The sequence below is a fragment of the Aerococcus suis genome (genome assembly GCF_900176325.1).
GTDB classification, from domain to species: domain Bacteria; phylum Bacillota; class Bacilli; order Lactobacillales; family Aerococcaceae; genus Aerococcus; species Aerococcus suis.
Window position 1 is genome coordinate 288357 of record NZ_FWXK01000002.1, and the last position, 57671, is coordinate 346027.

48 protein-coding genes, 2 tRNA genes and 4 pseudogenes (2 of these 54 cut by a window edge) are annotated in these 57671 nt (G+C 35.0%); 11 read left to right on the top strand and 43 right to left on the bottom strand.

Features of this window, described 5'->3' with window-relative positions; translation table 11 throughout:
• From B8955_RS03045 to B8955_RS03060, 4 genes are all read right to left on the bottom strand, one after another.
• A protein-coding gene (locus B8955_RS03045; RefSeq protein ID WP_084098399.1) for an iron-containing alcohol dehydrogenase crosses the window boundary here: on the bottom strand, window positions 1–367 show its beginning. The gene continues 815 nt to the left of window position 1, outside the view; 367 of the gene's 1182 nt are visible here — the first part of the coding sequence; it begins with the start codon at window positions 365–367; its stop codon lies beyond the left edge, outside the window.
• A gap of 102 nt (window positions 368–469) precedes the next feature.
• Entirely contained in the window at window positions 470–2314 is a 1845-nt protein-coding gene (locus B8955_RS03050; RefSeq protein WP_234983510.1) for an ABC transporter ATP-binding protein, read from the bottom strand.
• A gap of 1 nt (window position 2315) precedes the next feature.
• Entirely contained in the window at window positions 2316–4031 is a 1716-nt protein-coding gene (locus B8955_RS03055) for an ABC transporter ATP-binding protein (RefSeq protein ID WP_084098401.1), read from the bottom strand.
• Window positions 4032–4123: 92 nt separating this feature from the next.
• A complete protein-coding gene (locus B8955_RS03060) occupies window positions 4124–5293 on the bottom strand; it encodes an AI-2E family transporter (protein WP_084098403.1) in 1170 nt (389 codons plus the stop codon).
• A gap of 111 nt (window positions 5294–5404) precedes the next feature.
• Here B8955_RS03060 and B8955_RS03065 point away from each other — a divergent pair, with 111 nt between their 5' ends.
• Window positions 5405–6433 (top strand): lactonase family protein, encoded by a 1029-nt coding sequence (locus B8955_RS03065; RefSeq protein ID WP_084098405.1) that lies wholly within the window; start codon window positions 5405–5407, stop codon window positions 6431–6433.
• A 52-nt stretch (window positions 6434–6485) separates the two neighbouring features.
• Here B8955_RS03065 and B8955_RS03070 read toward each other — a convergent pair whose 3' ends face one another.
• Window positions 6486–7004: a PTS sugar transporter subunit IIA gene (locus tag B8955_RS03070; protein ID WP_084098407.1), complete on the bottom strand. Its 519-nt coding sequence runs from the start codon at window positions 7002–7004 to the stop codon at window positions 6486–6488.
• A gap of 211 nt (window positions 7005–7215) precedes the next feature.
• On the opposite strand from B8955_RS03070, the gene B8955_RS03075 reads away from it, so the two are divergent.
• Window positions 7216–8043 (top strand): undecaprenyl-diphosphate phosphatase, encoded by an 828-nt coding sequence (locus B8955_RS03075; RefSeq protein ID WP_084098409.1) that lies wholly within the window; start codon window positions 7216–7218, stop codon window positions 8041–8043.
• A 293-nt stretch (window positions 8044–8336) separates the two neighbouring features.
• Here the strand turns inward: B8955_RS03075 and gloA are convergent, their stop codons facing one another.
• On the bottom strand, window positions 8337–8711 hold the full coding sequence (gloA, locus tag B8955_RS03080) for a lactoylglutathione lyase (RefSeq protein ID WP_084098411.1): 375 nt from the start codon (window positions 8709–8711) through the stop codon (window positions 8337–8339).
• A 176-nt stretch (window positions 8712–8887) separates the two neighbouring features.
• Here gloA and B8955_RS03085 point away from each other — a divergent pair, with 176 nt between their 5' ends.
• Both B8955_RS03085 and B8955_RS03090 read left to right on the top strand, forming a co-directional pair.
• Window positions 8888–9604: a hypothetical protein gene (locus tag B8955_RS03085; protein ID WP_084098413.1), complete on the top strand. Its 717-nt coding sequence runs from the start codon at window positions 8888–8890 to the stop codon at window positions 9602–9604.
• Window positions 9605–9653: 49 nt separating this feature from the next.
• Window positions 9654–9737: transfer RNA gene (locus tag B8955_RS03090), tRNA-Leu, on the top strand.
• Window positions 9738–10188: 451 nt separating this feature from the next.
• Here B8955_RS03090 and B8955_RS07075 read toward each other — a convergent pair.
• The gene (locus B8955_RS07075) at window positions 10189–10332 is read right to left on the bottom strand and encodes a hypothetical protein (RefSeq protein ID WP_407639089.1); all 144 of its coding nucleotides are present in this window, start codon (window positions 10330–10332) and stop codon (window positions 10189–10191) included.
• A gap of 58 nt (window positions 10333–10390) precedes the next feature.
• Here B8955_RS07075 and B8955_RS03100 point away from each other — a divergent pair, with 58 nt between their 5' ends.
• Entirely contained in the window at window positions 10391–11038 is a 648-nt protein-coding gene (locus tag B8955_RS03100; RefSeq protein WP_084098416.1) for a histidine phosphatase family protein, read from the top strand.
• Between the two features lie 118 nt (window positions 11039–11156).
• On the opposite strand, the gene B8955_RS03105 is transcribed toward B8955_RS03100, so the two are convergent.
• The 3 genes from B8955_RS03105 to B8955_RS03115 all read right to left on the bottom strand — a co-directional run bounded on the left by B8955_RS03105 (window position 11157) and on the right by B8955_RS03115 (window position 15637).
• A complete protein-coding gene (locus B8955_RS03105; RefSeq protein ID WP_084098530.1) occupies window positions 11157–12491 on the bottom strand; it encodes an FAD-binding oxidoreductase in 1335 nt (444 codons plus the stop codon).
• Window positions 12492–13022: 531 nt separating this feature from the next.
• On the bottom strand, window positions 13023–13478 hold the full coding sequence (locus B8955_RS03110; protein WP_084098418.1) for a SprT family protein: 456 nt from the start codon (window positions 13476–13478) through the stop codon (window positions 13023–13025).
• Entirely contained in the window at window positions 13478–15637 is a 2160-nt protein-coding gene (locus B8955_RS03115; RefSeq protein ID WP_084098420.1) for a Tex family protein, read from the bottom strand. The genes B8955_RS03110 and B8955_RS03115 overlap by 1 nt, the downstream gene beginning before the upstream one ends.
• Window positions 15638–15933: 296 nt before the next feature.
• On the opposite strand from B8955_RS03115, the gene B8955_RS03120 reads away from it, so the two are divergent.
• Window positions 15934–18645 (top strand): cation-translocating P-type ATPase, encoded by a 2712-nt coding sequence (locus tag B8955_RS03120; protein ID WP_084098422.1) that lies wholly within the window; start codon window positions 15934–15936, stop codon window positions 18643–18645.
• 71 nt (window positions 18646–18716) lie between these two features.
• On the opposite strand, the gene gorA is transcribed toward B8955_RS03120, so the two are convergent.
• Together gorA and B8955_RS03130 are read right to left on the bottom strand one after the other, a co-directional pair.
• Entirely contained in the window at window positions 18717–20066 is a 1350-nt protein-coding gene (gene gorA, locus B8955_RS03125; RefSeq protein ID WP_084098424.1) for a glutathione-disulfide reductase, read from the bottom strand.
• Window positions 20067–20079: 13 nt separating this feature from the next.
• Complete coding sequence (locus tag B8955_RS03130) at window positions 20080–20700, bottom strand: hypothetical protein (RefSeq protein ID WP_084098426.1); 621 nt, start codon at window positions 20698–20700, stop codon at window positions 20080–20082.
• A gap of 160 nt (window positions 20701–20860) precedes the next feature.
• Between B8955_RS03130 and B8955_RS03135 the strand changes: the two genes are divergently transcribed.
• Complete coding sequence (locus tag B8955_RS03135) at window positions 20861–22072, top strand: O-antigen ligase family protein (RefSeq protein WP_234983511.1); 1212 nt, start codon at window positions 20861–20863, stop codon at window positions 22070–22072.
• Window positions 22073–22102: 30 nt separating this feature from the next.
• On the opposite strand, the gene argS is transcribed toward B8955_RS03135, so the two are convergent.
• The 21 genes and pseudogenes from argS to B8955_RS03235 form a co-directional block, all read right to left on the bottom strand.
• Window positions 22103–23803: an arginine--tRNA ligase gene (argS, locus tag B8955_RS03140; RefSeq protein ID WP_084098430.1), complete on the bottom strand. Its 1701-nt coding sequence runs from the start codon at window positions 23801–23803 to the stop codon at window positions 22103–22105.
• A gap of 165 nt (window positions 23804–23968) precedes the next feature.
• Window positions 23969–24967 (bottom strand): uroporphyrinogen decarboxylase family protein, encoded by a 999-nt coding sequence (locus B8955_RS03145; RefSeq protein ID WP_084098433.1) that lies wholly within the window; start codon window positions 24965–24967, stop codon window positions 23969–23971.
• 9 nt (window positions 24968–24976) lie between these two features.
• Window positions 24977–25438, bottom strand: a complete 462-nt coding sequence (locus tag B8955_RS03150; protein ID WP_159444423.1) for an ABC transporter permease subunit — start codon at window positions 25436–25438, stop codon at window positions 24977–24979.
• Complete coding sequence (locus B8955_RS03155; protein ID WP_084098437.1) at window positions 25431–25667, bottom strand: hypothetical protein; 237 nt, start codon at window positions 25665–25667, stop codon at window positions 25431–25433. Before B8955_RS03155 ends, B8955_RS03150 begins: the two co-directional genes overlap by 8 nt.
• Before the next feature lie 15 nt (window positions 25668–25682).
• Window positions 25683–26360, bottom strand: a complete 678-nt coding sequence (locus tag B8955_RS03160) for an amino acid ABC transporter permease (RefSeq protein WP_159444424.1) — start codon at window positions 26358–26360, stop codon at window positions 25683–25685.
• A gap of 68 nt (window positions 26361–26428) precedes the next feature.
• On the bottom strand, window positions 26429–26665 hold the full coding sequence (locus B8955_RS07080) for a transporter substrate-binding domain-containing protein (RefSeq protein ID WP_200804257.1): 237 nt from the start codon (window positions 26663–26665) through the stop codon (window positions 26429–26431).
• Between the two features lie 12 nt (window positions 26666–26677).
• Window positions 26678–27262 (bottom strand): transporter substrate-binding domain-containing protein, encoded by a 585-nt coding sequence (locus B8955_RS07085; protein WP_200804253.1) that lies wholly within the window; start codon window positions 27260–27262, stop codon window positions 26678–26680.
• 1 nt (window position 27263) lies between these two features.
• Window positions 27264–28017 (bottom strand): annotated as a pseudogene (locus tag B8955_RS03170) (amino acid ABC transporter ATP-binding protein).
• A gap of 137 nt (window positions 28018–28154) precedes the next feature.
• The gene (locus tag B8955_RS03175; RefSeq protein ID WP_084098441.1) at window positions 28155–29114 is read right to left on the bottom strand and encodes an ABC transporter permease; all 960 of its coding nucleotides are present in this window, start codon (window positions 29112–29114) and stop codon (window positions 28155–28157) included.
• Window positions 29114–30217 carry an ABC transporter permease gene (locus tag B8955_RS03180; RefSeq protein ID WP_407639091.1) on the bottom strand — a complete coding sequence of 368 codons (1104 nt, stop codon included), beginning with the start codon at window positions 30215–30217 and terminating at the stop codon, window positions 29114–29116. The genes B8955_RS03175 and B8955_RS03180 overlap by 1 nt, the downstream gene beginning before the upstream one ends.
• Before the next feature lie 13 nt (window positions 30218–30230).
• Window positions 30231–31793 carry an ABC transporter ATP-binding protein gene (locus B8955_RS03185; RefSeq protein ID WP_084098445.1) on the bottom strand — a complete coding sequence of 521 codons (1563 nt, stop codon included), beginning with the start codon at window positions 31791–31793 and terminating at the stop codon, window positions 30231–30233.
• A 34-nt stretch (window positions 31794–31827) separates the two neighbouring features.
• Complete coding sequence (locus B8955_RS03190) at window positions 31828–32895, bottom strand: BMP family lipoprotein (protein WP_084098447.1); 1068 nt, start codon at window positions 32893–32895, stop codon at window positions 31828–31830.
• Window positions 32896–33151: 256 nt separating this feature from the next.
• Window positions 33152–34447, bottom strand: coding sequence for an FtsW/RodA/SpoVE family cell cycle protein (locus B8955_RS03195; RefSeq protein ID WP_234983512.1), 1296 nt, complete (start codon window positions 34445–34447; stop codon window positions 33152–33154).
• A gap of 2 nt (window positions 34448–34449) precedes the next feature.
• On the bottom strand, window positions 34450–35394 hold the full coding sequence (locus B8955_RS03200) for a YihY/virulence factor BrkB family protein (RefSeq protein WP_084098449.1): 945 nt from the start codon (window positions 35392–35394) through the stop codon (window positions 34450–34452).
• Window positions 35395–35580: 186 nt separating this feature from the next.
• Entirely contained in the window at window positions 35581–36270 is a 690-nt protein-coding gene (locus B8955_RS03205; protein WP_084098451.1) for a hypothetical protein, read from the bottom strand.
• A gap of 260 nt (window positions 36271–36530) precedes the next feature.
• Window positions 36531–36604 (bottom strand) — tRNA-Arg (locus B8955_RS03210).
• Window positions 36605–36843: 239 nt separating this feature from the next.
• The gene (locus B8955_RS03215) at window positions 36844–37368 is read right to left on the bottom strand and encodes an ATP-binding cassette domain-containing protein (RefSeq protein ID WP_084098453.1); all 525 of its coding nucleotides are present in this window, start codon (window positions 37366–37368) and stop codon (window positions 36844–36846) included.
• Window positions 37369–37637: 269 nt separating this feature from the next.
• Entirely contained in the window at window positions 37638–40688 is a 3051-nt protein-coding gene (locus B8955_RS03220; RefSeq protein ID WP_327078274.1) for a type I restriction endonuclease subunit R, read from the bottom strand.
• Between the two features lie 98 nt (window positions 40689–40786).
• Window positions 40787–41977, bottom strand: coding sequence for a restriction endonuclease subunit S (locus B8955_RS03225; protein ID WP_084098457.1), 1191 nt, complete (start codon window positions 41975–41977; stop codon window positions 40787–40789).
• Entirely contained in the window at window positions 41977–43566 is a 1590-nt protein-coding gene (locus B8955_RS03230) for a type I restriction-modification system subunit M (RefSeq protein ID WP_084098459.1), read from the bottom strand. The genes B8955_RS03225 and B8955_RS03230 overlap by 1 nt, the downstream gene beginning before the upstream one ends.
• Before the next feature lie 405 nt (window positions 43567–43971).
• Window positions 43972–44292: pseudogene (locus tag B8955_RS03235) on the bottom strand (transposase); the annotation flags it as partial.
• Window positions 44293–44444: 152 nt separating this feature from the next.
• Between B8955_RS03235 and B8955_RS06880 the strand changes: the two are divergent.
• Window positions 44445–44660: pseudogene (locus tag B8955_RS06880) on the top strand (TetR-like C-terminal domain-containing protein); the annotation flags it as partial.
• A 26-nt stretch (window positions 44661–44686) separates the two neighbouring features.
• Complete coding sequence (locus B8955_RS03240; RefSeq protein ID WP_084098461.1) at window positions 44687–45577, top strand: DegV family protein; 891 nt, start codon at window positions 44687–44689, stop codon at window positions 45575–45577.
• Window positions 45578–46211: 634 nt separating this feature from the next.
• On the opposite strand, the gene B8955_RS03245 is transcribed toward B8955_RS03240, so the two are convergent.
• The 4 genes and pseudogenes from B8955_RS03245 to B8955_RS03260 all read right to left on the bottom strand — a co-directional run bounded on the left by B8955_RS03245 (window position 46212) and on the right by B8955_RS03260 (window position 48120).
• Entirely contained in the window at window positions 46212–46403 is a 192-nt protein-coding gene (locus B8955_RS03245; RefSeq protein WP_084098462.1) for a hypothetical protein, read from the bottom strand.
• A pseudogene (locus B8955_RS03250) lies at window positions 46400–46531 on the bottom strand (ATP-binding protein); the annotation flags it as partial. The pseudogene B8955_RS03250 and the gene B8955_RS03245, both read right to left, overlap by 4 nt.
• A gap of 327 nt (window positions 46532–46858) precedes the next feature.
• Window positions 46859–47782, bottom strand: a complete 924-nt coding sequence (locus B8955_RS03255) for a cation diffusion facilitator family transporter (RefSeq protein ID WP_084098464.1) — start codon at window positions 47780–47782, stop codon at window positions 46859–46861.
• Between the two features lie 23 nt (window positions 47783–47805).
• A complete protein-coding gene (locus B8955_RS03260) occupies window positions 47806–48120 on the bottom strand; it encodes an ArsR/SmtB family transcription factor (RefSeq protein WP_048728532.1) in 315 nt (104 codons plus the stop codon).
• A 365-nt stretch (window positions 48121–48485) separates the two neighbouring features.
• Between B8955_RS03260 and B8955_RS03265 the strand changes: the two genes are divergently transcribed.
• Both B8955_RS03265 and B8955_RS03270 read left to right on the top strand, forming a co-directional pair.
• Complete coding sequence (locus tag B8955_RS03265) at window positions 48486–50411, top strand: heavy metal translocating P-type ATPase (protein WP_084098466.1); 1926 nt, start codon at window positions 48486–48488, stop codon at window positions 50409–50411.
• Between the two features lie 254 nt (window positions 50412–50665).
• Complete coding sequence (locus tag B8955_RS03270; protein ID WP_084098468.1) at window positions 50666–51217, top strand: recombinase family protein; 552 nt, start codon at window positions 50666–50668, stop codon at window positions 51215–51217.
• 198 nt (window positions 51218–51415) lie between these two features.
• Here B8955_RS03270 and B8955_RS03275 read toward each other — a convergent pair whose 3' ends face one another.
• The 6 genes from B8955_RS03275 to B8955_RS06795 all read right to left on the bottom strand — a co-directional run.
• Entirely contained in the window at window positions 51416–51604 is a 189-nt protein-coding gene (locus tag B8955_RS03275) for a PTS glucose transporter subunit IIA (RefSeq protein ID WP_084098470.1), read from the bottom strand.
• A gap of 26 nt (window positions 51605–51630) precedes the next feature.
• Window positions 51631–53196, bottom strand: coding sequence for a PTS transporter subunit EIIC (locus B8955_RS03280; RefSeq protein WP_084098472.1), 1566 nt, complete (start codon window positions 53194–53196; stop codon window positions 51631–51633).
• 75 nt (window positions 53197–53271) lie between these two features.
• On the bottom strand, window positions 53272–54597 hold the full coding sequence (locus B8955_RS03285; protein WP_084098474.1) for a 6-phospho-alpha-glucosidase: 1326 nt from the start codon (window positions 54595–54597) through the stop codon (window positions 53272–53274).
• 120 nt (window positions 54598–54717) lie between these two features.
• Window positions 54718–55461, bottom strand: coding sequence for a MurR/RpiR family transcriptional regulator (locus B8955_RS03290; protein ID WP_084098476.1), 744 nt, complete (start codon window positions 55459–55461; stop codon window positions 54718–54720).
• Between the two features lie 917 nt (window positions 55462–56378).
• Entirely contained in the window at window positions 56379–56837 is a 459-nt protein-coding gene (locus tag B8955_RS03295) for a DUF305 domain-containing protein (protein ID WP_084098478.1), read from the bottom strand.
• Between the two features lie 69 nt (window positions 56838–56906).
• Window positions 56907–57671, bottom strand: the 3' portion of a protein-coding gene (locus tag B8955_RS06795) for a DUF1541 domain-containing protein (protein WP_143238354.1). Its footprint extends 591 nt past the window's final position; 765 of the gene's 1356 nt are visible here — the last part of the coding sequence; its start codon lies off the right edge, out of view — the gene reads right to left on this strand; the stop codon is at window positions 56907–56909.

The following is a 57671-nucleotide window of genomic DNA, read 5'->3' on the forward strand; positions in this document are numbered from 1 at the left end:
CAAAGATGTCAATTGGATCACCAGGAAACACTGAAGCAGCAGCAATAAATTTGGTCCCATCAATGACAGATCCTCCACCGACTGCAATAATAAAGTCAAAATTTTCTTCTTTCACTTTTTCGACTGCTTGCATTAGTGTTTCAAAATGAGGATTAGCTTCAATGCCACTAAAGGTATCCCATTTCCGATTACCTAATGCCTCAACGACACGATCAATCGTTCCAAATCGTTTAGCACTTCCTCCACCGTATGTTATAAGTACCTTAGCATTTTGTGGAATATAAGCATCCATCGCTTCAATTTGATTTTTCCCAAATAGAATACGAGTAGGATTATAAAAATTAAAATTAGCAATTTCTGTTTGCATAATATACCTCCTCAATCTAATACTTATTTTATCATGTCAACAATTTATAAGCTAAGAAATAGGAGGGAAGCTAATCGCACTTCCCTCCTATTTATCACAACGTTATTCACTTGCATTAGAAAATTGAGACTGATAGAGATCGTAATAAAATCCTTGTTGATTTAATAAACTTTCATGTGTTCCCGTTTCTAAAACTTCGCCATGCGACAACACAATAATTTGATCCGCATCTTTAATCGTACTTAATCGATGGGCAACCACAAAACTTGTCCGACCATGACGTAACTTCGCCATCGCTCGTTGAATAAGGATTTCCGTCCGTGTATCAATACTTGAGGTAGCTTCATCTAAAATTAAGATTTCAGGATCAGAGATAAACGCCCGAGTAATCGTTAATAACTGACGTTGCCCTTGGGAAATATTCGATGCGTCTTCATTAATAATGGTGTCATAGCCATGTGGTAATTTACGAATAAATGTATCGGCATGAGCTAACTGAGCTGCCTCAACCATTTCTTTATCGTTAACCTCTCTATGAGCACCATATTTAATATTTTCGCGAATCGTTCCTTTAAATAGCCAAGTATCTTGTAGCACCATTCCCATTCGATTACGTAACGTTTCTTTATCATAATCACGAATGTCTTTCCCCTCTAATTTAATACTTCCACCTGATACTTCATAGAATCGCTCAATTAAATTGATTAATGTTGATTTTCCAGCCCCGGTAGGACCAACGATTGCAATCATTTCCCCTGGCTTAACTTTTAAATTAAAATCAGTCATTAATAGATTTTCTTCTCCAGGTTCATAACCAAATTGAACATGATCAAACGTCATCTTATCATCCGTATCTAGTACAGGTAATTGTGAAGATGGATTTTCCATTTCATCCATATCTAAAAATGCAAAGATGCGTTCAGCACTTGTTGTCATCCGTTGAATTTGGTTCACCATTTGAGCTGTTTGTTTTAATGGCTGAGAAAGCATATTGGCGTATTGTAACATAGCTTGGACGTCCCCTAATGGTAAACTCCCATTGGCTACTTTAATCCCACCTACTACAGCAACAAGAACATAACCGATACTTTTAGCAACATTCATAAGCGGCGTTAATAATCCGGATAACAATTGTGCTTTCCAAGAAGCTTCATAATATTCTTGTGATTTATCTTTAAAGATAGCTAATTTGGCTTCTTCTTGATTAAATGCTTTGTTTTCTAATTGTCCCGCATAATTTTCCTCGATATAACCATTCAATTGGCCTTGTAGTTTCTGTTGCAAAGCAAACTGTTTTTGTGATTTAGGCGTAATAACTGCAATTATTACAAAACCTAGTAGTGCGGATGAAATACCTAATACAGATAATAATGGACTAATTGAAAACATCATATAAACGGTCCCAATAAAAATAGTGGTACTCATTAACAATTGAGCAATTGTCTGTTGCAAAGACATCGCAACGTTTTCCATATCATTGACTGCTCGACTTAGTATTTCGCCATTTGGAATACGATCAACCGTTTTAATAGATAAACGATTTAATTTATCACGCATGTCCTGTCTAATATCACGAATCACACGAGCAGCTAATTTGCTCAAAAAGAATCCTTGTAAATAGCGAAAAGTAGCACTCACAATATACATCACAACCACTATCATAATCACTCTTTTTAAAGCGTCGAAATCAATCGGATAACGCATTTGTCCATTAACTAATTGACGTCCTTGATTGATACCTTCGTAAATAATGGTCGTTGCTTGACCTAATACTTGGGGAGATAGTGTCTGAAAAATAGTTGCCGTAATTGAAACAAAGGCAACAAGTAAAAATCCCCATTTTCGATAAGACAAATAGATGCCTAAACGTTTAATGGTTCCCCAAAAGTCATCGACTTTATAATGACCCGTATGTGAAGCGGTTTTAACTTTTTCCTCCTTAGCCAATCTATTCACCTTCCTTCGTTTGTGATTCAGCAATTTCTCTATACACTTTATTATCAAGCAGTTCATCATGAGTACCAACACCGACAATTTTTCCATCATCAAGAACGATAATGCGATCAGCATCACGAATCGTATTGACACGCTGAGCAATAATTAGAGTAGCTGCTTGTTCAGTAATAGGTTGTAATGCTTGTCTTAATTTAGCATCAGTCGCATAATCCAATGCTGAAAAAGAATCATCAAAAATATAAATATTGGCTTGCTTCATAATGGCTCGTGCAATAGATAAGCGTTGTTTTTGTCCTCCAGAGAAATTATTTCCCCCTTTTTCGACGCGACCATCAAGACCGCCGTGTAATTCATGGATAAAATCATCTGCTTGAGCAATTTCTAAAGCACGCCACATTTCTTCATCACTTGCATCCTTATTCCCATATCGTAAATTATCTCGAACAGTACCTTGAAACAAATTAGCTTTTTGTGGCACGTATCCAATTAGATCCCGTAAATTGGCTAACGAGATAGCTCGAATATCAACTCCATTAATTTTAATTTCGCCAGATGTGACATCGTATAATCGCATAATTAAATGAGCAATAGTCGACTTACCAACACCTGTTCCCCCAATTATGGCTACTGTTTCACCAGGATGAATGGCAAAGCTAATATCTGTCAGTACTTCTTTCTCAGCTCCGGCAAATTGATAGCTTACATTATTTAAAACGACTTCGCCTGTTCCGAGGTTCTCTACTAATGTTGGATTTTCAGGATTCTTGATAGTATTTTCAGCATCCATCACTTCATTAATACGGTTTGCTGAAACTTGCGCTCTAGGAATCATAATAAAAATAAAAGTAAAAATAATAAATGAGAACATGATAATTGACGAATAGTTCACAAATGAAACGATAACTCCAACCTGAATTGTTCCGTTTGCGACTAATTGTGCACCAAACCAATTAGACAACACATTCGTTAAGCTTAAAACAATCACCATAATAGGCATTAACGCTGCCATGGTGACATTAATCTTGATTGAGGTGTTGGTATAATCATGATTGGCTTCAGCAAAACGATTCGCCTCATAATCACTACGATTAAAGGCACGAATCACTCGAATACCGGTTAATCCTTCTCTAAAAATTAAATTTAATTTATCTACTTTTTTCTGCATTGATTGGAATAATGGCGTTACCCGTTTTAAAATTAGACCGATAGCAATAATTAATATTGGTGTCGTTGCTAGAAAAATCGTACTTAGATGAGGACTGGTTATGACAGCCATAACTACAGCTGTCGTTAACATCGCAGGTGATAAAATAACAATTCGCAGTACCATCATAATAGCTACTTCCAATTGAACAATGTCACTTGAACTTCTAGTAATCAACGATGCTGCTCCAAATTCATCCATCACATCTTTTGAAAAATAGAGAACTTTTTCGTAAATTTGATTTCTTAATTGCCGCCCTAAATTATGACTGGCTTTGGCTGCTACATAGGCATTCCCAAAAGCCACTAGTAGCACTAACAAAGTTGCTCCCATCATTAAGGCGCCAATTGATAAAATCGCCTGAATATTACCTTGAGCCACTCCTTCGTTAACAATACGAGCAGTCATAGTTGGTAACATTAATTCACCAAACGCCTGTAATACAACAAACACTACACATAATAGAATTTGTCGTTTAGGAATTTGTTTTATGATTCGTAACATATGCATCTCCTTCTCTTAATAATAAAAATTAAAGATTCCTATTATAAAGTCTCACTTTGCTTTATAATAGGAAATCTTTATCTAGATATGATTTAATTGTCTTTATTACTTTCTGGTAAAATATCCGCTTCATCGTATAGACCTGATACTCGTTGATACCATTCAAATAAATGAATAAAAATCACTTTTAACACGGCGTAAACTGGAATAATCACAATTACGCCAAGTACTCCGAACATATTACCTCCTGTAATTAAGAGTAGCATAATAGTAATCGGATGAATCTCTAAATTACTTCCTAAAATTTGTGGAGAAATCACTCGGCTCTCAATTGTTTGCTCGATTGCAAAAACAATCGCTACTTTTAAAATCATACTTGGTCCAGATACAATCGCAATAATAATGGCTGGAATCATTCCAAGAAATGATCCTAAATAAGGAATAATATTTAAAAATCCTGCAGCAACCCCAATCACGGCTCCATACTGAAGGCCAATAATGTTATAACCAATCACAAACATAATGGCGACAGAAATAGCGACTAGAATTTGGCCACGAATATATTGACTAATCTGCTCGTTCATTTCAGTCAGTAACGTTAACGATTTTTGACGTACTTTTATCGGTAAAAAGCTAGCAATTTTTGCAGGTAATTTGTCGCCTTCTTTTAACATATAAAATAAAATAATTGGTGCAGTAAAAATCGCAATAATAATTCGCGATAATACCCCAACAAAAGATCCGATACTATTCACCGTACGATTAAGAATACTTTGCCAATTAAAATTTTCTAACTGATAATTATGCATAAAATCATTCACGAATGATTGCACTTCAGACTGCCACCCAGTCGGCAAGAATTGATTCACTTCTTCACGATAAGCTTGCCAAATTGTTTGCCAGTCTCTAATAAAGCTCTGTCCTTGATCAATCAAGTCAGGAATTAATAACGAAAGCAGAAACAGAATTAAAGCAATAAATAGCAGGACAATCCATGCCCCATAAAGACGTCGAATTCCTTTATTACACAACCAATTGACTAATGGAATCGTTAAATAATAAAAAACAGCTGCCAAAATGATAGGTAAGGAGACAATTTGTATAAATGTCCAAACTGGTTTAAAAATTGGCGAAATAACAGCAAACAAAAAAATAAGAACGGCAACTATTATTAAGATATATAAAATATTAATATATTTATTATCAACCATTAAGTGATAAAACCAAGAATTCTTGAGTTTATTCTTTGATTCTTGCGACATAACATCACCTCTCTATTATTTTAGCATAAGTCGATTTATTTACTGATAAATTGTTTCATTTCAAATATAATATAGAATAGAAATAACTAATGATTTGGAAAGGATGATTAAATGAGTCAGATGCTTTTGGGAGGATATACTCGTCAATCAAATCGAGGATTACATATCGTAACCATTGATGAAGATACTCAACAAATTATCGATAATTATCAATTAATTGAAGAAAAAAATCCCACTTATTTTGCCTTAAGTCGTGATAATCACCATCTCTACACCTTATCAGAAGCTCACGGAGAGCCTGGTGTCAGCCATTATCGATTGGAAAATGGTCAGGCAGAACTTAAACAACATCTTCCTGTCTTCCCTGGGAATGGTTGTTATATTTCTTATGATGAAGATAATAATAACCTTTATTTATCAGACTATCATCATGGTAAAGTGGCAGTTGTGACTTTAGACGAGAATGGCATGATGTCATTAACTGACATTGTTACCCATGAAGGAAGTGGACCTCATGAAAATCAGGATCAAGCCCATGCGCACTTTATAAAAAAAGCCCCAACAACAGATTATATTTATTCTTGTGATTTAGGGACTGATGAGGTACATACTTATCAACTAACAAATGATAATACATTAGAAGAAGTCGCTGTCCTTCATGCAGCACCAGGAACTGGACCTAGACATTTAGCGTTTCACCCTTCCCTTCCTATCGCTTATTTAGTAGGAGAACTCGACTATTCAGTGACAGTATTACAGTTAAATGAAGATGGAACGATTACTGCTGGTAATTCTCAAATCACTATTCCGACTGATTATGAAGAATTTAACTCAAGTTCAGCCATTCGCCTAACTAAAGATGCTCGTCATCTTTATGTCTCTAATCGCGGGCATAACTCTATTAGTAGTTATCGTATTTCTAATGATGGATTAACCCTTTACCCCATTGAAACAGTAGCAACCCATGCTGATTTTCCTCGTGATTTTAATTTTTCACAGGATGAAACCTTTATTCTAGTTGGTCACCAAAAAGAAAATAAAGTTACTCTATTTCAACGAAATAAAGAAACAGGCCGTCTTAACTATATTGATGAAGCCCCTATTGATGAAATTGTTTGCGTGGAACCTTTAAATGGATAAATGAAAAGAGAGGCCGGATAACTATCCGACCTCTTAATTTCTTAATACAGGATTATTGATTTGCAGAAACTGTTCCTACTTTATCCCCAGCAGCTACTTTCCCTTCTGCTGTAAAAGATAATTCAGAAACATCATTCATATTAGTAAAGATAACGACAATAGTTGTTTCTTTATCTGCTTCTTTTAATGCATCTAAATCAACATGAGCAATTTTATCGCCTTTACCGACTTGTTGGCCTTCTTCAACTTCAATTGAGAATGGCGCACCTTCCAGTTCCACCGTATCAATTCCCATATGAACGAGAACTTCTAAGTCAGAATCCGTTTTAATGTAAACAGCATGTTTTGTTGGGAAGATACTCATAACTGTCCCAGCAATTGGTGCATAAATTTCACCCGTTTCAGGGTCAACACCAAATCCATCTCCCATCATTTTTTGAGAGAAAACAGGATCATTAATCATATCAATTGCAACAAAATCACCGTTAGCTACAGCATAGACATCTTGTTTTGGTGCATCTGCACTAACTGTTTCTTCCTCTTTTTTCTTACGTTTTAAGAAATCAAACATTATTTCACCATCCTTAGCTACGTCTATATTATCACAGTTCTTGGAACTGTAAAGTAAGAGATTTTAAAATTTATAGATAATTGTTTTTACCTGACTTTTTATTTTTTCTTAAAATCTCAGGTCAGCAAATAAAATAATCTTCAATAACTATATTTCAACCATACTTTAGGCTATAATATGTACTAGTTTACTTTTAGAGAGGAATGAATGGATGATTGAAATTTTAAAAATCATATTCATTGGTATCATTGAAGGAATTACAGAATGGTTACCTATCAGTAGTACTGGTCATATGATTTTAGTAGAAGAATTTATGCAATTAAACTTAAGACAAGACTTTTGGGATATCTTTTTGGTTGTCATCCAACTTGGAGCAATCTTAGCGGTTATCTGGATTTATTTTGATCGTTTAAATCCGTTTAGTCCCAAAAAGTCCTCCCAAGAAAAAACACAAACTTGGAATACTTGGTTTAAAGTTGCTGTAGGTTGTGTCCCAGCTGCGATCTTTGGATTACTATTAGATGATTGGATGGAAGCCCATTTAATGAATTGGTTTGTAGTAGCAGTTGCTCTTATCGTTTATGGGATTGCTTTCATTGTCGTAGAAAATCGTAATGAACATCGGACTCCGAGTACACATTCAATGCAAGAGTTAACTTATAAAAAAGCGTTATATATTGGTTTATTCCAAACGTTATCTCTTGTGCCAGGAACATCCCGTTCTGGATCTTCTATTTTAGGTGCAACAATCTTAGGAACATCTCGACCAGTTGCCGCTGACTTTAGCTTCTTTATGAGTATTCCAATTATGTTTGGAGCTAGCGGATTAAAATTAGTTAAAGCCTTAATGGATGGTTTCCGTTTTACAGGGTATGAATACTTCATTCTATTCTTAGGTATGTTAGTTGCCTTTGTTGTTTCAGTCATAACAATTAAACTATTGTTACGTTATATCCAACAAAATGACTTTAAAGTGTTTGGATGGTATCGAATTATTTTAGGAATTATCGTTATCATCGCCTTCGGTTTCATTCGCTAGATAAGTTAAAGCAAGCAAATAATTGCTTGCTTTTTTATATACAAAAAAAACGACTAAGAACTAAATCTTAGTCGTTCCCTAGACAATGGGCCTTCGCTATTCACATTAGCAACCGGCCAAGTATCCACTTCCTGTGTTGACAATTAAATGTCTGATACTCTCTATTTCCACTACACAGACTTATTTGATGCTGTGTATGTCGCCTCATCGCATAACAGCTATTCTAGCATACTTGTTTTTAAGAAACAATAAAAAACTCACCACAAATTGTGGTGAGTAACATTTAAAATCGTTTATTTTTCCCGGATAACTTCAATTTTATAACCATCAGGGTCGATAGCAAAATAGTAATGAGGATCTTCTCCTGGTAATCCTTTTAATTCTGTCACATTAAGCCCTTTAGCTTCTTGTTCTTTATGAAGTTTTTCAAGATCATCAACTGCGATAGCAATATGACCATAACCATCACCAATTTCATATGGTCCGTGATTATAATTGTATGTTAATTCTAATTGAACACCACCACTAGGTAATTCCATATACACAAGAGTAAACTCATCATCTGGATAATCTTTCTTTTCAGCTACTTCATAACCAAAAGCTTCATTATAAAATTTCATTGATTCATCTAAATCTTGAACACGAATACAAACATGATCTAAACGCATGTTTCATTCCTCCTTTTCTTCCTATTATACTTATTATAACGGATGAAGAATCACTTAACAAAAGCTTTGATTAAATTACTCTAAAAAACCTTGAATTATCAATTATTCTTAGCTATGCTTACTATTGGCTTATGATTTTTCATGAGCATTATTATATAGAGAGAAGGTTTGACAACATGCGTCAAAGTAAATCATGGTTTACTTGGGTTAAAAAGCGTCCTCAAAAAGAGGTAAAAGAAAACGAACCAGTTACCCAACGCCGAGGTCAAAAAAAGCACTACACTAAAAATTATTTTTCAAGATACTTAAGCTATGTTAAGGCATATTTAAAACAACCTTTCCCTGAATTTGCTCATCCACAAGCGAATAATTCTTTTCATGGGTTAACAACTATCCTATTGATTAGTTTGTTTAATACCATTAGTTTAACCGCAGTTGCGAATTATTTTGTTTCTCGTTACGATTGGTTTGCCAACATTTCCATATTACCAAATGTGTCGTTTACATTCACACCTTGGTTATTTGCTATCAAAACATTCTTTTTCTTAGTGATTTCATTATGGTTGTTACCGGTTGTTATTCATTGTTTTAAAAAAATTATTTATAAAGAAGAGACTGATTCGGCTATTTGGTTAAGCGAATTTATGGGGATGAACGTATTCAGTTTAACCTTAAGTTTTATCGGCTTATTAATGGCATTATTAGCACCGCTATTATTTTTTGTCGTTATTCTATTCTTATTAATTATTCAACTTGTCATCCTTAATATGGCGGCTGTCGTAAGTTTTACACCATATTCAAATCAACGCGTTATTCCATTATTTTATATAATACTTGGCGCATTTTTTACTAATGTATTAATTGAATTTATTCTCTTTAGTCTTATTTTCTAACGATTGACAAATTTATTTATTTAGCATATGATAATTCTTATGAAAATAAGCGAGCATGGCGGAATCGGCAGACGCGCTATCTTGAGGGGGTAGTGAGAGAAATCTCGTGTGGGTTCAAGTCCCACTGTTCGCATTGAACCATTTCATTAAGAATCGCTAGTCTTTAAAAAGTAACAATGCTTACTGTTTTGAGAAAAATAACTTATCAATTGATTTACTAGGATATCCAATTATAGGATATCCTTTTTTCTTACAAAATTTTCAAACTTTTTCTAGTGGCTTATTCATTGATTGCCAATGTGAAACGATAGATTGAAAAATCAATGAATGCTATTCCAAATTTCTTAAGTACGGAATAATCAAAATCAACGAGATGATAAAAGCTATTCCATCTGCAACAGGTGTTGCCCACGCAATGCCGAATATCCCGAATATACTATTAAACAAGACCATAAAAAAGACATCCAAAGTCCCTTTTCTAAGTAATGACAGAATGATAGGTTGTCTTTTTCCCCCCGTAGCTTGAAAAATCGTAATAACCATAAAATTAATCACCGTAGTGATACAAGCAAGACAGATAATTCTTAGAAATGTCTGTCCAAACTGTACAGTTTGTGGATCCTTGATAAAAACTGAACTATTGGTGCAGCACCAAATAGTAAAAGTATTGTTCCGCATATAGCAACACTAATGCTGTAAACGACCGATGTTTGAATAGCTTGCTTCATTCTATCGATATTTCGAGAGGAATAATTATATCCAATCAAAGGTGTCAAATTATATTTTATGCGTCACGGTGAAACGATTTTAAATCGTTATAACCGCATGCAAGGATGGTCAGATGCGTTACTAACAGAAGAAGGGAAAACATCTCTCGAACAAACAAGGCAAGCACTCAAAAATGTTCCATTTTCTGCAGTGTACACAAGTGATTTGAGCCGAACAGTAGAGACCGCTAAAATCATTCTAGCGCAAAATCAACAGACGGATCCAAATATTGAAATTACTAAATTACCAGCATTCCGAGAAGAATATTTCGGTAGTTTAGAAGGACTTGATGCCATGTCTATTTGGAATGATATGGCTATATTTGCCAAAGAACATTTTGATGAAGCGACCATGACTGATAATGAGCGTGTGAGACGCCAAGTGGATGCATTCCACGCATTAGATCCAGAACATGAAGCTGAAGATTTCTTGAGTTTCTGGACACGCGTTGAACAAGGGCTTATTAAAGTGACACAACGTCATCGTGAGTCAGATCAAAATGTATTAATTGTTAGTCATGGGATGACCATTCGCAATATGCTTCATGAATTGATTCCGGAATTTTCACTGAATACATTCTTAGATAAGGGTAGCGTCTCTATCGTCCGTTACCAGGATGGTCACTATCACTTAGATAGTTTTAATCAATTAGATGACTTTGATTAATGATAATAGCAGCATGTCAGTGCTGCTTTTTTATTTGCCTTTTATCAAAGACATAAAAAAGGGGCACCATACAGTGCCCTTGAGGTATAAATTAAAGTGAAACAGTGTTAAATAATTTTTAATCCTCAGTGTATGTTACACCGGGGTTGAAAATGCCTTTAGGATCCAAAGCGTTTTTGATCGCTGTTAATGCACGATCGTAAGCTTCGTTGTGGAAACGCTTGAAGTAAGGTTTCTTCTCACGTCCGATACCATGTTCAGCAGAAGGTAAACCACCGAAATCACGAATCATGTCGTAGAGACGGTCTTCATATTTTTCAAGTAATTCTTCCCATTCATCATCAGCGTAGTCATTTTGAAGCACACAGATATGAATGTTACCATCCCCAGCATGTCCAAAGTATGCGCTATCGATGTTGAGCTCTTCACCGAGTTTCTTGGATTCAGCCACTAAATCTGTAAAGTGGTTAGTCGGTACACATGGGTCGTACATCTTCCAACTTGCAGCAGCATCGATACCGTTTAAGATATTATCACGTACTTTCCACGTTCTGACGTGTTCTTCCTCTTCAAGTACTTTGTGTTCAAGCGCATGGTTCTTCCGAGCAATTGAGAGTAATTCTTCAATCTGCGCTGCGAGGTCATGCTCGTTATTTCCGGCAAGTGTCACTAATAAATGTGCGTTACCAGGGACTTCAGGAACAGTTTCTTTTACTAACTGTTCAGAAAGTTCCACACCTTTTTTCTCGAGTAATTCAAGCGCAACAGGACGAAGTGTTGATTTCAAGATGTTGCCGACTGTCGGTGCTAACTCTGTGACGTTTTCATAACCAATCAAGATGGATTTTTCGAGACGTGGACGTGGGGTAATCTTTAATTGGAAGTTAGTAATAATACCTAAAGTACCTTCTGCGCCGATGAATAAATCTTTTAAGTCGTAACCAGAAGCATCTTTGTTGTTTAAACTACCACAGTGGATAGCGTCACCATTAGCTAATACCACATCAAAACCGCGAATGTTATCACGTGTCACCCCATAACGGATCGCACGCATACCACCAGCGTTTGTGCTAGCTGTACCAGCGACAGTTGCTGTTTTTTCACCAGGGTCAGGTGCGTAGAAGTAAGGTGTGTCTTCTAAGTATTCAATGATATCGATCAAACGCACACCGGGTTCAACATTTAACGTTAATATTTCTTCGTCCATTGAAATAATTTTGTTCATTTCTTTGGTACTAACGAGCCATGCTTCGTCTTTAGGGTAGGCTGCACTCGTTAAGCCTGTCTGGGTACCGATTGGCACGATGTGGACGCCTTCTTCATTCGCGCGTTTAACAATTTCTTGTACATCTTCGGTGGATTCAGGGAAGGCGATTAACCCAGCTTTCCCGAGGACTTTTTCACCAGCACGAGATGTTAAATAGCTTTCAGGAACATTTTGTTCAATTTTCATTTTACTAGAGCCTCCGTTTTCTGTTTTTCGTGTAAGCTTTTTCATCATAACTCATTATAATAGAAAAATTCTCCTATCCATTCGCTTCGATGATGTCCACCACTGCATTAATGATGACTTCTTTGTTTAATCCTTTACGTCCCATAGTTTTCTCCTCACTTCCTAATGCTGTTAGGTTTATTTTATCCTAACAGTGTTAGGAATTCAAAAAAGTAAAAATACTCTTTACAAACTATTGATTTTTTAATTTCTATACCCCTTAGAAAAGCCTCTAGAGCCACGTAGCATGTTCGGCATTAAAAATCTCTCTTATTTTTGAATTCATTTAATTCTCAAAATTGGGATTTATAATTTGCTGCTATTTGATTAACGCAAATGAATCTCGTATCATGTTTATTTTATATTCTTTCTTTTCACCTATATCAAAAAAGACTTCTGTAAAGCAGAATGTATCTGCTCTACAGAAGCCATTATTGCCAATAGATGTATTTATCTATTTTAGACTTGAAACCACCTTCATATAAACCTTTATTAATCACGATTCCTTTTATAAATTAATTCAAAATGGTGATGACATTTTTTACAAATATATTTGTGCGTATCTAATTGTCGTTGTCGATAAACTTTTATGCCGCATCCCTTACATTGATAAATTAACCGATAATTGGTATCAGAAAATCGTGGGCAATAGCGTAATCCGTTTACTTTCTTCAATAGCATTTTAAAGTCCTTATCTTTATGCTGATACCCTTTACCACTCAGATGTAAGTGATAATGACATAATTCATGTTTGATAATACCTATTAAAATATCGTTATCAAAATCGTGTAATAGTTTGGGATTAAAATCTAAATTATGCGTTTTTAAATGATAACGTCCGCCAGTGGTTCGCAAACGCGAATTCCATTGTGCTTTGTGCCGAAATGGTAACTGAAAATAGTTCTGAGAAATGTTTTCAACTAGGCTTTGTAATTCTTTATTTGTCATTATTCACCTAACGGAATCATACTTAAACCAATTCGTCCTCGCTCTTTATCGACTTCTTGCACCCAAACATCAATAATGTCACCTACTGAAACAATATCTAATGGATTTTTGACAAATTTACGACTCATTCGCGAAATATGCACTAATCCATCTTGCTTAACGCCAATATCAACAAAGGCACCAAAGTCAACAACATTTCGAACAGTTCCTTGTAATTGCATGCCTTCTTTTAAATCACTAATCGCTAAGACATCAGATCTTAAAACTGGACTAGCAACTTCATCACGTGGATCTCGTCCTGGTGCCATTAAACTAGATAAAATATCGGAAACTGTTTCTTCACCAACACCATATTTTTGAGCAACTTCTGAGTGATTTAATTGTTTCAACGTTGCAATATTTTCTTCAGAATTCACATCACTAATATTAATCTCTAAATCGTTTAGTAGTTGTTTAACAAATTCATAATTTTCTGGGTGAATTCCCGTATTATCTAAAATATTGTCCCCTTTTGGCACTCTTAAAAACCCGGCTGATTGTTCATATTTTTTCGGTCCCATTTGTTTTACTTTTTTTAGTTGATCTCTAGAAGTAAATTGGCCATTTTCATTACGGTATAAAACAATATTCTTAGCTACTGTTTTCGTTAACCCCGCAATATGTTCTAATAAAGGTGCACTGGCTGTGTTTATATCAACACCTACACGGTTTACTACCGTTTCAACAGTAAAGTCTAATCGGTTGCTTAATTGTTTTTGCGAAACATCATGTTGGTATTGGCCAACTCCAATCGCTTTAGGTTCAATTTTAACCAGTTCCGCTAAAGGATCTTGTAAGCGTCGAGCGATACTTACAGCAGAACGTTCTTCCACGTTATAATCAGGAAATTCTTCCCGGGCAATGGCACTAGCTGAATAGACAGAGGCCCCTGATTCATTAACAATACTATACGCTAAATCCATTTGATCTTCTTGGATTAAATCAGCAATAAAACGTTCTGATTCTCGACTAGCGGTCCCATTTCCAATAGCGACTAAATCAATTGAAAATTCATTAACTAAGTCACGAACAATTGTCTTCGCTTGGTCAACTTTATTCACCGGTTGATGCGGATAAATCACTGTTTTAGTTAACACCTGTCCAGTTTCATCGACTACTGCTAATTTACATCCTGTTCGGAAAGCAGGATCTAGTCCAAGAACTGTTTTCCCTTTGACAGGAGGTTGCATTAATAGGTGTCCTAAGTTATCAGCAAAATTGGCAATAGCATGAGCTTCCGCTTCTTCAGTTAATTCGGAATGAATGTCTCGACTCGCTGCCGGAATTAAAAACCGATTTAATGAATCTTGGATAGCATCTTGAATTTGTTTGACACTAATCGGATGACCTTCTATATAGCGATTCACAAAATGAGTAAGCACATCGAACTCGTCATATTGAACTTTAGTTGTCAGTACCTTTTGCTTCACCCCACGGTTAATAGCTAAAACTTGATAAGGCTTTAACTGCTTCATAGGTAGTGAAAAGTCATAATATATTTTATAGATACCTTTATCATCTTCAGCTTTCGCACGTTTTGACGTTTCTAATTTTCCATTTTGATAAAGATATTGTCTTAACCATTCTCGGTTAGACGCATCATCAGCTAACCATTCACACATAATTTCGTGAGCTCCAGCTAACGCTTCATTTACATTCGCAATATCATCATTTATATAGTTAGCGGCCTCTTTTTTGACGTTACCTGTTTTTGGTCCTGAAAACAACCATGTGGCTAATGGTTCTAATCCATTTTCTTTTGCAATTGTGGCTTTTGTCCGTCTTTTTTGTTTGTACGGTGCATAAAGGTCTTCCACTCTTTGCATAACAGTCGCTGATTTAATGTCTTTTTCTAACTCAGGAGTTAGTTTGTCTTGTTCCGCAATGGCATTCAAAACCGTTTCTTTACGCTCTTCTAAATTATTAGTGTAGTCATACGTTTCTTGAATTTCACGAATTTGAAGCTCATCCAAAGACCCCGTCATTTCTTTACGATATCGTGCAATAAAGGGAACCGTATTTCCTTCCTCTAATAAATTTAAAACCGTCGTCAACTGCTTCGTTGAATAGGTTAACTGTTGGCTAATTTGATCAATCAATTCTTTATTCAAACTTGTCATCCTTTCTTAGATATTAAATATACTATATTCCTCCATAAAGTGTCCAATTTGATTAGAAATATATATCGAATAAGTTGCTTTAAAAATTATTCTTCGCTATAATTAGCTTATCGAAATTCGTTTTCCATAAGGGAGTAATCAGCGGCTCTAGTCGTGATAGTATCAACAGACAGGTAGACGATAGCTACTGGTACTATTTGAAATGGTGAGACTTATGGCTACTGTTCTTCTATAGTAGTCATAAGTCTTTTTTTATGAAAACGAACGGAGAAAAATTATTAAAAGGAGTGAATAGAATGTCTGATTTAAATCAGCAAAAGTTTTTTGCTCAAGACATTGATTCTGTTAAACAAACGCTAGATTCCTCTGAGCAAGGATTATCAGCGCAAGAAGCAAAACAACGTCTTGATAAATACGGAGCAAATGAAATCCGTGAAGGCGAACAAAAATCGACGCTTCAAAAATTCATTGATCAGTTTAAAGACCTAATGATTATTATTCTTCTAATTGCAGCAGGTCTATCTGTTGCCTTAGAAGGTAGCGAAGGTTTAGTTGACGCTATTATTATTCTTGCTGTTGTATTAATTAATGCCATTTTAGGGGTTATTCAAGAAAATAAAGCCGAAGACGCTATCAACGCATTAAAAGAAATGTCTTCACCAAAAGCAACGGTTATCCGTGATGGTGAACAGGTGGCAATTGATTCCAGAGAAATTGTCCCAGGAGATGTCGTTGTTCTTGAAGCCGGAGATGTGGTCCCAGCTGACCTTCGTTTATTTAAAGCAACTTCATTACAAATCGAAGAAGCTGCCCTTACCGGTGAATCAGTTCCTGTTACTAAAGAACTAGATTTAGTTGCTGAAGATGCAGGTATTGGTGACCGTACAAATATGGCTTTTTCAAGTACTAATGTGACTTACGGTCGTGGTCAAGGGATTGTCACTGGTACAGGAATGGATACCGAAGTTGGTAATATTGCCGAAATGCTAGAAGGAGCAGAAGGTAAAACCACTCCACTTCAAGAAAACTTAGACAGTTTAACGAAATTCTTAACTTACGCGATCGTTGCGATTGCCGTCTTTATTTTTGTGATTGGTTTATTTAATGGACGTGAGTGGGTTGAAATGCTATTAACAGCTATTTCAATTGCTGTTGCTGCGCTTCCTGAAGGTCTACCTGCTATTACGACTATTATTTTAGCTCTAGGGACACAAAAAATGTCTGACAGAAATGCATTGGTACGTAAATTACCTGCTGTCGAAACACTAGGTGGTACTGAAGTTATTTGTTCTGATAAAACAGGGACACTAACTCAAAACAAAATGACCATTGAAAAAGTTTTCTACAACGGTGAAATGCATGATGCCGCTGAAGATATTGATTTCAATGAACCAGTCTTTAGAATTATGAACATGGCAAATGACACAAACATTAATTCTAACGGTGAATTAGCTGGTGATCCAACTGAGACAGCTATGATTCAATTTGGATTTGATAAAGGATTTGATGTCCGTGAAGTCTTGGAAACTCAACCACGTTTAGGGGAAGTTCCATTCGACTCTACTCGTAAAATGTCATCTACGTTCCATCCAACTTCTGAAGCATTTAAAGATCAAGCTCCTTATGTGTCAATGACTAAAGGTGCTCCTGATGTTTTAATTTCAAACTGTAACTACTATTATGATAACGGTGAAATTAAAGAATTAACGGAAGATGTCCGCGAAAAATTACTTGATACTAACCATTCTATGGCGACACAAGCACTTCGCGTTTTAGCAATGGCATTCAAATATTATGATGAAGAACCTGCTAATTATGATTCAGAAACCTTGGAAAATGATTTAGTATTTGCTGGACTTATTGGTGAAATCGACCCTGAACGTCCAGAAGCTAAAGAAGCGATTACTAAAGCAAAAGGTGCTGGAATCCGTACAGTTATGATTACTGGTGACCACAAAGATACCGCAGCCGCAATTGCCGCTCGTTTAGGTATTATTGACGAAGGCGACGATTCTTCAGTAACCACTGGTGCTCATTTAGATGAGTTATCTGATGAAGAATTAGCTGAAAAAGTTGAACATTATTCTGTTTATGCTCGTGTATCCCCACAACATAAAGTGCGCATTGTTGAAGCTTGGCAATCACATGATAAAGTTGTTGCGATGACTGGTGATGGGGTTAACGACGCTCCTTCATTAAAACAATCAGATATCGGTATTGGTATGGGAATTACTGGTACAGAAGTATCTAAAGGTGCTTCAGACATGGTATTAGCAGATGATAACTTTGCAACTATCGTTACAGCTGTTGAAGAAGGTCGTAAAGTCTTCTCAAATATTCAAAAAGCTGTTCAATTCTTGCTTTCTGCTAACTTAGGTGAAGTAATGACCTTATTCTTCGCTACAATGTTAGACTGGCAGATTTTAGAACCTATTCATATTTTATGGATTAACCTAGTAACAGATACTTTCCCTGCTATTGCGTTAGGTCTTGAAGACGCAGAATCTGATGTTATGGAACATGATCCACGTGGTCGTAAAACTGACTTACTTTCTGGTGGTGTCCTCGCATCAATCATTTATCAAGGGTTATATGAAGGTGGCATTACCTTATTCGTTTATTGGTATGCACAACATATCATGCAAGTCGAACATGTTGATGCTGAAGCTATGGCATTCTTAACCTTAGCCTTCATCCAATTGTTCCACGCATACAACTCTAAGTCTGTCTTCAAATCACTATTTGCAACGAATCCATTTGGTAACAAATGGTTAAATATTGGAGTGTTAGCTTCAACCGTCTTAATGTTAATTACTGTCTTTGTTCCAGGATTAAATAACGCCTTTGGTACCAACCACTTAGTAGGCGATCCTAACTCTGTGACGATGTGGACAGTCGTTATCTTAGCTGCCGCTTCAATTATTGTTTACACCGAAATTATTAAAGCTATTTTACGCGCTACTGGTTATGCTGAAAAAGCTCAATCAAAAACGAAAAGTAAAAAATAATTTCAGAGGATAAAGTAAAACGAGCGAGTTTGAACTCGCTCGTTTTTTTATCTCTTCATTTAAAAATACACTTATTTCATCGTGACAAACTCTTCAGCACCAGTCGGGTGAATCGCAATTGTTTGATCAAATTGTGCTTTAGTTGCTCCCATATTAATAGCAACTGCAAATCCTTGTAAGATTTCATCCATACCAAAGCCGATACCATGTAAACCGACAACACGCTCTTCATCGCCAACAACAACTAATTTCATTTTAACTGTTCGCCGATTAGAGGTAGCAGCTGAATACATGTCAGCAAAACTTGATTCATAGGTTTTTACTTTGTCTGCTCCAAATTTTTCTTTGGCTTGAGCTTCTGTATACCCCATCACGCCAATTGGTGGATGACTAAAGATAACAGTCGGAATCATATCATAATCGATATAAAATTTATCTGCTCCATTAAATAGATGATCACTTAACGTACGCCCTGCTTTGATAGCTACAGGGGTCAATTCTACCTTACCAATAACATCTCCGAAAGCATAAACGCCTGGTACATTCGTTTCATGATAGTCGTTAACTTTAATGAAACCTTTATCGTCTAACGCAATATCTGTATTCTCAATGGCCAATTTATCAGTATTAGGTTCACGTCCAATCGCATAAATCACTTTTTCAGCCGTTAGACTATCGCCTTCTTGGAAATTAACCGTTAATTGGTCATCATTGTTCTTAACAATTTCAGCTACATTATGATGCGTTAAAATTTTCACACCTGCTGCTTGCATTTCTTCAGTTAAGGCATCGATGATTGTCGGTTCATAATCACGTAATGGGCGTTCTTTACGAACAGCTAGGGTAGTTTCAACACCTAATCCGTTTAAAACACCCGCTAGCTCAACAGCGATATAACCTGCTCCGATTAATACAACTGATTTAGGTAACGTTTCCCAAGCAAAAAAATCATCAGAAACATCCACATGTTCGATACCTGGAATGTCCAATAAACGAGCACGTCCACCAGTAACTACTGCAATATGCTCACCGTAGTATTGTTCCCCATTCACTTCGACGATATGATTATCGATAAAATTAGCATGACCTTCGACAAAATCTGTTCCCCGGCTTTCAAATCCTGAAAAGTATGAGTTATGAACACGATCAATATACGCTTCACGACTTTTGCGTAATGTTTCAAAGTCTAATGTTTGATTATCAACTTGAATTCCGTATTCTGGACCAAACCGTTTAATATCTTCATTCAGTTGAGAGCCATACCACATTATTTTTTTAGGAACACAACCGACATTAACACAAGTACCTCCAACAGCCTTTTCTTCGATGATCAATGCTTTTTTTCCGTATTCTGCTGCTCGGTTAGCGCTAGCAATACCAGCACTTCCGCCACCTATAGCTATAAAATCGTATGTTTGCATAACGTCCCTCTTTCTATTTTTTTGATGGTGCTACAAATTGTGAATTCATAACAAAATGAACAGGTTCCTGTTTAATTGTCGTTACCGGAATTTGTGACCGTTGGGTTGTGTCTGAAATAATTTCACTAACATATACATAGCCAATGGTTTCTTTAGCTGGGATTATCGCTTGATATTTTCCATGATTATCGTACGCATGGTAATATAAATTACCCTCTTCGTCATAAGCATACGCATAAACCAGCACCCAGTGATTACCGTAAGCTGATCCTAAGATACTTGTTGTTCCGACAATTACCGGTCCTTTGCCTGCTTTAATTAATTCCGGTACTTTCTTTTCAGTCAGTAGACCATAATGTGCTTGATAGCCTGCAGGTTTTAATAAATAATTTAAACTGAACGACAAATTCCACACATAAGAGCCTTTATGTAGTGGCCAATGATCAATTGGACCTTTTAATCCCTTTAACAAGGTTGAAAGGGATAAATCATTATTAGTATCACGTTTTACCAAATAATGAGCAAGTACCGCACTAACATAGGAACCACATTCTCCGACTGACCCGGTATTTTTCCAATGTTGATAAGGTCTAAATGTCTGTGCATCCAGGCCTATCCATTTTAAATCCTTCATAACACCACTCCTTATAGCTTTATTATATCATGCCCCTATTTTAGCCTCTAAATTTATGCTTGATTCTAAATTTCTCATAAATTTTTTAGAGATATAGCGTTTTCTCATCAGATTATTGCTATAATGATAAAAGACATATTGAATAATGGGAGGATCCCCTTTGACTGAAGAAAATCAATTAATGGATGTGACTTGGCATTTAAATCGTACATTATTGGCGATTTTATTTGTCAGTAATTTTTTTCCATTTTATATAACAGTGATCGTATTTATCGTTGAATGCATTATTCTTGCTTCTTTAGGAGCGTTTCGTCGCATCGATAGCCGACAGAATGCTTCCCCCTATTTATGGGTATTTGTTGCTTACTCTATATTAATTTCAATCATTTACCAAAATTATGTAGGAATAGGCATTAGTTTTGCATTTATTTTACTTATTTTTTATTTCTATTATTATCAAACAACCATTAAACCCTATTACTTTGAAGAATTACTAAATATCGCTTTAATTAGCTCGTTTGTAGTTTTTATTTTTGCTTTTTTAGAACATTTTAATTATATTCCTGAATGGGATTATACCTTTATTTCAAAAGCAATGGGACGTATGCACCGCAATCGCGTCGAAGCAACCTTTTTTAATCCTAACTACTACGCCATGATGTTAGAATTTTTTATTATGATTGGATTTTATAAATTTTTTAAAACATCAAAATGGCGAAAACGACTCGCTTTTATATTTATTACTTTATGTAATTTAACGGCATTATTCTTTACTGGGAGTCGTACAGCATTGCTAGTTGTCGTAGCTGCAGTGTTTGTCTTCCTTTATGTTGATGGTTTTAAACAAACGGCCATTTATTCATTTTTAGGTGCCTGTGTCCTACTCACCATCTTATATTTTTTAAATTTATTACCTCGTATGGATGATATTTTATATGCCTTTGAGGATCGATTTGTTATTTGGGATGTTGCTGTGAAAGGTCTTAAAGATAATATTTGGTTTGGACAAGGCCCATTAACATTTATGAATATTTGGCAGGACTATGGTGAAAAATATACTCAGCATGCTCATAATATTGTTCTTGATACGTTATTAAGTTATGGCATTATTGGTTCAGGATTATTAACTGTCGCCTTTTATCCTTTTGCTAAAATACTTAACAAAATGCGTCAATTTCCTCAATTACGCAGACGATTAGCTTTAATTTGTAGTTTTATTGCTGTCGTATTAGTCCATGGATTAACTGATTTACCTATCTTTTGGATTCAAACAGCTTTTCTATTTTTATTTATCATTCTTAGTGCTAAAAATATGCTTCATGAAGCAGAATTAGGGATTTATCGTCCACAAGACACAAAAAAAAGGAGTTAGTTTTAAAACTAACTCCTTTTTATCTGTCAATTACATTTCTTGAGGTGCTTCAACACCTAGTAATGCTAAACCTTCTTCTAATACTTTTGTAACCGCATAGACTAATGATAAACGAGATTGTAATTCGCTATCTTCATTTAAAATACGTGTATGTGCATAGTAACGGTTAAAGCTTTGAGCTAAACCAATCACATATTTAGCAATAACTGAAGGTTCATAAGTCATGTATGCTTTCTCAACAATACTTGGGAATTGATTCAATTCTTTAACTACTGAGAATGCTACATCATCAGTTAATTTAAATTCTTGGTTATCAGTTGCTTTGCTGCCATCGAAACCAGCTTTACGTAAAATAGAATGTGCACGGGCATTAGCATATTGAACGTAAGGACCCGTTTCCCCTTCAAATTGAACAACTTCTTCAAGAACGAAGTCAAAAGTATTTAGACGATCATTTTTCAAGTCATGGAAAATAACCGCACCGACACCAACTTGATGAGCTACTTCATCTTTATTTGGTAAGTCAGGGTTTTTACTTTCAATTTGTTCTTTAGCTAGTTCAACGGCATCATTAAGCACGTCTTCAAGTAAAATAACATTACCTTTACGTGTCGATAATTTTTTACCACCTGCAGTGATTAAACCGAATGGAATATGGTGCATTTGTTCTTGCCAATCATGACCTGCACGTTGTAATACAGCTTTCAATTGTTTAAAGTGATAGCTTTGTTCATTACCAACTGCATAGATAGATTCGGCAAAATCAAATGTTTCTTTACGATATTCAGCTGTAGCTAAATCACGCGTAATATATAGAGAAGCACCATCAGATTTTAAGATTAATGCTGGATTTAAATCAAATTCATCCAAGTTAACAATAGTAGCTCCTTGGTTTTTCTCTAATAGGCCTTTTTCATCTAATTCATCTACGATTCCTTGAAGTCTATCATTATAGAAAGCTTCACCAGTATAATAGTCAAATTTAACCCCCAATTTATCATAAATACGGTTAAATTCTTTTAAGGATTCATCTTTAAACCATTTCCATAATTTGACGGCTTCTGGATCGCCATCTTCCAATTTTTTAAACCAATGACGACCTTCATCGTTTAATGAATCATCTTTGTCAGCTTCTTCATGGAATTTAACGTAATATTCAAGTAATGAAGCAATTGGATCAGCTTTAACGGCTTCTTCACTACCCCAACGTTTATAGGCAACAATTAATTTACCAAATTGTGTTCCCCAGTCACCTAAGTGGTTAATACGGATAGGATTGAAACCAACTTTTGCTTCAATATTCGCAATCGCATTACCAATAACAGTAGAACGAAGATGTCCCATTGACATTGGTTTCGCAATATTCGGACTAGACATATCGATTGTAACGTTTTCACCTTTACCAATATGTAGTTGACCGAATTCATCACCTTGAGAATAAATTTCTTTTAAGATATCTTCTGTTACTAATTCTTGATCTAAGAAGAAGTTAATGTAAGGTCCAGCAACTTCTACTGAGCCAATACCTTCACCAGAAATATTTTCTGCTAATTCTTCAGCAATCGCATTTGGGGATTTTCGGAGTTGTTTAGCCAATACAAAACATGGAAATGCCACATCACCATGTCCTTCGTGACGAGGTACTTCTAACACATCATAAATTTCATCTTTCAATAAGTCTAAGTCTAATGACTGATCAATTGCATCAGCAACCAACTGTTTTAAATCCATAAAAATTCCCCCTCTGAGATTATAAAAAGTACTATTTTTTCAAATAGTACTTTGATTGTTTTTATTATTATACCATTTCCCTAATTCTAAAGAAAGTCAAATTAATACCTAATCAGACAATAATTAGACCATGAACCATTATTACTAAAAATAATTAGTTTATGATTAACCTAGAACCTCTTTTTCAACAGTTTGTTTCATTTCAATAATTTTGTCAATATTTTTAGATTTAAAAGGTAGTGGAATCATGCAAGCAGGAGATAAAAGTAAATTTTTACCTTCTAGTTGCGTTATCGCATCTTTAATTTGATTTTCTAAAGCCTCTAAGTTATCTTCAGTGATATCTAAACGTTTTAATCCACCCATTACAGGAGCTTCGGCTTGCTCTTGCCCTTTTTTAATATCAGGTTGTGATTCTCCAACATGCCAATTAACGACTTGTACCGGAAATTCACCAATGAAATCTGTCATTATATTTGATCCATGTAAATGAACAACGTTTAACCATCCTTGCTCAGCACCAGAAATCACTTTTTTATCAAACGGTAACCCGTATTCTTCATAAATCGGTTGCGTTGTTTTATCAAAGTCAGCTAATTGTGTCGCAAAATAAATACCGTCAGCTCCTAATTCAATAGCTCTGTGTGCTAACTGAGCATGCGTTGTAGCAATTTTATCGAGAGCATGTTTTACTAAATTACCATTTCCTTCTGCAATATGATCTAGAACCTTTCCTTTTGAAAGCTTATGCGCAATCGTTAATGGACTAAAAATGGTCATAATAATAGGCGCTTCCCCATTTACTTTTTTTAATAGAAGCTCCAAATATTTTAGTTCACGAGCTAAAGCTTTAGACTCAATAGTAACTTCAGGTAACTTTTTCCAATCTTCAGCCGATTGAATTGGTGTACTAACTATTTCAGACATCCCTCCAGTTTTAACCGGTTCGTGATCAATTGTCACCCCATAGTCTTCTACTGTGTACATTCCATTATTTAATGTTTTTATCCAATCCAAGTTAAATCGTTTGAAGTTTTTAAATGTCTGTTCAGCAATTTTTTCTGGATCACGATCAATGTCTGGATAATGACTCCAAAAAGAAAACGGAATATAATCTGGAGTTTCGCCATTTAGAACTTGTTTGATAACATCTTGTTTCTTCATAATTTCCTCCTAATTAAATTGCATTCTTTTTTCAATCTTGCAAAAAATAAATTGTAAAATTCCACATAATAACCAATAAACTAGAGCTGCCGCTATATAGGATTCAAAGTAACGATAATTTAGTGCTGCAGCGTATCGAGCTGTAGCTACTATATCAACGACTCCAACCGTAAAAGCTAAAGATAATGCTTTAATCATCTTTAAGAAGCTATTTAAGAATAATGGAGTTACGGTAGCAATTAATTGTGGAATTATAATGCGTTGATAATTTTGCTTTCTTGTAAACCCTATTGAATATCCCGCTTCTATTTGCCTATAATCAATTGATTGAAAAGCACCATAAATATTTTGTGCTTCAATCGCTGTATCCAAGGCAATATAGGTTATCAATACTATTAATACACTGGGAAAATTATTAGGATCTGTCGTAATACCAAAAATAGATAATAATGATGCTCCAGCTTCAGGCAATAAACTGTAAAATGAGTAAATGAATAATTAAGGGAACACCACGCATGTATGATATAAAAATATTTAAAACTGTAGTCAAACCAGGAAGTTGTTTTCTTTTCAAGATTGCGATAAGCAAACCTAAAATAATACCAAAAAATAAAATCACCACTGCTAAGAGAAGCGTTCTAGGAACTGCAGTAAGAACCATTAAAAAAGTTTCCCATATAACTTCAGGTGTAAAAACCACTTTTTATCCTCCAATCTACAAGTACTCTATCATTCGATTTTCCATTTTTTGAGTAATCCAATCGATAAGAGAACATAGTCCCCAATAAATTAATCCAATGACTAGATATACTTCCATTTGGTTAACCCCGTAATTATTAGAGATGATGATTTCTGCTTCTCCCATCATATCTACTAATCCAATTAGATATAACAACGAAGTATCTTGTAGTAAATCAACAAGAGCATTAGATAAGCTTGGTAGGATAGTCGGTATCATTTGAGGAATAATAATTTGCTTATGAACTTGCCATTTGGTCATCCCAACACTTTCTCCAGCTTCAAACTGGTCTTTGGAAACTGCTAAATAACCTGGACGTAAAATTTCTGAAATAAAAGCTCCGTTAAACAATACTAGAGCAATAATCGAATATGTCATTCGACTAGTTTGATCAATATTAATACCTATCACTCTCAGAAGTACCGGCAATCCATAATAAATCATAAAGATATGAATAATTCCTGGTGTACTTCGCATAAACGACACGTACATTTTTAACATTTTATCAATCAAAGGTATTCGTTTTAACCTTAATACAGTCACAATACTTGTTAGTAATAGTCCTAAAATTGCTGAAATAATAAAAATATAAAGAGTAGTCGGTAAATATTTCAACAATATTGGAAATATTCTGAATATAAATTGTATATTCACACGCTCACCCCAACTTATTTAATATTTTATTTCCGAACTGTGATGAGGAACACAGTTCTTTATGTTAATTATGATTCAGTTATTTCATATTGGAACATATCTTCTCCATACCATTTTTCAGACAATTCTTTTAACCGACCGTTTTCTTTTAATTCTTTAATTCCTTCATCAACAGCTGTCTTTAAATCTTCTTGATCAGGAGCAAGAACAAAATATGTTGGATTAACTCGTACAGGTTCCTCAACCGGTTCAACGTTTAAATCTAATTCATCAATAATATCGTTCGCTCCAATATTTGAAGGGATAACAACTGCATCTTATTTTCGTTCGTCAATCGCTTGGAATTGTTGAGCAAAATCGCCACTTTCGCCTAGTTGAATATCAATTTTTTTATCTGGATGGTCTTCATTATATTCTGTTAATAAATTGAAAATTCCTCCATTTGGAGTGACTGGATGGACTTTTTTATCTGTTAAATCATCTAGTGTTTTAATAGAATCATCATCTTTTCGTTTGTAAATTCGGATAATGCTTGCACCAGAATTTTCGTCAGGAAATAGGTATAAATCTTCCCGTTCCTTGGTTTTATATAAACCTCCACCCATCATTTGATATTTTCCAGTATCTAAACCAACTTGAGTTCCTTCTGCATCGGCACTTTCAATATTGAAGTTATAATCATCAACCACTTCATCAAGTGCTTTAATTGTCTCTACTTCATATCCAGTTAGTTCTCCAGAATCATCTGTAAAACTTAGAGGTTTTGATGAATTTTCTACAGCTACTGTCACTTCTTTAGCATCTGGATTACTACTAGATTCTTCACTAGATTCTCCACCTTGTCCGCATGCAGCGAGAATTAAAGCCATACCTGCTGCTAACAAACTTTTCTTTTTAAACATTTTATTCTCCTTCTTCAAATATATCCCTAGAAATTTCTTGAACAAAATCGATGGTTCGTTGTTCATGGGCATGGTTAAAGATTTGATCTGGACTTCCATCTTCAATAATATAACCATCTTCCATAAACACTACTCGATTCGATACATTCTCAGCAAAAGCCATTTCATGGGTCGCAATTATCATCGTAATTCCTGATTTAGCCACTTCTTTTAAGATTTTAAGAACCTCAACGGAAGTTTCAGGGTCTAACGACGATGTTGGCTCATCTAAAAGCAATACTTGTGGTTTTAAGGCAAGTGCTCTAGCAATACTAATTCGTTGTTGCTGACCACCTGAAATTTCCTTAGGATAAGCATCCAATTTATGTCCTAACCCAACACGTTCAATTTCTGCTTTAGCTATTGATTCAGCTTCACTTTTATCAATTCCTTGAACAATAACTACCCTTCCATGACGTTTTCCAATAACGTTTTATTTTTAAATAAACTATAATTTTGAAAAACCATCGCTGTTTTCCGTCTCAAATCAATAATTTCTGATTCTTTTGCTTGGTTAACATCTAGAACTTGATCAGCAATTTGAATGGTACCTTTATCTGCTTTCTCCAAAAAATTAATGGTCTCAACAATGTTGTTTTTCCAGTTTCACTAGGTCCAATTAAGGCGACCACATCACCTTCATCAACTGATAAATTAATTCCTTTTAAAATTTTCTTATCACCAAATGACTTTTCAATGTTCGCTAGCTCTATCAACTCTTCACCTACTTTCTTTAATCAATCCACATACTAATCCTTAGTTAATTTATTATATATTTTGAAAGCGGTAAATTTTCCTACTCATAAGTATAAAAAAGTCTGGAACCGAACGTTCCAGACTAAAAACAAATGGATTATTTTGCTTTGATATAATTTGTTCCTCCAGCTTTAGGCCCTGATGCTTTTCCTAAGAAAGCAACGAGGACAACAATTGTAATCAAGTACGGAAGAATTTGTAAGTAAACCGATGGAATTTCATTAATAACTGGTAATTGTCCACCTATGATACTTAAACTTTGTGCAAAACCAAAGAAGAAAGCAGCAAATGTAGCTCCCATAGGATGCCATTTACCAAATATCATAGCTGCTAACGCCATAAATCCTTGACCTGCAATGGTTCCAATTGAAAAACTACCAGAAATCGATTGGGCGAATAACGCTCCACCCATACCAGCAAAAAGTCCTGAAAGTAAGACTCCTGAAATTCGATAGTTATCGACATTAATCCCTAATGTATCAGCCGCCTGAGGATTTTCTCCAACTGACCGCAAACGTAAACCATAGCGAGTATTATAGATAACAAACGTTGCTAATGCCCCTAATATAATAGCGACATAGGCAAAAACAAACGTGTGATTGAAGAAAATATCTCCAATAACTGGAATTTTTTCTAATAGCGGTACTGATGCATATCCAATTGTTTCACTAATATTATCAGTTTGTCCTTTACCATCAAAAATAACTTTAGTTAAGAAGACACCGAGTGCGGGAGCCATTAAATTTAAAACCGTTCCTGAAATGATATGATCTGCCCGTGCTTTGACAGTAGCATAAGCGTGAATGGCAGCATAAAGCACACCCACAAGGCCACCTAAAATAATCCCTAAAATAGGCGTCCAATCACCTAAAGCATCAGCAAACGTTAAGTTAAACACGATACCAATGAAGGCACCAATTACCATGGTTCCTTCTAAACCGACATTAACAATCCCTCCACGTTCAGAGAAAGTTCCGCCGATAGCCGTTAATACTAATGGCGTGGAATAAACTAAAGTTGAAGTAACAATTAAAGAAATTAAACTCACTGTATCCATTAATCTATGCCTCCTTCATCTTTAGCTGTCCCTTGTGAAGAACTCTTTTGATCATGATCTTTATGAAGACTAGTTACTTTGTCTAGTCCTTTCTCAACAAGATAGCTAATAGCTACAAATAATAAAATTAAGGCGATGATAATACTTACAATTTCAAACGGTACCCCTGCACCTGTTTGCATATTCAAACCACCAATTTGTAATGCACTAAATAAAATGGCGGCTAATAAGATACCAATTGGTGCACCTGCACCTAATAAACTAACAGCCATTCCATCAAATCCAATAGATAAGTTTGTGGTCTGTACGAAGAAGTTTTGATAAGTTCCTAATCCTTCAACAACTCCTCCCAAACCAGCAAACACACCAGAAAGAATCATAGATATAATAATCGTTCGTTTACTACTCATCCCTGCATTTTCAGAAGCAAACGGATTAAGTCCAACGGCTCGGATTTCAAATCCTAAGGTTGTTTTCCGAATAATAACCCAAATAATCACTAAAGCAATCAGTGCGAGAATTAATCCCATATTTACTCGAGAGCCACCAAATAATTGAGATAACCCAAGAACTCTTAAACTAGCATTTTCAGATACCATAATCGATGAGTCCACTGAGGTTCGATAAGCTTCTGGCCACACATTTTGTAAAATATAAGTACTAGAGTACAAAATGATATAATTCATCATAATAGTGACAATAACTTCACTAGTCCCAAAGAAAGCTCTTAAAAAACCAGGAACAAAGGCAGCAATAGCGCCCGCTAATGCTCCAACTAAAATACAAGCAGGTAGTAAAATAGCTTTAGGTAAATCAGGAAAAGCCAAAGCCATCCAAATAGAAGCCACCCATCCTGCTAACGCTTGACCTGACAATCCAATATTGAAGAAGCCAGCCGAACTAGCTACCATAAATCCAATAGCTGTGAAAATAAGTGGGGTCGCTTGTCTTAATACTTCTCCAAATGATCGCATAGAACCAAAAGCACCTTTTAATAAAGAACCATATCCTGCTATTGGTTGGTAGCCAAAAATGAGCATAATTAAGGCTCCCGCTAATAGTCCTAGTATAACTGCAATTATCGGAACTGCAATTTTTCGCATCTGTTGTCGTTGACTATTCACTGCGTTCAGCTCCTTTCATATGACTTTCCTCTGCTGCTTTACGTCGAGAAGAACCAGCCATCAATAAACCTAATTCTTCTTTATTCGTTTCTTCAGGTGTTAAAATACCTGCCACACTACCATCATGAATAACGGCAATGCGATCAGATAAATTTAAAATTTCATCTAATTCAAAACTAATTAGTAAAACAGCTTTTCCTTTATCACGTTCAGCAATTAACCGTTTATGAATATTGGCAATAGCTCCAACATCTAACCCACGAGTTGGCTGAGCGGCAATAATAAAATCAGCATCTCGATCAAGTTCACGAGCGATAATCACTTTTTGTTGGTTACCACCAGATAATGAGCCCATCGTATTATCAACACTCGTTGTTCGAACGTCAAAATTATGAATCATTTCCTCAGCTTTTTGACGCATAGTTTCTTTTTGCAAAATACCACCTTTACTATTTGGTTTACGATAGTAAGTTGGTAACGACAGATTTTCAGTAACACTCATTTCTAATATCGAACCATATTTTTGACGATCCTCTGGAATATGAGCTAATCCAGCTTCAGTTAATTGACGAGGTTTAGCATTCGTTACATCTTGCTCATTAAACGTAATGGTTCCTGACTCAACTGACCGTAAACCAGCTAATGCTTGAACTAATTCTGATTGTCCATTGCCATCAATTCCAGCCAAACCGACAATTTCTCCTGCCTTTAAATCAAGTGAAAAATCTTTTACCGCCAATACTCCCCGATTTTCCTTAACGTTTAAATCTTTCATACTGATAATTGTTTGACCAATATGAGCAGGCGCTTTATCTTGTTTGAAGGATACTTCCTCACCAACCATCATATTGGCTAGTTGTTGGCTAGTAACATCAGCAACAGGAACAGTTTCAATACTTTTTCCCCGTCTTATAATCGTGCATCGATCAGCGACCGCTTTAATTTCATCGAGTTTATGGGTAATTAAAATAATTGCTTTACCTTCTTTTGCTAAAGAACGTAAAATATTCATTAATTCATCAATCTCTTGTGGTGTTAGGACAGCAGTTGGTTCATCAAAGATTAAAATTTCTGAACCACGATACAACGTTTTTAAAATTTCAACCCGTTGTTGCATCCCAACAGATATATCTTGAACTTTTGCTTTAGGATCAATATCCAATTGATAAGTATCCGACAACTGTTTAATCTCTTCCTCTGCTGTTGCGATATCTAAGCGTCCACCATTAGTTGTTTCACTTCCTAAAATGATATTTTCAGTAACGGTGAAGGCATCGATTAACATAAAATGTTGATGAACCATTCCAATACCATAATCATTGGCTGATTTTGGTCCGTCTAGAGTGACAGGTTCCCCATTAATGAAAATCTGTCCAGATGTTGGTTCCAACAATCCGGACAGAATATTCATCAACGTGGATTTTCCTGCACCATTCTCACCTAGTAAAGCATGAATTTCACCTTTTTTTAAATCAAGGTTGATATTATCATTAGCTTTAAACGAGTTGAAAATTTTTGTGATATTGCGCATTTCAATCACGTTGCTATTTGACATTTTTTCACTCCTAAAATTTTTCTGCTAATTATTTTTATGGTTCAGTTGGTACTTCAATGTCACCATTTTTAATGCCTTCTTTGGCATCTTCAATTGCAGATTTTGCTTCATCAGATAACTGACCATCTGTAATACCAACACCATCATTTTCTAAACCATATTCAACGGTTTCGCCACCAGGAAATTCGCCATCTTGAGCTTTTTCAACTAAGTCAACAATTGATTCCCCAACATTTTTAACTGTTGATGTTAGTGTAAAGTTTTCTTCTTTTCCATCTAACGTATATTTACCTTCATCTTCTTGATCACGGTCAACACCAATTACCCAAACTTTTTTATCGCCAGCTTCATTAATCGCTTTAGCTTCTTGGAATAATCCATTTCCAGTACCACCAGCTGCAGCATAAATAATATCTGCATCTTGGCCATACATACCATTAGCAATAGATTTACCTTTGTCAGGTGCATCAAATGCTTCTGCGTATTGAGTAATGACTTCAATGTCTTTATCTAACTCTTTAGCACCAGCTTCCACTCCGGCTTTAAATCCAGCTTCGAATTCACCAATAACTTGACCTTTAACTCCACCAATAAATCCAACTTTATTTGTTTCAGTTGTGTGTGCAGCAGCAATACCTGCTAAGTATGCTGATTCTTGATCACGGAATGTAGCTGAAGCCACATTTTCTTGATCTTTAATCTCTTCATCGACAATAATAAAGTTTGTATCTTGATTACGTGAAGCAGCTTCTTCAATTGCTGGTTTTAATTTAAATCCAACACCTGCAACTACGTTGTATCCACTTGAAATGGCTTGATCAATATTTGGTGTATAATCAGCATCACTTTTACCTTGGAATACTTCATAACCTTGTCCTTGTTCGAGATTATTGTCTTCTCCCCAAGATTTAAGACCTTCCCATCCTGATTGGTTAAATGAACGGTCATCGACTCCACCTTGGTCAGTTAAGAAAGCAACTTTAGTATCAGAGTCGCCACCAGAATTAGAATCTCCAGAATCATTGCCATTACCACAAGCCGCTAATAATGTTACAGCACTTAATCCTACTAGACCCATACGGAAAATTTTCTTATTCATCATGAATATTCCTCCCACATAAACTCGTTTATTTTACTCTTATACTATAGCGTATTTTTTGATAAAAATCTATAGTTTTAGCGAATGTTAAATACACATTTTTTTATATCGTTCGTGTTTATATTAATTGTATGCAGTTACATTCACTAAATAAGCAAAAACTTCCAAATAAAAAACGCTTTCTTTACCATATATATAATTACTTCCGAATAATTCGCTTATGGCACAAAAAAAGACTGGCTCTTCACCAGTCTATAGCTTATATTTTTTTCATAACTTGTTGTGGAACTAAACGATTAAGATGACGAACGCCACGAATAATCCAACTTTTTTCTAATTCTTCTTTGGTTGAATGTTCATGATACTCAATGGATAAGATAATTCCAACAGATAACATATTGTTAACTAATGAAGTCCCTCCCATTGAAATAAACGGAAGTGGAATACCAGTTAATGGTAGTAATCCAACAGACATTCCAATATTTTCTACAATATGGAATGTTAACATCATAACAATACCAGCAACAATCGTCGCATAAAACGCATCATGTGTTTGATAACTCACTGCAATCATTTGATAAATTAAAATAAAATAAAGCAAAATGACGAGTGCGCCGCCTATAAATCCAAAATTTTCCCCAATTGTCGCAAATATCATATCAGATTCACGTACAGGTACATATACTTCAAAGTTTCCAATTCCTTTACCGATAATGCCACCTGACCCTATCGCTTTTAAACTTTGAGCTAATTGATAACTCTCATTCGCTGTATTTCCAAATGGGTTTAGCCATGAATCAATACGAGCAAATTGATAAGATTGAAAACCAAAGAATTCTAAAATATCACGATTATAAATAACTAATAATAGAACAAAGACAGCTATAAATATCCCAATTAGGAACGCAGGAGTAATAATGTGCCAAGTAATGCCAGAAACAAATACAACGCCAATAAACATCACTAAGAAAACTAACGTTGTCCCTAAGTCATTTTGTAAAATAACTAGTAATAGTGGCGGTAGCGTCCATGATAACAATTTCATTAAAAAGGAAAAATCATAACGCATCCGTTCCTTGCGATGCATTGCCTCTAAACCATCAATTCTAGCGTCCTCATTATATTGATGGACGAGACGTCCCATTAATAAAATATACGCAATTTTCATAATTTCAGACGGTTGAAATGATATTGGACCAATAGTAAACCATGACTTCGCCCCATTAGTTATCGCTAATTCCCTATCATAGAAAAACAATACAAGAATCAGTAATATAATACCGATAAAATAACTCACAACCGCAAAATCATATAATGTCTGACGATCAATTCGCATTGTAATCGCCAAAAGTCCAAAACCAATAATATACCATACAGACTGCATGATAGTTGGCGTTAACGAACCGGTTGAGAATTGTAAATAAGTGGTTGAAAATATCATTCCGATACTTAGTAAGGCCAAAATAATAACTACGGTTAAAATTGTATAATCAATTCGTTGATTGCTTTTTTTATTTGGTTTTGTTCTTTGATTGGAGGTACGTTGTTTTTCCAATCTTATTCCTCCTCAAGTAAGTCTTTTCGTGTTAAATGACCACGATACACATCATCATGATAAATATTAGTATAATTTTCTGAAAAATATTGTGTCGTTTTTTGTGACTTCTCTTTTACAAATTCTAAATTTTTCATGATATAAAACATTCGATTAACTAAAGCACCAACAATTAACACGATACTAGAAAAATATAGATACAACATTAAAACAATGAAAACGCCAATCGTCCCATTACTTACTGACGACCCACCAAAATAAGTCACATATAAGCTAAAGAAACTACTTAGTAATAACATTAATAATGAAGATAAAATTGCTCCAGGAATATTATAAATAATCGCATAATGGTGTTTAGGAATAATTTGATAGATATACATAAGCATTAAGAATAAAACAATTAATAACGCTGGCCATCGTAAACTCGTAAATAGGCTAATCAATTCGGAAGGAATAGGGAAAAATCCACCTAAGAAGTCCAAAATTGACTGTCCAAAAACGAAGATCATGCTGACAGCACCAACACCGATGACTAATGCCATAGCTAATAAGAAGGACAGTAAGCGTGTTACAATAAAATTATTCGTATTTTCGACTGCATAAACACGATTCAATACATTTTGTAACGTATTGAATGCCACAGATGCTGACCAAATTGACAAGATAAACCCAACCGAGATGACTTGTGGGTTAGCTGAATTTAAAAAGTCCTGTAAAGTAGGTAAAATTAAAGGTTCAATTTGCTCTGGTAAAAATTGTGCAATTAGATCGATAATCATTGCAGAATCAATTGGCAATAAAGGGATAATATTAGCAACTAATAATAAAACTGGAAATAATGCTAATAATAAATAATACGTCATTTCTGCAGCACTACCAGCTACATTCGCTTGGGTTACACTCTCCATAAAAACGGGAAGATTATCTTTAATCTTTTTTATGTTCATATCTAGAAACCTCTTTCACTTCTCATTTATGAAAAAGCGATAACTAAAGTCGTAATCTTTTTCATCTAACCCTTTTATTATATGAAACTATTCAAGGTTTCGCTACTATTGTTTATTTAAAAATTCAGATTTATCAAGCAATCTAAAAAAGGCCAGGAAACAACATCCTGGCCTTCACTAAAGAATCTATTCTTTTGGTGTGACATTAGACCAATCCGCATTAACAACATTTTGTTCCATTAAATGACCATGTTCGCTATCATAACGGTAAATGGTAATCAAGTTCATTTGTTCTTGGTCATTTGGGCTTTGTTTATGAACTTCAATTTGGACTAAATTATCATTAAGTAAAATTGGTGTAAAAACGTAACTATTGCCTTTAAACATATTTCCAGAAGCTTCGTGAATTAGTGGTGCAGCTTCATTTAATAATTCTTCGGCACGTGAATTATCAAATCCTTGAGTATCATCGGTTGATTCTTCAGCTGCAGATTCTTCATTAACCGTATCGCTCTCTGAACTATCGACTTCGCTAGAACTAATTGCGCGTTCTTGGCCTGTTGATTCTGGCATTGGGGTTTGAATAATGGACTCTTCTTCAGGTGTGAATTCACCGTTTGTTTCACTTTCAGAAGAAGTAGATTCTGAATCAGTCGACTCTGACTCTTCTGAATTTTCATCTTTGGAAGAATCAGACTTCTCTGAACTAGAATCTTGATTTAATTTTGTTTGATCATCTTTTTCTTCAACAATAGGTTCAACTTGACCAGATTTTTCATCACTGTCTTTATAAGAAACATCGTCTTGCGATGGACTACAAGCAGCTAAAGTAATAGTGGCTACAGTAGCTAATAAAACTTTATAATATTTTTTCATAAAATCTCCTCGTCTCTTTTGTTTTCTTTATTTTACCATAGAATGACTGTTTCCTGATTTCAACTCGGATACTTTAAAAAGAATTTAATTATTTAATATAAATAGTTGTATCAGTCTTAATTGTAAAATTATTAACTTTAAACACTTGATAATCTAAAATAGATAATTTATAGTCGCCTTTTATGACAACTTTCTAATTCTAATCAAAAAACCTTATCATACCAACGTCATAAACGTTAATATGATAAGGTTTTTACCTATCTTGAGAGTGGGATTCGAACCCACGACCTACGGTTTAGAAGACCGTTGCTCTATCCAACTGAGCTATCCCAAGAACAAAAGATAACTACTACATTATATCGTGGGTTCGTCTTTTTTTCAAGTACCATTTTAAAGGACGAGATATTCCTCCAAAATTATTAATTCTATTAGTTGCTAAACCATTTTAAAGAGAGAATAAAATTTGAATTAACCCGACAATAACTGATAAAGCTATAAGAATAGTAAAGATTGTCATTAGCAATGATGGTTTTTCCTTAGATGATTCTTTCTTCCGATACTGACGTTCTGCTTCTATTTGATGACTAATTTCATGTTGAAATAGATTTCGTCGTTAATCTTATTACAAGTCTGATTGATAAGATCACGGTCATGAGAAATAAGTATGAAACCTAATTTTCTATTTCTCAAGCTCTCTATTAATTTTTCTTTTTGCTTTATATCTAAATGAGATGTAGGTTCATCTACTAACAAAAAAGCAGATTTATTTGAAAGAAGTTTAGTTAGTTTCAGTCTTTGAGATTCTCCTGGACTGTTATTTGCCTGATTGTCTACTTCAGCTTTTAAATAGTCTTCTTCGGAAAACTCTAATTCTTCCTCCCCGTCGAGTAAATAAGCAATATTTGTTTGTATGTCTATATAGCCAAAATATTCTGTATCGTGACCCGATAGGATTCTTAAAAGACTTGTTTTCCCAACTCCATTATTGCCAATTAAGCCAATTTTATCATTTACATTAATCGTCAATTTTTTTATAGCGAATAAAACTTTATCCCCTATTTCTTTTTCTAAATGGTCTATATATATATCATAAATCAATCCTCCTTATTTTTGAGAGAATTTAACCTCTCTTATTATTGATAAAGTCCATATAATTGTGTAAAAGATAATAGGAAAATCAAAGACCACTCAATTATGTAGATTGCGGGCCATTTATCCGACACGAAAAGTGGCTGGGACAAAACTACTTTCATTTGTTTTATAAAGATCTAGAAAAACACACTCTCACTATTGAACAAAAAAGTTCATAGTGGGAGTGTGTTTTTTTGAGAGACCTTTTGTCCCAGCCTCTTCTTTGCTATTCATTTTTAGAAGTTTTTGTTCGTTAACGGGAGTATTTCGCTTTCGATTACATCGGTATACTCTTGTTTAGCGAATTTTTTCACTCTGAATTTTTTCTGTACTTTCTCCCGATTTTCTTCTAGGTAACGATCTTTATCCATATTCTCAAGGAGATTACTCTCACCAGTTTGTTTACCTGATTTTTCTGGTTTGTAATTTTCAATCAGATAATACAAATCATCAGGCTGAACATAAAGGTTTTCGGATAAGTTTTGTACTAAATAATCAATACGCTCATCAATACGTTTTTCGATTTCACTCGATACATTAAGCGTATTTTCTGCTTGTGCTAGCTCATTACCATCCTTAATAGTAGAGAAGATATCTTCAATAATTTCACCTAATTTAGGGTTATTATCTTTAAACTTCGTTAAGTAAGCTTCAGCGTCAACAATGCGTTTGATACGATTTTGACTATCAGGTTCATTTACGATCGTTTGCATTAACAGCATTAAGTATTCGTAATCAATTTGTTGCTTGCCTACTTCAGACAACTGATAATCGAAGTCAATCGTTAAGTCATCTTCTTCATCTTCATCGATTTGTTCTCTAATTTTTTCTAAGGCGTTCTCATACTTACCATGGTAGGACTCTATGACTTCAGGACGTAAGTTGTATTGTTGTTCAAACACATCTTCGTCAAACTCTGAATATACTTGGATAGCGCCTAAGCTTTTATCAAATTCTTGATAAGCTTTCACAAAGAGTTTGAGGGTATCAACATCATCATTGACATCAATGCTCTCTGGGCTAGGCGCAACAGAAATTAAACGCTCATAAGCGTCCTGGAAGCGTCCGTATGACTCATTCCACCCTGGCGCCTGTATGGCGCTCTCTCCACCGTTCGAATACAGAATAAAGGCATTTTCGACCGCTTCTTGATACTGAATTGGATATTGGAAAGTCATAATTTGGCCGTATTGTTTATCCTTGTCGTAGATACGGTTTGTCCGTGAGAAAGCTTGAATTAAATGGTGTGGCTTTGCGGGTGGTCTATCCATGAATAAAATCGCTGTTGAAGGTGAATCGAATCCAGTTAATAGACGATCAACCACAATCACAATATCTAATTGTTCACTACGTGTACGGTATATATCTCTTTTCCGTGCTAAGCGATTATTAATGTCTTGGTTAAAAGCTCTAACCTGTTCTAGGTCATAATGTGTATTGAACGTTTCATTATAATCTTGAATAATTTGTTTATATTGTGATTGACGTTCAAAAGAAGTTTCTTCTGTTTCGTTTAAAGAATAAGTCACCGCTACTTTTGGGAAGTCTGATACTAGACTCTTTGTTTTTTCACTTATCTTAACGCTTGATTTACCTTCTTTTACTTCATTAAACAGCTCATAATAGCGTTGTGCATCAGGAATAGAACGTGTGGTTAAAATCGCACTATAGGTATTCCCTGGGCCACGAGTAAGTTTGAATTTATGTCTTGAGTAATTAACGATTTGGTCAATGACTTTTAGCTTGTGTTCATCGTTTTCATAAGCTTCTCTAGGTAATTTAGCTTCTATTTCTTGTTCACTCAACCCATCTATATCGATACCGGATTGGTCAAAATAATCTACAATAGAGTTCTTTTCAAGTGTATTAATATATTCAACTTGGAAACCGAGTACGGCTTTATCATGAATAGCTTCTTTTACCGTATATTCATGCAGACGTGGGCCATACTGTTCTTCTGTTGTACGTGGCATATCCCCAAATTCATCTCTCGCATTTTCCGCAAATATTGGGGTTCCAGTAAAGCCATACCAAAGTGATTTAGGGAAGAACTTCGTAATTTCTTGTTGTTTTTTAGGGGTCACAGCACGGTGACACTCATCTACAACGAACCCTATGTTTAAATTGCGTAATTTCTTTGCGATACGGTCATCTTCTTTGTCACCGTAACGTTTCATGACATAATTTAATTTTTGTATCGTTGTAATCACTAAGTCACGGTCATTAGCGGTTAATTTTCGCACCAAATCGGATACGTTATCCGTATCATTCACTTCTACAACGTCATTCATTGCATAAGATTTAAAGGCAGTACCCGTTTGTTGGTCAAGGTCAATTCGGTCTACGATAAATATCGTTTTATCTAAAGCAGGACTTCTCAATAAGTTTCTGGCCACTTTATAAGACGTAAGTGTTTTACCAGAACCTGTTGTATGCCATACGTAACCAGACTGACGTTGTCGTACGGCTTGCTCTACTGCTAAGATCGCATGAATTTGATAAGGTCTAAGTAAAATAATGGCTTTATGGTCAGCATCTAACACAGAGAACTCGGTAATCATTTTATGACCTTGTGGAATAGATAGCACTTCTTTGGCAAAACCTAAATAGTTATTGACTCTATTGTTATTTTTATCTACCCATGAAGTTAAGAACTCTTTATTAATATGTTGGCCATCAGCTGCTGCGATATACTTCGTATCTACCCCATTTGTGACCACAAACATTTGAAGCATTGAAAAGATACCTGTATATTTACCTTCGTTTGAGTATTTCTTGATTTGTTCAAAGGCTGCCATATACCCTTCTGAACGATTTTTCAATTCAATCTGAATTAAAGGTAATCCATTAATCAATAAAGTGACATCAAAACGGCGGTTTCGGTCTTGTTCATCACGTTTACTTGACGCATACTGATTAATCACTTCATAAACGGAAATCCCACCAGAAATATCTTGTGATTTGAAGACCGTTAAGGAAACTTTTCCTAATTTCGCATCTTCACGTTGTACAAGGACTTGTGCAATGCCATTTTCCCCTTTTAACCATTCAGCAGCACGATAAAATGACCCAAAGTTTAATTGCGTTTTTACTTGTTCAAACTCCTTATCCGTTAACGGGACGTCATTTAATTTATCCTTATTATTACGAGTCAGAATTTTGCGGAAATTATCCCATAATGCTTCTTCGTTTCTTAAATCTGGCCGATAAGTCCATTGAGATTCACCGTTTATAAGCTGGTCTATCAGCTTATCTTCCATTTCGCTTTCTAATTCAAAGCTTTTCACATTACACACTCCTTTATAATGATTTTTATACAAATACCTTCGCTACATCAATACTCTTTATCAAAGTGAACTGAATATAGCGAAGGTGATTTATATGATTATATAAACATGTTTTGTAGCAAGACTTGTTTCATATTTTGTAATTGATCTAATTTACGTTGATGACCGGAGATAGTGTTATCTAAGTGTTTAAAGAAAGAACCAATCTTTTGTTGTTCTTCTAAATGTGGAATAATAATCGGTAATTTCTTTAGAACATCACCATTTAATTTTGCTCTGCCTCCTCCCACTAACCAAGGAATAAAGTTCATTGATTTAAGACGAGAAACTAAAAATAAATTATCTAACTTTCCTTCCATAGCGCTTATTACATGTGCATGATTATTCACCCAAACCTCACCAGTAACATAGTGTACTGGATAATTTACAAGATCGTTTGCACCATCCTCTGCTATTAAGACAAATTCTCCAATGTGGGTGTAGTCTTTAACGTAATCTTGTATCCCATTTGCACCGTAATAGGGTGTTTCTCCTGGAATCCTATCAGATGCGGTAACTGGAACTCGCAAATTGTCATACATTTCTGATACATCTTTTAACTTCCACTCTTCCCAATCCCCTTCAAACCCAGCAAACCGTAATTTCGGCACCGTTTCGCCTTTACCAGGGAACATTTGCTGTAACAACGCTTCTTTTAGTTGTTTTAATTGGTCTAACTTACGCTGGTGAAGAGTGATAGTATTATCTATCTGTCTTAAAAATGTGCCAATTTTTTGTTGTTCTTCTAATCCAGGAACTTTCAAAATCATATCACGAATTAGACCAAGCGCTATAAATTTTTGAGTTCCTCCAGCATTTTCTTTCTGAATAAACCGATTAAAAGATGGAGATTTAAGATATTGTAGTAACCACCTATTCATTATAGGGTTATAACTTTTTTCTTTAATTAGCGCCACATTTTTAATTGCAAAGTCAGCTCTATCAACAATTACTGGATTACCGATAGTTCCAATCATTCCAAATAAAATATCGCCGATACTAACTTTAGATCTCTTATTAATCTCATTAAAATCTTCATCAGTTAAGAACGATACATCTGTCATATCTAAACCCGAACTGGTTAAATTTTTTGATGTCACCATCGGATGCCCTTGGTTAACATATTTTGGCGAAGCATGTGTTCCATCTCTCACATCAGATACTTCTCCCAACTTACGCTGTTCCCAATCATCAGTAAAGCCTTTAAACCGAAGATTCGGTGCTTTCTGTGAGTCTTTGTTTATACTCATTATCTCAAGACCTCCTTCAATGCATCAATGATGTCTTTGGTATCATCTGTTACCTCTAAATCATCAACCATCGCTAAAAGTTCTTTAGAAACTGCTTCAATTTCTTGATCAGTTTGTTTCATTTCGTCTTTTAAAGCCACAACATCAATTGGTTCAGCTTCTTCAAATGTATCGACATAGCGTGGGATATTTAGGTTGAAATCATTTTCTTCAATTTCTTCATATGTCGCAACATGTGCGTATTTCTCTATATCTTCACGTTTTAAATAAGTTTCGTAGATTTTATCTAAATGCTTTTCTTCTAATTTATTTTGATTTTTTGCTTTAGTAAATTCATTTGAAGCATCAATGAATAGCACATCACGACTATCACGGTTTTTCTTCAGAATAACAACCGTTGTTGGAATACTTGTATTGAAGAAGATGTTTGCTGGTAAGCCAATAACTGTATCAATTGCGCCTTGTTCCAGTAATGCTTTACGGATTTTACCTTCAGCACCACCACGGAATAGTACACCATGTGGGAGGACAATGGCCATTTTCCCATCATTCTTCAAGTGGAAGTAACCATGTAGTAAGAATGCGAAGTCGGCTTTTGATTTTGGCGGTAATACTCCGTAAGAAGCAAAACGTGGGTCGTCTAAGAAACCTTTAGCTGCTGACCATTTTGCTGAATAAGGTGGGTTCATCAATACAGCATCAAAGTTTGTAGGTTCATCTTGTGGCCAGTCCACATCTAAGGTATCCCCATTACGTAAAGTTTGATTTTCTGGATCTACGTCATGTAGGAACATATTCATACGAGCTAGGTTATAAGTTGACGTGTTTAATTCTTGACCGAAATAACGAATTGTTGACGCTTCATTTGAATATTTAGCCGCATTTAATAGTAATGATCCTGAACCCATGGTTGGGTCATAGACGGTTAAACCTTTCTTATCTTCTTTATTTGCCAAAGCGATGCGGGTCATAAGGGTAGACACCTGGGACGGCGTGTAGAACTCCCCAGCTTTCTTACCTGAGTCCTCCGCAAACTGTCCGATAAGGTATTCATAGGCATCTCCTAATGCATCCCCGTCATAATTAGCCAAGTTTAAATTGTCTAAAGCTTTCATAACTTGAGAAATCGTATCGTTTTGTTTTTGTGGTGTAGCACCTAATTTTTTAGAGTTTAAATCAATATCTTCGAATAAATCTTCAAACACGTTTGACGATTGTTCAATATCACGTAAACCTTGTTGTAGGTGTTCACGTTGGAATGTATGGTTATTGATTTCTTCCATCAAAGCAGAGAATGTTAATTCTGGTTTAATTCGATAGGACATTTCATAAACCAATGCAGATTGAAACTCTTCGCTAAATTCATCATCCGCATAAGCTTCACGGTACATATCTAAAGCTTCATCTAAATTTTCTGTTTTTTCTTCTAACATTTCCGATGAATGCACTAGCATCGTATCTGATAAATATTTGTAGAAAATCAATCCAAGTAAATAGTTCTTATACTCACTAGCGTCCATTTTTGAACGTAATACATCTGCTGAATTCCATAATGCTTGATATAGTTCTGTTGCTGTTCCCTTAGTCATGTAAAATCCTCCAAATATAATTTAATGTCATCACTTTTATTGTTTAAAGTACATAATTAAATACTATGCATCTATTATAACAAATGTGTGAATGTTTATAGCGCCGATTTGTAAATGTTTCCTAGCCTCTTGGCATTTTTATTGGCTTCTCTTATTTCAACTTACTTGTGATAATTAATTCGACCAAGAAACTACACAATCTCTGACTTGTTACTCTATTAACTAACTAGAATCTATCCTGAATAATTCATAGCTCTATAATTTAAGCTGGTTTCTTGAATAAATTAATCGTTCTTGGAAAAATTAGGAATTTTTCTACAAAATAGTGCGTTCTCGAAGTAGATTTTAACTAAATGAACCTTCTTACGATTCTCTTGTTTGTTTGAAGGCATACTTCTCCCTTGTAGACGATTGTGAGGCTAATTGTTTTCTGCCTAACACCATTTGAAAGACTGGATCCTGTCGTAACAGATTAGCTGACGAGTCTGCCGAATAACCAGCAATCAATTGCATAATGAGCTGTTCTAATATCGCTAAATTATCATGCGTGTAGTAAGCACGGTTATCTTTAATGTCCAGAAGTGATTTTGCCAAATCAGAAAACTTGAAGGTATCCATTACTTCTTTAACTAAGACTAAACCCGAATCACTCGATAAGCGACCACCTGTATGCGAAATGATGATGTTTGAATTGAATTTTACCTGGTTTTTGTGTAAGCTAATCATGAAGAGAATTCCTTTCTTATGGTTAGTTTAGACACCTTTACCATATCAGAATGGGGTTCTTTTTTCATCACTTAACAGGTGAAAATGAAAAAGTAAATTTAAGCTGCCGTTAGGCAGTTGGCACATGTTTCAACGAAAAGTATGAATTATTCAGGAAAAAACTTAAGGAAATAATCAAGAGGAATAAAACCATGTTTGCTGATTTGGACGAGATTGATAAAGATATGATCATTGACTATACAATAGCTGGGATTATAGCTGTATATCAAACTTGGTTTAGAAACAATCAGAACGTGTCTATTGATGAGATTTCAGTTAAGCTTTCTGAACTTTCTGCAAATGGATTCAATTATTTCATTAAAGGCTAATGTGAGAAGAGAAAAGAGGTAAGATGATGTCAGAATTTATTTTAAGTTGTTGTTCGACTGCAGACTTAACAGAAAAGCACTTCAACAGTCGTGGTATAAATTATGTTTGTTTTCATTTTATGGTAGATGGAAAAGAATATAAAGATGATCTTGGTAAGTCGATTTCATATGACGATTTTTATAAAGCAATGAGTAATGGGGCTGAGACGAAAACATCACAAGTAAATGTAGGAGAGTTTGTAGATTACTTTTCTTCGTTTCTGAAAGAAGGGAAGGATATTTTACACGTATCACTGTCTTCAGGATTATCTGGAGTATATAATTCAGCGTGTGCAGCAAAGCAACTATTGGAAGCGGAATATCCGGATCGAAAAATATACATCGTTGACTCTCTTGCGGCATCGTCTGGTTATGGTTTATTGATGGATAAACTGGCAGATCTAAGGGACGACGGATACACACTTGAACAGTTGTATGACTGGGTAGAAAATAACAAACTGAATCTACATCATTGGTTTTTTTCGACTGATTTATCTTTTTATGTTAAAGGAGGAAGAATCTCAAAGACATCTGGATTTGTTGGAACAACATTTAAAATCTGTCCATTGTTAAATATGGATGAAAATGGAAAATTAACTCCTCAACAAAAAGTAAGAGGTAAGAGACGTGTAATTAGTTTAATTGTAGATAAAATGAAAAATCATGCTATTAAAGGTCTTGAATATTCTGATAAATGTTATATATCTCATTCTGCTTTTAATTCTGAAGCTCAAGAAGTCGCGAGATTAATCGAGGAATCATTTCCCAACTTGAAGAACAAGGTTGAAATAAATAATGTTGGAACTACAATAGGTTCACATACCGGTCCAGGAACTGTGGCACTCTTCTTCTGGGGAGACTCAAGAAAAAATAGATGAAACCTTTAAACTTCCCACTTCACATATTATTTTGCATCGATAGCTAAGCTACAACACACATAGAGTGCGTGGTTTCGATACGTCGGGACGATACCTAGAAATCCTTAGATTCCAGCACTTTGAGCGATTTATCACGTTCATTGATACTAAGGACAAAAGTCTTTATAAAGAGATCAAAAACCGGGTGCTGGTGTCAGTAGTGATCGAGGTCGTATAAGGGGACACGTTATTACATGCTGGCAAACAAAATTAACCGTTCACCGAAGTAAAAAGAAACTAGATCCACAGCACATACTATTTTGAGTTGCAAAAAGGAAAATATCATGGACACACTGGCTTGATGATGCATGATACCGCTCCAACTCAACGGAATTATTATGTCCTAGGGAACTATGAATACGACACCGATTATTATCGAGCTCAATGAATCTGAGGATATTCTGACGAATAGTATCGGTGGTATAATAAAAAATAAGTGAGCACGGCGACTAGTTTCGTCCAGTAAATGCGGAATAGTCGTCCACTGAATGCGAAAGTTGTCGTCCATTCCGCTAATTGATTGAAGAGAATAAGAAATTAATCAAAACAGAGCCCAATATGAGCTCTGTTTTTCATCTTAAAATAAATTAATAGATTATTCGTATTCCTTCATAGCTTGTTCAAGGAACTTAGTGGCTAAATTAACCATTTCATCAGCCGAAGGCTGCTTTTCGTCCTCTAAGTAATAAGGTAGGAGTAACGAGGTAGATTTAAATCGATATCTTCTGGAAGGTATCGTCGAAAATAAAAAAAGAGCGATACGAGTTTCAACTTCAATAGGAATCATTTCATGCCCTCCAAACCGTGACGCTCTCGCATGGATACTTCACCATCAACTATGATTTGATGAGAATTGTGCTTGATTCGATCCAGAATCGCATCGGCTAGTTGAGTGTGTTTGATTTTTTCATGCCAACCTTCAGGTGAAAATGAAAAAGTAAATTTAAGCTGCCGTTAGGCAGTTGGCACATGTTTCAACGAAAAGTATGAATTATTCAGGATCTATATTAGATTGTTAAATCAGAAAAAAACTCTATTTTTTCTCTATAATTTCAGTATCAAAAACAATAAGTTATGAAACCGATAAATTAAATAAAAAAAGCCAATTAAGTGTAAATTGTAATTTTATTTTGCATTAAATTTAAGGGATGCTTTGCACTAATAAATCGAGTAGGAGACTAGCCATTAATGGCTAGTCTCCTACTCGATTTAAAATAGTCCTTTTTTCAATATATAAATACTTTAACTGCCATAAGCATACCCTTTTTCCAGTTCGTCTTTACTTGTAGTTATTTCTATTGTGATATGATCCTTTACACCCGATGTATGAGCAAGCTCTGCAATTTCTTCTTTGATTTCCCTAGTCTTGTTTATATCGGAAGAGTCTATAAGAACCGTAACGATAAGGGCATTTTCTTCTCCGTCCAGTGACCAAATGTGAAAATGAGAGAGGTCCTTTACAGCAGGAATATTGTTAATGGAGTTCGCCAGGTTCTCTACGTTTACATTTTCCGGCGAACCGTTCAATAAAATTTTTATTGTACTGAAAAATTCAGGTACAGTTTTATAGAGGATATAGAGTGCTATCAAAATCGATAAGATTGGATCCAATCGATAAGCCTCGGTAAAGTTCATTACGATACTCACAACCAAGACCCCAATCCACCCTAATACATCTTCTAGCATATGCAGGTTCAACATGCCTTCGTTTTTAGACGACCCTTTGCTTAGAATCCAAGCCGCATATCCATTCAATCCAATAGCCACGAGTGAAAGCCAAAACATGCCACTGTAATTAACCGGTTGCGGATCAATCAAATGTGGGATACTTCGGTAAATCATAAAAAATGAGCCGCCGATCAGTACTACTCCAGTTATCAACGCCCCTAATAATGAAAAGCGGTTATAACCAAAAGTGAACTGTTCATCTTGCTGCTTTTCTGAGTACCCCTGGAAAAACCAAGCGAATCCAATAGAAATGGAATCTCCTAAATCATGAACGGCGTCGGACATAATTGACACACTATTGAAAAGAGCCCCAAAGAAAAATTCAATCATGGAAAAAATAAAGTTGGTGAAAAAAGCAATTTTAATATTCTTATTCGGTTGATTTTGGTGCGAGTGATTTTCTTGTTTCTCTGACTTTGAAATTTTAAAAACCTCCATTTAGTTTTATACCTTATTAGCTTTTATTGTTCTTGTTCATTGATATGAGTTAAGACTTGTTCGAGAATACTGAAAACATGAAGATCATCAAGACTGTAAACCATGCTTTTCCCTTCTCTTCTTGCCTTCACTAAACGTGAATCTTTCAATATTTTTAGTTGGTGTGAAATCGCGGACTGTTCCATATCCAATGCAAGCACAATGTTTCCAACACTGAGCTCTTCTTTCTGTAAAAGAAAGAGAATTGACAAGCGTGTAGGGTCACTAATCACTTTGAATACTTTGCTTATTGATTGGATCTTCTCTTTATTGATTGGCGAAGTTGTTGATGTATCCATATGCTCTTATTCCTCTCACATGATTTTCCATTCATATATATAATACCACGTGAGTAAAACGATGCTAGTTTTTTGTTTATAGACAAAATTAAGACTTTTGTATCAGCAATAGTAGTCCATTTGAATAAGAAGCATCTTGTCTTGACAAAATTCATACAGTGAGTTAATATGATTCTGTAAACATATGAATGTAAATTCATATGTTTACAGAATCATTCCGATTTACAAATAAAAGGAGATGGAGACTGGATAAGCCCAAACCATATGAATCCTTGCCTTACTTAAGCAAACAAACGAGCTCAGAATTTGCAAGGCACAAAAAAAGTCAACAAAAATCAAAGAAATTTAATAGAAAGGTGATAGAAATGGAAACTACCAAAGAGCAACATTCACAGGAAAAAGAGAAACATAACCACGACCATGATCACAATCACGGGAAGATGCCTATTATTCTATACTTTATTGGTTTGGCATTGGCAATTGTTGCATTGTTCTTAAGTGGAGAATATCAATTAATTAAAAACATCATGTTCTCACTCGCCACAATTAGTGCGGGCTATCATGTCATTGTTCTGGAAGGTCTTGGAGAGACAATTGAGAATACAAAAGCAAATAATAAGTTTACGCCTAATTCTCATATTTTAATGGGATTAGCGGCTATAGGAGCTTCAGCGATAGGGAATTTTTGGGAAGGAACGTTGTTGATTCTCATTTTTTCAGGCGCACATTTCCTGGAAGATTACGCTGAAGGAAGAAGTAAACGAGAAATCACGAAATTACTCGAAATGAATCCAACGACTGCCCGGTTAATCCAGCCTGATGGCAGTACAAAAAATGTTGACGTCAGTGAATTAAAAGTGGGAGATCAACTTCAAGTATTGAATGGCGATCAAGTCCCCATTGATGGCGTCATTTTGTCAGGCTCTACGTCCATTGATGAGTCGTCTATTAATGGAGAAAGTATCCCAAAAGAGAAGTCCAAAGGAGACGACGTTTTCGGAAGTACAATCAATGGAACAGGTACTTTCACAATGGAAGTCACTAAAGAAAATAAAGATACAGTATTTTCAAAAATTTTACAGTTAGTAAACCAGAACCAAGACAACCAAACAAAAGCTGCGAGTATAATCCAAAAATTTGAACCGAAATACGTTACAGTTGTTTTAATTGCCATTCCGTTATTCATGTTATTGGCTCCTTTTCTCCTAGACTGGACATGGTCACAAAGTATCTATAGAGGATTGGTCCTTTTAGTGGCAGCTTCACCCTGTGCTTTAGCAGCAGCTACTGTATCGGTAACTTTATCGACGACTTCTAACTTGGCCAAAAAAGGCGTCCTTTCAAAAGGTAGTTCTTACCTGTCTCAATTAGCCGATACTCAAGCCATTGCATTTGATAAGACCGGAACTTTGACCAAAGGAAAACCTGAAGTAACCAATTATTATTTTGCTGATTCCGTGAACGAAGAAAATATGATTGATATCGTGGTAGCTCTTGAAAAAGAATCCAATCACCCCTTAGCAGATGCCATTCTAAGAAAGTTTGAACAAAAAAATCAACTGACTATTGAAGTAGAAAATCAGATTGGTAAAGGGTTGACAGGAGATTACAACGGCAAAAATTATCGGATCGGAAAACCAACTTCATTTGACGAGGTTGCAAATGAATATATTCGTTTAAATAATGAGTGGGCATCAGAAGGTAAGACAGTCGTATATGTAGCAGAAGATGAGAATGTCATTGGACTTATAGCTCTCATGGACGTTCCAAGTGAACATGCAAAAGAAACTATTAAATACTTTAAAGAACAAGGCATACACACCACTCTAATCACTGGCGACTCAGAAATGACAGGAAAAGCAGTTGCTGAACAATTAGGAATAGATGAAGTAATCGCGAATGTCATGCCAGAAGATAAATCTCGAATTATAGACGAGCAAAAAGAGAAATACGGCGTAACAGCAATGGTGGGTGATGGTGTAAATGATGCCCCAGCCCTTGTGAATGCAAATGTAGGGATTGCCATGGGAGACGGAACCGATGTAGCAGTAGAGGTGTCTGATTTAGTTTTAATGCAGGATGACTTATCTAAATTGGTTAAAGCTCATGGAATTTCTTCTAAAATGAATCGTGTCATATGGCAAAACATCCTTTTTTCAATGGCAATCGTAGCCTTTTTAGTTGTAGTGAGTTTATTAGGTCTAACAGATATAGCAATCAGTGTCATTATTCATGAAGGAAGTACGTTGGTCGTTATTCTGAATGGACTTCGTTTATTAAAATCTAATTAATTCTATCAAAACCCATAAATCTAGGGTATAGTAATAACTGTCTGAAGTTAATATGCCTTTAACGTTCTAAAAACGTTAGAGGCATATTTTTTATAAATTACTTTGTCTCAAAAACAATCGATTATGATACGATTTTTAAGGACTATTTTTTTACTAAAAAAGTAGTCCTTTTCAGTATCAAAACTTTTCTCTTTATGTATGAATCTTTAACCACCATTTATGATACAATAAAATCAAAAAAAAGGATGAGTTTTATGAATGGATATATATATGGCTATGCTAGAGTGAGTACACGATCACAAGAGTTAAACCGACAACTAGATTTACTCAATGAGCAAAATTGCAATGAGATCCTTACTGAAAAAATGACTGGAACAAAATCCGATCGGCCTCAGCTGAACCGACTAAAGGATAAGATACGTCCTGGAGACACAGTTATAGTGGAAAGTTTCTCGCGTCTAGGTCGTAGTACTAAAGATTTAATTGATCTCGTTACTTACTTTGAAGAGCATAAAGTGAAGCTTGTAAGTCTGAAAGAAAACTTCGATACTAGTACACCCCAAGGACGCTTAATGATGACCGTTTTCCAAGCATTCAGTCAGTTTGAGCGTGATTTGATTGTAGAGCGTACGAAAGAAGGTTTAAAAAGCGCGCGGGCTAGAGGTAGAAAAGGTGGTCGCCCACGCGTTAATCAACGAGATATTGAAAGAGCAGTGAAACTATATGACAGTCAGGAATATAGTGTAAAAGAAATTACGGAAATGACTGGTATTAGTAAAGCTACACTCTATCGATATTTAAAATAGTAAAAAAAAGCATTTTAAGGCAGTTTCGAATCTCCGAGTGGATGACTCTCCACGAAACAGTCTTAAAATGCTTTTTAGTTTATTCGATTCTACAGATATTATATAACTCAATTGTATTCTTTACGTATATCTACATCTTTATACCAATCTAAATGAGGAGCCAGTTCTAACTCTGGCATATCAGGGTATCCTGACCCTCTAAATGCTTCTACCACTAATCGGTGAATATACCTCTTTTATATTAGGTCTAATAGCAAAACCATCCCCTAACATTTTCTGAGAAAACACATCATCTTTCACTTCTGTAATTGGAACAAATACCCCTGTATTTACGCTATGTAGGGTTAATTGGTTCGTCTTCTTTTTAAATTTTTTAAATAAATTCACACTTTATCTTCCCTTCAAAGAAACAATTACTCCATTTCTAGTAATTCTCTCATTTCTGTCTTATAGACTGCTGCTTTGTTACCATAAATAATTTGGATACCAGATGGAACATTAACAACACCATTTGCCCCTAGTTTTTCCGTGAAATGAGTACTTGATTCAACTTTACTTGGCTCTTTTAAAGTTATTCTCAAACGTGTAAAACAAGCATCTACTTTCTCAATATTATCTTTACCACCGACAGCAACAATGATCGCTTCTAAAAGCTCTTTAGAATCTGTAGTATTTTCAACAGTACCAGAAATAACAACATCCTCTACTTCTCTACCTGGAGTTTTTAAATTCCATTTAATAATGGCAAATTTAAAAATAAAATAATATAAACAAAAATATAAAGCACCTAAAGGTATCACCCATAACCAGTTAGAACCTTTATCCGCCCCCATAATTCCGTTAAAAATAAGCGACATAAATGGTCCCCCAAATGAAGCAGAACCAACTACGTTAAATGATACTATATAAGTTAATAGGTAAGCGACTCCTGATAAAATTGCATGAATACCAAATAATATCGGTGCTACAAATAAAAAACTATACTCTAAAGGTTCACTAATTCCCATTAAAGCACAAGGAATAACTGCAGCTATCATTAAGGATGCAACTTTTTTCTTGTTAGCTGGTAGAGCTGTTTTATACATAGCTAACGCAGCTCCCGGTAATCCAAACATCGCAAAGATTACTTTTCCATTCATTAAAAAACGGCTAACACTAATATCAAAGTTTGCCCCTGGCGTATTTAAAATAGCATTATAAATATTAACCGCACCTTCCACTACTTGACCGCCAATCTCCTCTACACCACCCAAACTAGTAAAGAAAAACGGTAAATAAATAAAATGATGTAAACCAAATGGTAGTAGTAAACGTTCTGATGTTCCATAGACAAAAGATCCTAAAGATCCAGTTGACACGATAAATTCAGACATAGTCCCCAAAGCATTTTGAATTGGTGGAAAAACAAATGCCATTATTAAACCAACAAAAGAAGAAGCAATAATAGTAATAGCTGGAATAAAACGTGTCCCATTAAATAGTGAAATAACAGATGGTAGTTCAATTTTATAATATTTATTATGTAAGTAACTGACTAAAAGTCCAATGATAATACCTCCAAAAACTCCGGTATCTAAAGTTAGAACTTCTAAAATACTCCGCTGACCTGTTAATAAATTATCGGGATCAATGGTTCCCTTTAAGACCAAGAAAGAACCCATCACAGTGTTGAGCGTCATGTAACCTAAAAAGCTAGCTAAAGCAGCTGTTCCTTTCTCGGATTTAGCAAAACCATACGCAATTGAAATAGCAAAGATAACAGGAATATTATTATTAACTACATTTCCAGCGTCCTTCATCAAACTAAATAAATAGACGAAGAAAGTACTGCCTAAAAATGGAACTGATTTAATTAAGTTAGGATTGGAAAAAGCACTTCCTACGCCAACTAAAATACCTGATATCGGTAAAATCAACACTGGAGCCATTAAAACTTTTCCTAATTTCTGAAATGATTCTAAAATCTTCTCTTTTATCATTATTATTTCCCTCCCAAAAAATCGCTTTCATTTACTTGTACTAAATAATAAGAAGGAGCTTAAAGCCCCCTCTTATTATTTTAATTCTGGCCAGTAATCTACATTTGCTTCAATTAAAGCATCTAAAATATTTCTAGCTTTTTTAGCATCTCCTATAGTTCTATTTAAAGTTAAAGCTTGTAATGCTTTTGTATATGATTTTTCTAAATAAGCTTCACATGTTAATTTTTCGTAAGCATATTGGCCTTCGATTAATCCTTTGTAAAAAGTACCTATTTCACCTACTGCGTATGGTTGTGGTCCATTAGCACCTAATGATGCTGCGACTTCAATCATTAAATCATTTGGTAAATTAGAAACAATCCCATTATTTGGAACAATCACAATAAAGGTTTTTCTTAAATTACCATAGATAGAAGCTGCAACTTCAACAATCATATCTCCGTGGGCATCATTATGAACAATATGGGAGTCTTTTGCTGTTCCAACCTGAGCAATTCTCTCACACTCTTCAAACACACGTTTTTCACGTCCATCCATTACCTCATTAGCTCGTGTATAATTAGGATCTAATGTAGATAACTTGTATTCAGGATATAAATAATACTGTAAGTAAGTATTTGGTAGATAATCTGGAAAGTCTTTAATCATATCTTCCACCATAGCATAAGTATCTAGCCATGATTGATCACGTTGTTCTGCATCAACAGGTAAGAAGCCATTCTTAATCGTATAATTTTTGATTTCAGGTAATAAATCATTTCCTTCTTTATCATACACATGTGTGAACCAACCAAAATGGTTCAATCCAAAATAAGTTGGTTCAAATTCGTTAAAATCACGATTGATTAAACGTCCAAACGAACGCAATAGATTGACGGGCTGATCACAAATATTTAAAATACGTTTATCATCTGGGAACACCATATTTAATGCATGGGCAACAATAGCCGCTGGATTTGTGTAATTTAAAATCCATGCTTTTGGACTTAATTTACGAACATCTTCAACTAATTCTATCATGTCTCTAATTGATCTCATTCCATAAGCAAACCCACCTGGTCCACATGTTTCTTGTCCAATAAGATCCATAGACAAAGGAATTTTTTCATCTTTTTCACGCATTGGATAACCACCCGTACGCATTTGACAGAAAACAAAATCAACATCTCTAAAAGCTTCTTCCTTATCAGTTGTATAGGTAAACTCTATATCTGGTGTTTCCTCCCTAAATAAAATCTCACCAAATTTCCCAATAACTTCTTGTCTTTTTTCATTAATATCATACAAAGTTATTTTATCAAAAGGAAAGATATCTTGATGTCTTGTCAAAGCTTTTAAAATTCCTGGAGACCAAGTAGATCCTCCTCCAACAATAACAATATTATTCTTTTTTTTCATTCGAATCACTCCGTTTCATTTGATAATCCTAGTCTATACAATTTTTAATCAAAAAAACGCTTTTTTGATGACTCTATATCAACAACACCCATAAAATAAAAAAAAACACCGTTGTGTTACTCAACACAACGGTGCTAATTCTTCAAAAATATAATTTAATACATAATAAATACCTAATCTAGAAGAAACATCCATATCGGCGTAAGTTAATTTGTCATAAAAAGTATACATAGTAACATCAGCTATCTGAGAAATTGAATTTTGAGAAAATCCTGTAATCGAAATCATCTTTGCCTTAGTCAGTTTAACTAAACGAGCCGCATCTAAGGGGGTTTTAGTCTCACCACTTAGACTTACTACAAATACTAAATCATTTTCTTTCAGTTTTTCAGCTCGTTGTCTCATCACATGAGGCTCATAATAAAGAGACGACTCAAAACCTAATATTCTTAATTTCTCTTTCATTTCCTCGCAAGGAAACTTAGAAGGTCCACAACTAAAAAAGTAAATATGATTAGCAGCTAAAATTAATCGTAATACTTCTTTTACTGTACTCGAACTCAATAACTCCTCTGTTCGGTTCATTTGATCAATAAGTTTTAGCCGGTTCCCTTTTTTCAAAAAACTACTCTTATTATGTTCCGTTTCAATAGCTAATTTTAATTCAGTATACCCACGATAGTCCAATTTTTTAGCCATTCTGACAATCGTATTCGGCGAGACATAGAGTCTGTCTGCTAGTTCTTTCAATGTACTATTCTTTAATAAAGAAAAATTTTCTTTATCCATCATATAGTTTAAATGTATTAACTCTTGTTTATTTAATAGATGCTGATTGGCTTGAAGATGACTAAATAATCCCATGATAAAATCTCTCCTTACTTGTCATCATTGCTTATCTTTATTATATTTTAACACATCATACCTCAACTTTCGCAGTTAAAAAATCTGTTTAATCCTTTGATATAACGATGTTCTAAAGACTTAACTATCAAAAATGTACACAAAAAGACACCTCTCTTTGGTAAAATGTAGTTACCACACAACACATACGAAAGAGGGATGTCTTATGGCTACTATTTTACCATAAAAATAAACCCCCAAAAGTTAGATTTTTGGTCTAACTTTTGGGGGCCTCTACAGTGATATGCATAAGTCTTTTTTTTGTTGTCTTTTCATCGAAAGAAGATATATCCAAAAGACAGGAAAATACCCTCGTTATCTAAGGTCGAATATTTAAGAAGTGTATTTGATGAGACTCCCTTATTTTGATTGACCTATATTAGAAAAGATATGTTCAAAGTTTTAACTTTTGAATACGAGATAACAAAAAAAGAAAGCTTTTGAGGCTGGGACAAAACTACTTTTGCGAAAAAAGTAGCCCCACTTTCGTTTATTTTTATAAAGATATAGAAAAATACACTCCCACTACTGAACAAAAAAGTTCATAGTTTTGGGAGTGTATTTTTTTGAGAGACCTTTTGTCCCAGCCTCTTTTTTAATAAATGTAACCAGCTATTATTGCCTTTGTTTTCCTATCTTTACCCAATACTAATTATAAGGTTACCATTGATTTACTTTTATTGATTTTATAATTCCTTATTTTTAAAATTATATTTTCTAAATATGATGAACACTATTGAGCAATTTAATTGTTTATCGTATTTAGGAAATCAAAAATTGAGAAAAAGCGGAAAAATAGAAAAAAACCTATACACACGGAAGTTATCATAGACTTCTTGTGTATAGGGATCTTTTTACTTTTTAAATTTATTGAATGTTTATTCTTCGCCGTTTTCTTCTATATCTTCAATTAATTGTTCCATCTCAGCAATTTCTTCTTCTTGTGCTTGTATAATTTCTTCGCTTAATTGCTGTACTCGTGAATCTGTGAGATTGGCATTTTCACTAGTCATAATAGCGGTAGAGTGGTGTGGAATCATGGCTCTCATCCAAGCAGTATCGTCTACGCCAACTTGGTTTTGAATAAGCCCAAACGATCCCAGCACGAGTAAGACTGAAAGCCCCATTATAACGGCGTTTAATTTTTTATTATCATACATTTTCCACATAAAACCCATCATAATGATAGCCATGACTGCGCCCATCAAAATAGCCATATAAACACGGGTTTGACTCAAGTAAATGTGCGCAAATTCATTGACATTCACAAACATTAGAAAGTACATAATGACTGTTGAAGTTAAAATCATGAGGGCAAATTTTAGGTATTTATTCATAAGTATCCGTCCTTTTTTAGCATTTCTTAAACTTTAAGTTTGGTAGGTATTTTAATGTACCACTAGTGATTATTGAGCTAATTCTTCTTCAACAAACCATTTATGATTACGAACAACTGCTCCGCCATCTGTTGGTTGGTAATCCACCATATAAACATTCGTAGTTACAGCGTCATCAATTATTGCAGTTGCTCCTTCCATACCTTCCATATGGTCGGCTTCTAATGTCACTTCTTCTCCAGGTTCAAATGCGCCTTTGGTTGACTCAGAAATGTCTTCGTGGATAACCCAGCGATGATTTTCCTCTCGTTCTCCACCATTGGTTGGATTGAAAGAAACTTCATAAGCCGTCGTAGCAAATACGCCAGAAACAGTTGCTTCGGCACCTTCCATTCCAGGCATATGATCGCGCTGAAGAATAACAGATTCTCCTACTTCGTACATCGGATTTTCAGCTTCTTCCAAGCCTTCTGGAATTTCTCCCGACTCATCATGCTTCATATCTCCCATATTATCCATATCTCCCATATTATCCATATCTCTTGTTTTTTTGGACTCGCTAATTATCTGGTTCTCATAGCTATCTTCTAATGATGGTTGATTTTCAAGTGTGTAGTTAGCAAATATTAAATCAGCGTTTTTAATATTAAATGCTTCAGTTAAATCGTCTACTGAAAAATTAGTACTTTGAGAAATCGCCCAGAGAGTATCTCCCCAAACCACTTCGTAATTTTTAAGTTCTTCTAATGTATCGTATTGGGAAACATCTGCTTGTACTTCTTCTACTGTACGCGCTCTCCAAAATTGGCTTGAGTCTTGTACTTCTTCCCCTAA

Coding starts and splice junctions, on each gene's coding strand:
- B8955_RS03075 (WP_084098409.1), top strand. CDS start 7,216: ATGATTGAAATTTTAAAAATCATATTCATTGGTATCATTGAAGGAATT.
- B8955_RS03070 (WP_084098407.1), bottom strand. CDS start 7,004: ATGTTTGATTTCTTAAAACGTAAGAAAAAAGAGGAAGAAACAGTTAGT.
- B8955_RS03180 (WP_407639091.1), bottom strand. CDS start 30,217: ATGCGAAAAATTGCAGTTCCGATAATTGCAGTTATACTAGGACTATTA.
- B8955_RS03295 (WP_084098478.1), bottom strand. CDS start 56,837: ATGAATAAATACCTAAAATTTGCCCTCATGATTTTAACTTCAACAGTC.
- B8955_RS03205 (WP_084098451.1), bottom strand. CDS start 36,270: ATGAAAAAATATTATAAAGTTTTATTAGCTACTGTAGCCACTATTACT.
- B8955_RS03265 (WP_084098466.1), top strand. CDS start 48,486: ATGGAAACTACCAAAGAGCAACATTCACAGGAAAAAGAGAAACATAAC.
- B8955_RS03060 (WP_084098403.1), bottom strand. CDS start 5,293: ATGTCGCAAGAATCAAAGAATAAACTCAAGAATTCTTGGTTTTATCAC.
- B8955_RS03085 (WP_084098413.1), top strand. CDS start 8,888: ATGCGTCAAAGTAAATCATGGTTTACTTGGGTTAAAAAGCGTCCTCAA.
- argS (WP_084098430.1), bottom strand. CDS start 23,803: ATGGATTTAAAACAGTTGGTTGCTGATGCAATTGATCAGTCATTAGAC.
- B8955_RS03190 (WP_084098447.1), bottom strand. CDS start 32,895: ATGATGAATAAGAAAATTTTCCGTATGGGTCTAGTAGGATTAAGTGCT.
- B8955_RS03110 (WP_084098418.1), bottom strand. CDS start 13,478: ATGACAAATAAAGAATTACAAAGCCTAGTTGAAAACATTTCTCAGAAC.
- B8955_RS03200 (WP_084098449.1), bottom strand. CDS start 35,394: ATGAACATAAAAAAGATTAAAGATAATCTTCCCGTTTTTATGGAGAGT.
- B8955_RS03105 (WP_084098530.1), bottom strand. CDS start 12,491: ATGAAAATTGAACAAAATGTTCCTGAAAGCTATTTAACATCTCGTGCT.
- B8955_RS03100 (WP_084098416.1), top strand. CDS start 10,391: ATGCGTCACGGTGAAACGATTTTAAATCGTTATAACCGCATGCAAGGA.
- B8955_RS03270 (WP_084098468.1), top strand. CDS start 50,666: ATGAATGGATATATATATGGCTATGCTAGAGTGAGTACACGATCACAA.
- B8955_RS03065 (WP_084098405.1), top strand. CDS start 5,405: ATGAGTCAGATGCTTTTGGGAGGATATACTCGTCAATCAAATCGAGGA.
- gorA (WP_084098424.1), bottom strand. CDS start 20,066: ATGCAAACATACGATTTTATAGCTATAGGTGGCGGAAGTGCTGGTATT.
- B8955_RS03280 (WP_084098472.1), bottom strand. CDS start 53,196: ATGATAAAAGAGAAGATTTTAGAATCATTTCAGAAATTAGGAAAAGTT.
- B8955_RS07075 (WP_407639089.1), bottom strand. CDS start 10,332: ATGAAGCAAGCTATTCAAACATCGGTCGTTTACAGCATTAGTGTTGCT.
- B8955_RS03240 (WP_084098461.1), top strand. CDS start 44,687: ATGTCAGAATTTATTTTAAGTTGTTGTTCGACTGCAGACTTAACAGAA.
- B8955_RS03260 (WP_048728532.1), bottom strand. CDS start 48,120: ATGGATACATCAACAACTTCGCCAATCAATAAAGAGAAGATCCAATCA.
- B8955_RS03145 (WP_084098433.1), bottom strand. CDS start 24,967: ATGAAGAAACAAGATGTTATCAAACAAGTTCTAAATGGCGAAACTCCA.
- B8955_RS03290 (WP_084098476.1), bottom strand. CDS start 55,461: ATGGGATTATTTAGTCATCTTCAAGCCAATCAGCATCTATTAAATAAA.
- B8955_RS03055 (WP_084098401.1), bottom strand. CDS start 4,031: ATGTTACGAATCATAAAACAAATTCCTAAACGACAAATTCTATTATGT.
- B8955_RS03245 (WP_084098462.1), bottom strand. CDS start 46,403: ATGATTCCTATTGAAGTTGAAACTCGTATCGCTCTTTTTTTATTTTCG.
- B8955_RS07085 (WP_200804253.1), bottom strand. CDS start 27,262: ATGTTTAAAAAGAAAAGTTTGTTAGCAGCAGGTATGGCTTTAATTCTC.
- B8955_RS03230 (WP_084098459.1), bottom strand. CDS start 43,566: ATGACTAAGGGAACAGCAACAGAACTATATCAAGCATTATGGAATTCA.
- B8955_RS03255 (WP_084098464.1), bottom strand. CDS start 47,782: ATGGAGGTTTTTAAAATTTCAAAGTCAGAGAAACAAGAAAATCACTCG.
- B8955_RS03285 (WP_084098474.1), bottom strand. CDS start 54,597: ATGAAAAAAAAGAATAATATTGTTATTGTTGGAGGAGGATCTACTTGG.
- B8955_RS03225 (WP_084098457.1), bottom strand. CDS start 41,977: ATGAGTATAAACAAAGACTCACAGAAAGCACCGAATCTTCGGTTTAAA.
- B8955_RS03120 (WP_084098422.1), top strand. CDS start 15,934: ATGTCTGATTTAAATCAGCAAAAGTTTTTTGCTCAAGACATTGATTCT.
- gloA (WP_084098411.1), bottom strand. CDS start 8,711: ATGCGTTTAGATCATGTTTGTATTCGTGTTCAAGATTTAGATGAATCA.
- B8955_RS03185 (WP_084098445.1), bottom strand. CDS start 31,793: ATGTCAAATAGCAACGTGATTGAAATGCGCAATATCACAAAAATTTTC.
- B8955_RS03130 (WP_084098426.1), bottom strand. CDS start 20,700: ATGAAGGATTTAAAATGGATAGGCCTGGATGCACAGACATTTAGACCT.
- B8955_RS03175 (WP_084098441.1), bottom strand. CDS start 29,114: ATGGATACAGTGAGTTTAATTTCTTTAATTGTTACTTCAACTTTAGTT.
- B8955_RS03115 (WP_084098420.1), bottom strand. CDS start 15,637: ATGACAAGTTTGAATAAAGAATTGATTGATCAAATTAGCCAACAGTTA.